The sequence below is a fragment of the Streptomyces sp. NPDC046716 genome (assembly GCF_040645755.1).
Lineage (GTDB): Bacteria > Actinomycetota > Actinomycetes > Streptomycetales > Streptomycetaceae > Streptomyces.
In genome coordinates this window covers 1-57,671 of sequence record NZ_JBEYYU010000024.1, presented here as the reverse complement: position 1 = coordinate 57,671, position 57,671 = coordinate 1, and the positions used below count along the sequence as shown (strand labels likewise).

At 71.9% G+C, this 57,671-nt stretch carries 42 protein-coding genes; 22 read left to right on the top strand and 20 right to left on the bottom strand.

The features are described 5' to 3' along the window. Window positions 1–60: 60 nt before the first annotated feature. The 3 genes from ABZ930_RS19540 to ABZ930_RS19530 all read right to left on the bottom strand — a co-directional run bounded on the left by ABZ930_RS19540 (window position 61) and on the right by ABZ930_RS19530 (window position 7,599). Window positions 61–2,427, bottom strand: a complete 2,367-nt coding sequence (locus ABZ930_RS19540) for a GH92 family glycosyl hydrolase (protein WP_361549292.1) — start codon at window positions 2,425–2,427, stop codon at window positions 61–63. Between the two features lie 62 nt (window positions 2,428–2,489). Next, window positions 2,490–4,892 (bottom strand): RICIN domain-containing protein, encoded by a 2,403-nt coding sequence (locus ABZ930_RS19535; RefSeq protein WP_361549290.1) that lies wholly within the window; start codon window positions 4,890–4,892, stop codon window positions 2,490–2,492. Window positions 4,893–4,959: 67 nt separating this feature from the next. Then, on the bottom strand, window positions 4,960–7,599 hold the full coding sequence (locus ABZ930_RS19530; protein ID WP_361549288.1) for a PA14 domain-containing protein: 2,640 nt from the start codon (window positions 7,597–7,599) through the stop codon (window positions 4,960–4,962). Between the two features lie 190 nt (window positions 7,600–7,789). Here ABZ930_RS19530 and ABZ930_RS19525 point away from each other — a divergent pair, with 190 nt between their 5' ends. From ABZ930_RS19525 to ABZ930_RS19495, 7 genes are all read left to right on the top strand, one after another. Beyond that, window positions 7,790–8,806, top strand: coding sequence for a LacI family DNA-binding transcriptional regulator (locus tag ABZ930_RS19525; RefSeq protein ID WP_361549286.1), 1,017 nt, complete (start codon window positions 7,790–7,792; stop codon window positions 8,804–8,806). A gap of 195 nt (window positions 8,807–9,001) precedes the next feature. Continuing rightward, on the top strand, window positions 9,002–10,105 hold the full coding sequence (locus ABZ930_RS19520) for an ABC transporter substrate-binding protein (protein ID WP_361549284.1): 1,104 nt from the start codon (window positions 9,002–9,004) through the stop codon (window positions 10,103–10,105). 1 nt (window position 10,106) lies between these two features. Continuing rightward, entirely contained in the window at window positions 10,107–11,633 is a 1,527-nt protein-coding gene (locus tag ABZ930_RS19515) for a sugar ABC transporter ATP-binding protein (protein ID WP_361549282.1), read from the top strand. After that, window positions 11,626–12,588, top strand: coding sequence for an ABC transporter permease (locus tag ABZ930_RS19510; RefSeq protein ID WP_361549280.1), 963 nt, complete (start codon window positions 11,626–11,628; stop codon window positions 12,586–12,588). Before ABZ930_RS19515 ends, ABZ930_RS19510 begins: the two co-directional genes overlap by 8 nt. Then, window positions 12,585–13,616: an ABC transporter permease gene (locus tag ABZ930_RS19505; protein ID WP_361549278.1), complete on the top strand. Its 1,032-nt coding sequence runs from the start codon at window positions 12,585–12,587 to the stop codon at window positions 13,614–13,616. The genes ABZ930_RS19510 and ABZ930_RS19505 overlap by 4 nt, the downstream gene beginning before the upstream one ends. A 79-nt stretch (window positions 13,617–13,695) precedes the next feature. Beyond that, window positions 13,696–14,655 (top strand): ATP-binding cassette domain-containing protein, encoded by a 960-nt coding sequence (locus ABZ930_RS19500; protein WP_361549276.1) that lies wholly within the window; start codon window positions 13,696–13,698, stop codon window positions 14,653–14,655. After that, entirely contained in the window at window positions 14,652–15,437 is a 786-nt protein-coding gene (locus tag ABZ930_RS19495; protein ID WP_361549274.1) for an ABC transporter permease, read from the top strand. Before ABZ930_RS19500 ends, ABZ930_RS19495 begins: the two co-directional genes overlap by 4 nt. Here the strand turns inward: ABZ930_RS19495 and ABZ930_RS19490 are convergent. From ABZ930_RS19490 to ABZ930_RS19480, 3 genes are read right to left on the bottom strand one after another with little or no spacing between them, the layout of a single operon-like run. After that, window positions 15,418–18,531 carry a BTAD domain-containing putative transcriptional regulator gene (locus tag ABZ930_RS19490; protein ID WP_361549272.1) on the bottom strand — a complete coding sequence of 1,038 codons (3,114 nt, stop codon included), beginning with the start codon at window positions 18,529–18,531 and terminating at the stop codon, window positions 15,418–15,420. The two genes, ABZ930_RS19495 and ABZ930_RS19490, sit on opposite strands and share 20 nt — an antisense overlap. Before the next feature lie 9 nt (window positions 18,532–18,540). Further along, window positions 18,541–20,019 carry an MFS transporter gene (locus ABZ930_RS19485; RefSeq protein WP_361549270.1) on the bottom strand — a complete coding sequence of 493 codons (1,479 nt, stop codon included), beginning with the start codon at window positions 20,017–20,019 and terminating at the stop codon, window positions 18,541–18,543. Beyond that, the gene (locus tag ABZ930_RS19480; RefSeq protein ID WP_361549268.1) at window positions 20,016–21,218 is read right to left on the bottom strand and encodes a M20 family metallopeptidase; all 1,203 of its coding nucleotides are present in this window, start codon (window positions 21,216–21,218) and stop codon (window positions 20,016–20,018) included. The genes ABZ930_RS19485 and ABZ930_RS19480 overlap by 4 nt, the downstream gene beginning before the upstream one ends. A 121-nt stretch (window positions 21,219–21,339) precedes the next feature. On the opposite strand from ABZ930_RS19480, the gene ABZ930_RS19475 reads away from it, so the two are divergent. Next, window positions 21,340–22,380: an Lrp/AsnC family transcriptional regulator gene (locus tag ABZ930_RS19475; RefSeq protein WP_361549266.1), complete on the top strand. Its 1,041-nt coding sequence runs from the start codon at window positions 21,340–21,342 to the stop codon at window positions 22,378–22,380. On the opposite strand, the gene ABZ930_RS19470 is transcribed toward ABZ930_RS19475, so the two are convergent. Further along, window positions 22,361–23,572 carry an acyl-CoA dehydrogenase family protein gene (locus tag ABZ930_RS19470; RefSeq protein WP_361549264.1) on the bottom strand — a complete coding sequence of 404 codons (1,212 nt, stop codon included), beginning with the start codon at window positions 23,570–23,572 and terminating at the stop codon, window positions 22,361–22,363. The genes ABZ930_RS19475 and ABZ930_RS19470 overlap by 20 nt on opposite strands. A gap of 12 nt (window positions 23,573–23,584) precedes the next feature. Continuing rightward, window positions 23,585–25,135, bottom strand: a complete 1,551-nt coding sequence (locus ABZ930_RS19465) for a long-chain fatty acid--CoA ligase (RefSeq protein WP_361549262.1) — start codon at window positions 25,133–25,135, stop codon at window positions 23,585–23,587. A 132-nt stretch (window positions 25,136–25,267) separates the two neighbouring features. On the opposite strand from ABZ930_RS19465, the gene ABZ930_RS19460 reads away from it, so the two are divergent. After that, entirely contained in the window at window positions 25,268–25,891 is a 624-nt protein-coding gene (locus ABZ930_RS19460; protein WP_361549261.1) for a TetR/AcrR family transcriptional regulator, read from the top strand. 1 nt (window position 25,892) lies between these two features. On the opposite strand, the gene glgC is transcribed toward ABZ930_RS19460, so the two are convergent. Further along, a complete protein-coding gene (gene glgC / locus ABZ930_RS19455) occupies window positions 25,893–27,116 on the bottom strand; it encodes a glucose-1-phosphate adenylyltransferase (protein WP_361549259.1) in 1,224 nt (407 codons plus the stop codon). A 14-nt stretch (window positions 27,117–27,130) separates the two neighbouring features. Further along, window positions 27,131–28,288 carry a glycogen synthase gene (gene glgA, locus ABZ930_RS19450; protein WP_361549404.1) on the bottom strand — a complete coding sequence of 386 codons (1,158 nt, stop codon included), beginning with the start codon at window positions 28,286–28,288 and terminating at the stop codon, window positions 27,131–27,133. A 312-nt stretch (window positions 28,289–28,600) separates the two neighbouring features. On the opposite strand from glgA, the gene ABZ930_RS19445 reads away from it, so the two are divergent. Continuing rightward, the gene (locus ABZ930_RS19445) at window positions 28,601–29,680 is read left to right on the top strand and encodes a DMT family transporter (protein WP_361549257.1); all 1,080 of its coding nucleotides are present in this window, start codon (window positions 28,601–28,603) and stop codon (window positions 29,678–29,680) included. On the opposite strand, the gene ABZ930_RS19440 is transcribed toward ABZ930_RS19445, so the two are convergent. Further along, window positions 29,670–30,920 (bottom strand): transglycosylase family protein, encoded by a 1,251-nt coding sequence (locus ABZ930_RS19440; RefSeq protein ID WP_361549255.1) that lies wholly within the window; start codon window positions 30,918–30,920, stop codon window positions 29,670–29,672. The two genes, ABZ930_RS19445 and ABZ930_RS19440, sit on opposite strands and share 11 nt — an antisense overlap. Window positions 30,921–31,026: 106 nt before the next feature. Further along, window positions 31,027–31,998, bottom strand: coding sequence for an acetylxylan esterase (locus ABZ930_RS19435; RefSeq protein WP_361549253.1), 972 nt, complete (start codon window positions 31,996–31,998; stop codon window positions 31,027–31,029). Between the two features lie 137 nt (window positions 31,999–32,135). Here ABZ930_RS19435 and gndA point away from each other — a divergent pair, with 137 nt between their 5' ends. Next, window positions 32,136–33,575 carry an NADP-dependent phosphogluconate dehydrogenase gene (gene gndA / locus ABZ930_RS19430; protein ID WP_361549251.1) on the top strand — a complete coding sequence of 480 codons (1,440 nt, stop codon included), beginning with the start codon at window positions 32,136–32,138 and terminating at the stop codon, window positions 33,573–33,575. A gap of 344 nt (window positions 33,576–33,919) precedes the next feature. Here gndA and ABZ930_RS19425 read toward each other — a convergent pair whose 3' ends face one another. Genes ABZ930_RS19425 through ABZ930_RS19415 form a run of 3 tightly spaced genes read right to left on the bottom strand, consistent with a single transcriptional unit; the run spans window position 33,920 to window position 35,460 of the window. Beyond that, complete coding sequence (locus ABZ930_RS19425) at window positions 33,920–34,351, bottom strand: nitroreductase family deazaflavin-dependent oxidoreductase (protein WP_361549249.1); 432 nt, start codon at window positions 34,349–34,351, stop codon at window positions 33,920–33,922. Between the two features lie 46 nt (window positions 34,352–34,397). After that, entirely contained in the window at window positions 34,398–35,054 is a 657-nt protein-coding gene (locus tag ABZ930_RS19420) for an aspartate/glutamate racemase family protein (protein ID WP_361549247.1), read from the bottom strand. A 52-nt stretch (window positions 35,055–35,106) separates the two neighbouring features. Then, window positions 35,107–35,460, bottom strand: coding sequence for a GNAT family N-acetyltransferase (locus ABZ930_RS19415; RefSeq protein ID WP_361549245.1), 354 nt, complete (start codon window positions 35,458–35,460; stop codon window positions 35,107–35,109). Window positions 35,461–35,762: 302 nt separating this feature from the next. Between ABZ930_RS19415 and ABZ930_RS19410 the strand changes: the two genes are divergently transcribed. The 3 genes from ABZ930_RS19410 (at window position 35,763) to ABZ930_RS19400 (ending at window position 42,012) form a co-directional block, all read left to right on the top strand. After that, window positions 35,763–38,093: an AbfB domain-containing protein gene (locus ABZ930_RS19410; RefSeq protein ID WP_361549243.1), complete on the top strand. Its 2,331-nt coding sequence runs from the start codon at window positions 35,763–35,765 to the stop codon at window positions 38,091–38,093. Between the two features lie 91 nt (window positions 38,094–38,184). Further along, window positions 38,185–41,088 (top strand): alpha-glucuronidase family glycosyl hydrolase, encoded by a 2,904-nt coding sequence (locus ABZ930_RS19405; RefSeq protein ID WP_361549241.1) that lies wholly within the window; start codon window positions 38,185–38,187, stop codon window positions 41,086–41,088. Between the two features lie 90 nt (window positions 41,089–41,178). Then, window positions 41,179–42,012 carry a PIG-L family deacetylase gene (locus ABZ930_RS19400; protein ID WP_361549239.1) on the top strand — a complete coding sequence of 278 codons (834 nt, stop codon included), beginning with the start codon at window positions 41,179–41,181 and terminating at the stop codon, window positions 42,010–42,012. 9 nt (window positions 42,013–42,021) lie between these two features. Here ABZ930_RS19400 and ABZ930_RS19395 read toward each other — a convergent pair whose 3' ends face one another. Further along, a complete protein-coding gene (locus tag ABZ930_RS19395) occupies window positions 42,022–42,216 on the bottom strand; it encodes a DUF2304 domain-containing protein (RefSeq protein WP_111661371.1) in 195 nt (64 codons plus the stop codon). 175 nt (window positions 42,217–42,391) lie between these two features. On the opposite strand from ABZ930_RS19395, the gene ABZ930_RS19390 reads away from it, so the two are divergent. Next, on the top strand, window positions 42,392–42,868 hold the full coding sequence (locus ABZ930_RS19390; RefSeq protein ID WP_361549237.1) for a hypothetical protein: 477 nt from the start codon (window positions 42,392–42,394) through the stop codon (window positions 42,866–42,868). A gap of 15 nt (window positions 42,869–42,883) precedes the next feature. Here the strand turns inward: ABZ930_RS19390 and ABZ930_RS19385 are convergent, their stop codons facing one another. Both ABZ930_RS19385 and otnK read right to left on the bottom strand, forming a co-directional pair. Further along, window positions 42,884–43,531 (bottom strand): class II aldolase/adducin family protein, encoded by a 648-nt coding sequence (locus tag ABZ930_RS19385; protein WP_361549235.1) that lies wholly within the window; start codon window positions 43,529–43,531, stop codon window positions 42,884–42,886. Next, on the bottom strand, window positions 43,528–44,814 hold the full coding sequence (gene otnK / locus ABZ930_RS19380; protein WP_361549233.1) for a 3-oxo-tetronate kinase: 1,287 nt from the start codon (window positions 44,812–44,814) through the stop codon (window positions 43,528–43,530). Before otnK ends, ABZ930_RS19385 begins: the two co-directional genes overlap by 4 nt. Window positions 44,815–44,983: 169 nt before the next feature. Between otnK and ABZ930_RS19375 the strand changes: the two genes are divergently transcribed. From ABZ930_RS19375 to ABZ930_RS19350, 6 genes are all read left to right on the top strand, one after another. Next, window positions 44,984–46,387: a homoserine dehydrogenase gene (locus ABZ930_RS19375; RefSeq protein ID WP_361549231.1), complete on the top strand. Its 1,404-nt coding sequence runs from the start codon at window positions 44,984–44,986 to the stop codon at window positions 46,385–46,387. After that, entirely contained in the window at window positions 46,384–47,742 is a 1,359-nt protein-coding gene (locus ABZ930_RS19370; RefSeq protein ID WP_361549229.1) for a gluconate:H+ symporter, read from the top strand. Before ABZ930_RS19375 ends, ABZ930_RS19370 begins: the two co-directional genes overlap by 4 nt. A 66-nt stretch (window positions 47,743–47,808) precedes the next feature. Further along, the gene (locus ABZ930_RS19365) at window positions 47,809–48,603 is read left to right on the top strand and encodes a DeoR/GlpR family DNA-binding transcription regulator (RefSeq protein WP_361549227.1); all 795 of its coding nucleotides are present in this window, start codon (window positions 47,809–47,811) and stop codon (window positions 48,601–48,603) included. Between the two features lie 50 nt (window positions 48,604–48,653). Next, the gene (locus ABZ930_RS19360) at window positions 48,654–49,385 is read left to right on the top strand and encodes a response regulator transcription factor (RefSeq protein ID WP_361549225.1); all 732 of its coding nucleotides are present in this window, start codon (window positions 48,654–48,656) and stop codon (window positions 49,383–49,385) included. A gap of 155 nt (window positions 49,386–49,540) precedes the next feature. Continuing rightward, on the top strand, window positions 49,541–50,593 hold the full coding sequence (locus ABZ930_RS19355; RefSeq protein WP_361549223.1) for a glycosyltransferase family 2 protein: 1,053 nt from the start codon (window positions 49,541–49,543) through the stop codon (window positions 50,591–50,593). Between the two features lie 42 nt (window positions 50,594–50,635). Next, window positions 50,636–50,830, top strand: a complete 195-nt coding sequence (locus tag ABZ930_RS19350) for a hypothetical protein (RefSeq protein WP_361549222.1) — start codon at window positions 50,636–50,638, stop codon at window positions 50,828–50,830. A gap of 3 nt (window positions 50,831–50,833) precedes the next feature. On the opposite strand, the gene ABZ930_RS19345 is transcribed toward ABZ930_RS19350, so the two are convergent. After that, window positions 50,834–54,148, bottom strand: a complete 3,315-nt coding sequence (locus ABZ930_RS19345) for a S8 family serine peptidase (protein WP_361549220.1) — start codon at window positions 54,146–54,148, stop codon at window positions 50,834–50,836. 125 nt (window positions 54,149–54,273) lie between these two features. After that, the gene (locus ABZ930_RS19340) at window positions 54,274–56,100 is read right to left on the bottom strand and encodes an RICIN domain-containing protein (RefSeq protein WP_361549218.1); all 1,827 of its coding nucleotides are present in this window, start codon (window positions 56,098–56,100) and stop codon (window positions 54,274–54,276) included. Between the two features lie 199 nt (window positions 56,101–56,299). Here ABZ930_RS19340 and ABZ930_RS19335 point away from each other — a divergent pair, with 199 nt between their 5' ends. Then, window positions 56,300–57,580: an ROK family transcriptional regulator gene (locus ABZ930_RS19335; RefSeq protein ID WP_361549216.1), complete on the top strand. Its 1,281-nt coding sequence runs from the start codon at window positions 56,300–56,302 to the stop codon at window positions 57,578–57,580. Window positions 57,581–57,671: the final 91 nt, after the last annotated feature.

Sequence of the window (57,671 nt, the reverse complement as noted above, 5' to 3'; positions counted from 1 at the left end):
CCGCTGCGCATGGCGGGTCTCGTGTGACGCCTGAGCCGTGTCCGGCCCGTGTCTCCTACGTCACTTCACCACGGGGGGCGCCGCTTCGGCACCGGTCCCCCACGACGACGGCCGAGCGCCGACGGTGAACGACAGCTCGCGCGTGCCGCGCAGGTCCGCGGTGGTCAGGTACGTCTTGCCGTACGCGGCGCCGTCCACCCGCGCCGACTGGATGTAGCGGTCGGTGTCCGAGGTGCCCCCCGCACGGACGGTCAGCCCGCCCTTCGGGTAGTAGCGCCGGTCGAGCGTGAGGTCGACCCGCTCGAAGACGGGCGTCGACAGCCCCCAGGTGTCCGTGCCCGGCTGCACCGGGAAGACCCCGATGGACGAGAGCACGTTCCAGGCGGACATGGTGCCGAGGTCGTCGTTGCCGGTCATGCCCGTCGGCGCGTCGGTGAACAGGGTGAGCGCGGCGTGCACCACGTCCGTCGTCTTCCACGGCTGTCCGGTCGACAGGTACGTGTACGGCGCGATCAGGTCGGGCTCGTTCTGGGGGTTGTACTTGTCGGCGTTGTAGTAGTCGTACGGTCCGTTGACCCACACCTCGCGGGCGGTCTTCGCCGGGTCGGCGACCAGCTGGTCGTAGGCGAAGAACGAGTCGAGGCGCTGGTTCGCCGCGTCCGTGCCGCCGATCAGGCCGACCATGCCGGGCAGGTCCTGCGGGACGAGCCACTGGTACTGCCAGCTCGTGCCCTCGTGGAAGCCCTCGCTCTGGGCGGGGTCGGCCGGGCCGGTGAAGTTCCCGGCCGCGTCGCGCGCCCGGAAGAACCCGGTCGAGCTGTCGAAGATCTTGCGGTAGTTCTGGGCCCGCTCGGCGTACCGCCGCGCGTCGTCCTTGTGGCCCAGCTTCCGGGCCATGCGGCCGAGCATGGCGTCGGAGAGGGCGTACTCCAGGGTGGCCGAGGCGCCGTGGTCGTAGTCGGAGTCGCCCGGCTTCACGTGCGCGCGGTCCTTGATGTACGGGGCGAACCCGTCGGCGAGGTACTCCTTGTTCGCCTCGCGGCCCACCGGCGCGGAGTCGGCCGGCGGCACCCCGTCGGCGTTCTTCTTCAGCGCGCGGTACGCGTCCTCTTCGTGGCCCTTGAGCAGGCCCTGCTCGTAGGCGTTGGTGAGGAACGGGGTGACCGGGTCGCCGGTCATGATGTTCGTCTCGACCGTGCCGTAGCCCCACTTGGGCAGCCAGCCGCTGTCCTTGTCGATCTGGATGACGGACAGCGCCATGTCCCGCGACTCGCGCGGCGCGAGCAGCGACAGGAGCTGCGCCTGGGTGCGGTAGGTGTCCCACAGGGACCAGTTCTGGTAGTACGTGAAGCCCTTGGCCCGGTGGGTCTTCTGGTCCCAGCCGGTGTACCGCCCGTCGACGTCGCTGCCCACGTTCGGCGCGAGGAAGGACCGGTACAGCGACGAGTAGAAGGTCCGCCGCAGAGTGTCACCGCCGCCCTGGGCGCGGACGTCGTCGAGGCGGTCCTCCCAGGCGGCCTGCGCGGCGTCGCGCACCTTGTCGAAGGAACGGCCGCCCTCCGCACGGAGGTTGAGCGCGGCGCCCTTGGCGTCGACGTAGGAGATCGCGGTGGTCGCCTCGACGGTGCGGTCCTTGCCGGTGTCGAAGCGCACATAGGCGCCGTTGCGGTCGGCGTCCGCGGCCGAGGACGTCGAGCCCGCGGTGACGGTGTCGCCCTTCCAGGTGCCGGAGGCCGTGAACGGCCGGTCGAAGCGGGTGAGCGTGTAGACGGTGTACTGCTTGGTGTCCTGGCAGAAGCCGCTGCCGGTGACGGCGGTGCGCACGGTGCGGTTGTCGAGGATCTCGACCTTGGTGTGGGCTGTCTTGTGCAGCGACTGTCCGGCGTTGATGAGGACGTTGGCCTTGTCGGTGTCCGGGAAGGTGTAGCGCTGCACGCCGGTCCGCTTCGTGGCGCTCAGCTCGGCCTCGATGCCGGTCTTCAGGCCCACCTTGTAGTAGCCGGGCGACGCCTTCTCGTCGTCGTGACTGAACTCGGCGGCGTACTTGGCGTAGTCGGTCGACGTGATGTCGCCGGTCGTGGGCAGCACGGGCAGATCGCCGCCGAGGCCGCAGCCGACACCCGAGAGGTGCACGGTGGAGAAGCCGCGGATGTGGTTCTCGGAGTAGTCGTAGCCGGTGTTGTGCCCGGTGTCCGGCGAGAACTGCACCATGCCGAACGGCACGGCGGCGCCCGGGTAGGTGTTGCCCTCGTTCTCGGTCCCGATGAACGGGTTGACCAGATCGGTCAGTCGCCCGGTGCTCCCGGTGGCGGCCTGCGCCGCGGGGGCCGCGAGCCCGGTGCCCAGGAGCACGGCGACGCCGAGCGCCCCCAGGGCGCGGCGGGCCCTCGGCCCTGTCGTGCGCGTTCTCGTCGTACGGCTTCTCATTCTCGGCCTCTCGACAACGTTGTCAGCAAGCGCGGTCATTCTTCGTCGGTGTCGGTGGCCCGTCAAGACGTCAGGCGCCACAGGTGGTCATCCGTCCCGTTGTCGGCGAACTGCACCACTTGTGCACTGTTGTTGGTGGACATCCCGTCGACGCCGAGGACCTTTCCGCTGTGCTCGTTGCGCAGCAGGAACCAGCCGTCACTCCGCTCGACGCGGGTCCACAGCAGGTCGGGACGCCCGCTGCCGGAGTCCTCGAACTGGACGACCCGTGCGCTGTCGGCGGTCGAGCTCCCCTCCACGGCAAGGAACTTCCCGCTCTGGCCGTTGCGGATGCGCAGCCGGCCGTTTCCGGCGTCGAGCAGTTGCCAGGCGTGGTCGCCGGTGCCGGAGTTGTCGAACTGGACGACCCGCGCGTCATTGGCCGTGGACATGGAGTCGACGGCGAGGACCTTGCCGCTGTGCTTGTTCTCGATGCGCCGGTAGGGCGGTTCGGGGGTCCACGGGTGTCCGTCCGGTGCGGCGGTCGGGAAGGACGTGATCCGCAGCCGGGCCGCGCCCATCGGCACGAGCGTCACGGTCTCGACGCCCGCCCGGCTGCGCGCGGGGCTGGGCTGCAAAGGGGCCACCACGTGCTCGTCGTCCGCGATCCACTCGGGCAGGCTCCGCGCCTTGGCCGCCAGAGTGAGCGGGGTGCCGTCCAGGGTGAACGGATTGGCGGGCAGCGGTCCCGACCGGCGGCGCAGCTCCGGTGAACTTCCGGGTACGAGGCCGTAGTTCCAGGCGGAGGCCGCATGCACGTCGTACTCGGGGAAGGTGTCGGTGCCGCCAGTGCGGACGTACTTCTCGGCGATCCGCAGCGAGTAGGTGAGCGGCCCGTGGTCGACGCTGACGCTGTCGTGGTTGCCGCTCCAGGTGCGCAGGGTGGTGCGCTGGGGCAGCCGCAGGGTGACGCGGTCGCCGTTCTTCCAGGTGCGGCGGACCTCGGTGAAGGACGGACCCGAACCGGCTTTGACCGTCTGCCCGTTGACCGCGAGGCGGGGTTTGTCGCACCAGCCGGGGACACGCAGCCGGAGCGGGAACGCGACGGGCCTGTCCACGCTCAGCGTCAGGGTGACGGTCTCGTCGAACGGGTAGTCCGTCTCCTCCCGTACGGTCACGGTCGCCTCACCGATCCGGGTCTTCACCTCGCTCGGGGCGTACAGCGCCGCGGCGAGTCCGCCGTCCGGCGTCGCGAGCCACAGCTCCTCGGTGAAGTACGGCCAGCCCATGCCGTAGTTGTGCGGGCAGCACCGGTACTGGTCGACGCCCGGCAGATACGACTGCATGGCGAAGCCGTTCTGGAACTGCCCGGCCGTCTTGCGGGAGTTGTCGAGGTCGACGCCGTTGGCGCTGGTGACGTAGTGGATGCCCTTGCCCTGCGGATCGAGGGCCGCGGGCAGCATGTTGAAGGCCAGGTCCTCGCAGCGGTCGGCCCACACCGGGTCGCCGGTGATGCGGGTGAGCAGCTCGTGGCTGGCCATGAACTCGACGATGCCGCAGGTCTCGAAGCCCTGCCGCGGGTCGCCGAAGCCGGGCCTGACGTTCTCGTCGCCGGCGATGCCGCCGCCCGGGAACTGCCCGTAGTCGTGCAGGACTTGCTCGTAGGTGCGGTAGGTGGCCCGCACCAGCGCGTCGGCGTCGCCGGCCGCCCACTGGGCGTACTGGGCGGGTTCCCTGAAGCCCTGGGCGATGTTCACGTTGTGCGGGGTGGGCAGGGCTCCGGTCCAGTCGGCGCCGTAGCGGTGCATCTTGTCGACCAGGCTCTCCAGGAACGCGTCGCCCGTGCGCTCGTACAGCCAGCGCGCGGTGTCGATGCCGTCGCCCCAGCGCACGGAGACCCAGCTGGAGTCGAAGGCGCCCTTGCCCTGCGCCTCCATGAAGGTCAGGAAGCGGGTCAGGAACGGCACGATGCGCTCGTCGCGCGTGTACTCCTCGTAGGTGCGCAGCGCCATCAGCAGCGGCAGGAACGGCCAGAAGTCCGGTCCGCCGTTCAGGGAGGTGCGCAGGGCGCGCGGGCCGAAGAAGCCGTCCGCCTCCTGGGTGGCGAGGATGGCGTCGATCCAGCGCTTGCAGGCGGCGAGCGCGTCGGCGTCCCGGGTGGCGATCGCGAGCGGGACGTATCCCCGCAGCCAGTACGGGAGTTCCTCCCATCCGCCGAGTTCGGGATGGACCCAGCCGCAGGTGTCCATGACGAGGAAGTGGGACGTCTCTGCGTAGCGGCCGCACAGTCCGGCGAGCAGGAGCCGCAACTGTTCGGCGAGCCAGCCGTGCGCGGTGATGCTGCCGACGGGCAGGCGGGTGAAGGCGTCGGCGGCCGGGGCGGCGGCCGATGCCGCCCGGGCCGTCACGGCGGACAGGCCGCCGACCGCGGTGGCCGCGGAAACCACCGTCGCGGCCTGCAGCACGCCGCGTCGTGTCACTGTCATGAGTGTGCTCCCACGAGAGAGAGGGGGGCGGGCCCGACGGTGCGGGCCCGCCCCGGGGCGTGCGGGATCAGGCGCAGTTCGCCACGGTCGCCTGGGAGGCGTCCTTGATCAGCTGCTGCTGAGCGTCGTGCAGGCGCTTCACGTCCGGCTTGACGACCCTGCGGTCGTAGGTGAGCAGGCCGTTCAGCTCGCCCTCCACGTCGGAGATCTGCGTGTAGACGGCGCCGTTGGAGCCCTGGCAGGCCAGCTTGTGGACCTCACCGAGCTTTTCGAGGTAGTCGTCCGTGTACGTCGCCGGGTCCACGTCGACGTAGCTCTGCTGGACCGCCCACGCGTGCCCGGGCACGGCCAGGCCGAGGCCGCCGTACTCGCCGCTGACCAGGGCTCTCTTGCCGTCGGGGTGCGGCGGCAGGGCGGGACTGGGATAGCCGTGCTCGTCGATGATGTCGCCGGTGCCGCCGTCCCGGCCCAGGTTGATGCCGGACATCGAGTTGATCAGGCGGGTCGGGTCCCAGGACTTGGCCTGGTCGGCGAGGCGGGCCTCGTCGTACTGGCCCCAGCCCTCGTTGAGGGTGACCCACATGATGACCGAGGGGTGGTTGTAGTGCTGGTCGATCATGACCTTCATCTCGCGCTCGAACTCGGCGCGGGCGGCGGTGGACGGGTTGGTGCCCGCCTCCATCGCCGGCATGTCCTGCCAGACGAGCAGGCCCAGCTTGTCCGCCCAGTAGAACCAGCGGTCGGGTTCGACCTTGATGTGCTTGCGGACGGAGTTGAAGCCCATCTGCTTGTGCATCTTCAGGTCGTAGGCGAGGGCCTCGTCACTGGGTGCGGTGTACAGGCCGTCGGGCCAGAATCCCTGGTCGAGGGTGGCCATCAGGAAGGTGGGCTTGCCGTTGAGAACGGTGCGCGGGGTGCCGTTCACGTTCTCGACCTCGACCGAGCGCATCCCGAAGTAGCTGCCGACCCGGTCGCCGCCGACGCTGACCTTGAGGTCGTAGAGGTACGGGTCGTCGGTGGTCCACAGGTGCGGGTTCTTGATCTTCAGGGTGAGGGTCTTGCCGGAGGTTCCGGTGACGGTGGCGACCTTGCGCTTGCCCGCGTACGCGGTGGCGGTCACCGGAAGCCCGTCGCGGACTCCCGTGGTCTCGACGGCCAGTTCGCTCTTCTCGACGCTCGGCGTGAGCTTGAGGTCACCGACGTGGTCGGTGGCGACCGGCTCCATCCACACCGTCTGCCAGATGCCCGACGACGGGGTGTACCAGATGCCGCTGGGGTCGGTGCGCTGCTTGCCCATCGGCGGGTTCTCGCCGTCCTTGGCGTCCGTCGGGTCGTAGACCCCGACGATCAGCTCCTGGGTGCGGCCCGGCTTCAGCGCGTCGGTGATGTCGGCGCTGAACTTGTCGTAGCCGCCCTTGTGGTCGGCGACCTTCTTGCCGTTGACGTAGACCTCGGACTGCCAGTCGACGGCGCCGAAGTTCAGCTGGAGCCGCTTGCCGCTGCCGATCTTCCAGCCGGCCGGGACGGTGAAGGTCCGCCGGTAGAACATGCGGTCCTCGTGGCGCTCGACGCCGGAGAGCTGGGACTCCACCGGGTAGGGCACCAGGATCTTCTCGCCGAGCTTCTTGCCGACGGGGACCGGATCGCCCTTCTCGGCACCCGCGAACTCCCACGTGCCGTTGAGGTTCTGCCAGGCGTCGCGGGTGAGCTGGGGGCGCGGGTACTCGCGGTGGGCGTTGCCCGCCGTCACGTCGTCGCCCCACTTGGTGGTCAGCTCGTGCGTGGAGTGGTTCGGGCCGCTCGACCAGAAGGACCCGACGGCCGTGCCGTCGCTCCCGGTCAGACCGCCCTTGCCGTCGTAGGTGACGTCCGCGAGACCGTCGGCGTCGCCCTTCTTGTTGCCGACGACCGGCTCCTTGAGGCCCACGATGAGGGCCCGCGGGTCGTCGGGGTCCGCCTTGACCTTGTTCAGCGGCCACTTCGCGCCGCCGATGACGGCGGACAGGTGGTCGTTGACATCGCCCGGGACCTTGCCGAGCTTCTGCGCGAAGTCCAGCTTGAGGGTGCGGCCGTCGCCCAGGACGGTGGTGCCGATGGCGCCGTCGTACTTCCAGTCGTCGGGCAGCCGGAACGCGGAGGAGGGGATCGCCTCCTTCGTGCCGCCCGGCTCGGTCCAGCGCAGATGCAGATTGGAGCCGCCGTAGTGCTCGAAGTACTCGACCTTGATGTCGACCGCCTTGCCGGCGGTCAGGTCCACCGGGGCGGAGGTCTGCTCCTTGTCCCAGTCGTCGACCCAGTGGTCGACGATCAGCTTGCCGTCGACCCACAGCCGGAATCCGTTGTCCCCGATGAGGGAAAACGTTGTCGAGCCGGACTTCTCGGGGACGAGTTTTCCGGTCCAGCGCACGTTCGCGTCGTCGGCGCTGCCGGTGGCGGCCTGGAGCCGGGACTCCAGGCTGCCGAAATCGATCTGCGGGTCGAACCCGGTGGCCTTCAGCGTGTCGAAGTCGAAGGCGCCCGGGGCGGATTGGGTGTAGTACTCGCCCTTGAGCCCTTGCGGGACGACGGGCTCGTCGGCGGATGGCTGCGCGGCCTTCGCCGTGCCGGCCGTGGCGTGCGGTGCCACGGTGAGCGCGGTGAGTCCGAGTGCCGCGGTGAGCAGCAGGGCCAGCGGTCGGCCCCGGTGTCTGGTGCTACTGGTGCGCACGGATCCTCCTGGTGTGGAACGCGGAGAAGGCGTCGAGGAAGGGTGGCGGCTCGCCGCTCTAGTCGGTACAACTCGTTTGTACATCGTTGGAAAGAACGGCAGTTGGCATGACAGCACGCGTCCCGGCGCGCTGTCCAGGGTCATGACAAGCGCGTCCGAAGAGCGGACGCGGTGAGCCGAAGGAGATTCCGTGCGGGTGAGCCTGAAGGATGTCGCGGAACGCGCGGGCGTCTCGATCAAGACCGTTTCGAACGTCGTGAACAACTACCAGCACGTCACACCGGCGATGCGGGCCCGGGTCCAGGAGGCGATCGACGAGCTGGGCTACCGGCCGAACCTGACCGCCCGTCACCTGCGCAAAGGCCGTACGGGCATCATCGCCCTGGCCCTGCCCGAGCTGGGCAACCCGTACTTCGCCGAGCTGGCCGGCGCGGTGATCGACGCCGCCGCCGAGCACGATGTGACGGTGCTGCTCGACCACACCCGGGGCGAGCGCGAGCAGGAGCTTCTGGTCAGCCAGGGGTTCCGGGCCCGGGTGATCGACGGGCTGATCCTCAGCCCGCTGGAGCTGGAGGCGGACGATCTGCGCGGCCGGGACGGCGACGAGGTGCCGCTCGTGCTGCTGGGCGAGCGCGAGTACGGACTTCCCTACGACCACATCGCCATCGACAACGTCGCCGCGGCCCGCACCGCCGTGCGCCATCTGATCGGCCGCGGCCGCACCCGGATCGCCTACCTGGGCGAACGCACCGACTCGGCGAACCAGCCGGCCCGGCTGCGACTGGCGGGCTGGCGCGCGGAGTTGACCGACGCGGGGCTGCCCGCCCCGGAGACGCTGGTGGGCGCGACCGGCGGCTGGGACCGCGGGGACGGGGCCGAGGCGATGGCCCGGATGCTGGACTCCGGGATCCGGCCCGACGCGGTGTTCGCGTACAACGACCTGGTGGCGATCGGGGCGATGCGGGTCCTGCACGAGCGGGGCCTGAGGGTCCCGTGGGACGTGGCGGTGGTCGGGTTCGACGACATCGCGGAGGGGCGGTTCGGCGCGGTCACGCTGACCACGATCTCGCCGGACAAGCTGGCCATCGCCCGGCTCGCGGTGCAGTCGCTCCTCGGCCGCCTGGACCGCCCCGCCGAGCAGGCAGGACGTGAACTGACCGCGGAATTCCGGCTGGTGGAACGGGAGAGCACGCTGGGGCGGCGCTGACACCGGATCGGCACCCGTGGCCGCACCCGGCGTTGCGCGAACCCTTTACAGCATCCTTCCAACGATGTAAAAACCTCCCCTGTACCGCCGATGCACCTCTCGATCCGACCGGTCGAACACTCAAGCCATCGCACCAGCCGACCCACCCCGTTGCCGCGTTTCCGCGCCGGGCCGTGCCGTTTTGGGGACCTGAACATGACGCAGACCGTGCTCCACCGTCGCCGTACCTCCGCCCGGGCCCTGTTCGCCGCCGGCCTCGTCGCGAGCCTCGCGCTCGCCACCGGCTGCGCCAAGTCGGAGGACGACAACTCCAGCTCCGACAAGGCGAGTTCCAGCTCCAAGGGGGACAACTCCGGACAGGAGGTCGCCTCGTCCGGCGACGGCAAGACCTGTGACGTCGCCACCTTCGGCGGCAAGAAGCTGGACCTCAAGGGCGCCACCGTGGGCTTCTCGCAGTCCGAGAAGGAGGCCAACCCGTTCCGCATCGCGGAGACCGCGTCCATCAAGGCCGAGGCCCAGAAGCGCGGCATCAAGCTGCTGACGGCCAACGCCCAGTCGCAGTTCTCCAAGCAGATCAGCGACGTCCAGGACCTCATCGCCAAGGGCGCGGACCTGCTGGTCATCGCGCCGCTGAACTCCGACGGCTGGGAGCCCGTGCTGCGCGCCGCGGGCGCCAAGCACATCCCGATCGTCACCGTCGACCGCAAGATCAACGCGACGGCCTGCAAGGACTACGTGTCCTTCATCGGCTCGGACTTCGTCGAGCAGGGCAAGCGGGCGGCCGACCAGATGATCGAGGCGACCGGCGGCAAGGGCACGATCGCGATCCTGCTCGGCGCGGCGGGCAACAACGTCACCACCGAGCGCACCAAGGGCTTCGAGGACCAGATCAAGGCGAAGGCGCCGGGCCTGAAGGTCGTCTTCAAGCAGACCGGCGAGTTCGCCCGCGAGAAGGGCCAGGCGGTCACCGAGCAGCTCATCCAGTCCAAGCCGGACATCACCGGGATCTACGCCGAGAACGACGAGATGGGCCTCGGCGCCGTCAACGCCCTCAAGGGCGCGGGCAAGAAGGCCGGCGCCGTGAAGATCGTGACGGTGGACGGCACCCGGAACGCGGTGCAGGGGATCGTCGACGGCTGGATCTCCGGTGTCATCGAGTCGAACCCGCGCTTCGGCCCGCTGGCCTTCCAGACCCTGGACTCGTTCACCAAGGGCGACAAGGTCGGCCAGGACATCGTCATCAAGGACAGCGCGTACTCCAAGGACAACGCCAAGACGGATATCGACAAGGCGTTCTGACATGCTGTCAGTGACCAGTCTCAGCAAGACGTTCCCCGGCGTGCGCGCCCTCGACGGTGTCGACTTCACCGCGCGCGCCGGGGAGGTGCACGCGCTCATCGGGGAGAACGGGGCGGGCAAGTCCACGCTCATCAAGGTGCTCACCGGCGTGTACCGGCCGGACCCGGACGCCGGGGAGCTCAGCTACGACGGATCGCCGGTCAGCTTCGCGACCCCGCTCGACGCGCAGCACGCGGGCATCTCCACGATCTACCAGGAGGTCAATCTCGTCCCCCTGATGAGCGTGGCGCGCAATCTGTTCCTCGGCCGTGAACCGCGCACGCGGCTCGGCCTGATCGACTTCCGGCGGATGCACCGGGAGGCGGACGAGGCGCTGCGCGAGCTGGGGGTGCGGGTGGACGTGCAGCGTCCGCTGCGCGAACTCGGCGTCGGCGCACAGCAGATGGTGGCCCTGGCCCGCGCGGTCTCGGTCGACGCGAAGGTCGTCATCATGGACGAGCCGACGTCGTCGCTGGAGCCGCGCGAGGTGCGCACCCTGTTCGGGGTGATCCGGATGCTGCGCGAGCGGGGCATCGCGGTCGTCTACGTCAGCCACCGGCTCGACGAGCTGTACGAGGTGTGCGACACGGTCACCGTGCTGCGCGACGGCAAGGTCGTGCACACGGGCAACCTCGCCGACCTGGACCGGCTCGCCCTGGTGTCGCTGATGCTCGGCCGCGCCATCGGTGACGTACAGGACGAGGGGCTGACCAAGTTCTCCGGCGAGCACGACGCGGCGGCCGAACCCGTGCTGCGCGCACAGGATTTGACGGCCCGGCACCAGTTGCACGGGGTGTCGATCGACGTGCGGCCCGGCGAGGTCGTCGGGCTCGGCGGGCTGCTCGGGTCGGGGCGCAGCGAGACCGCGAAGGCCATCGCGGGAGCGCTGCCCACGGACAGCGGCCGGGTCCTCGTGGCCGGCGCCCCGGTCCGTACGGGGTCCACCCCGGCGGCGATCCGCGCGGGCATCAGCCTGCTGCCCGAGGACCGCAAGGCCGAGGGGATCGTGCCGGGTCTCTCGGTGCGGGAGAATATCGCGCTCGCCGCGCTGCCGGGCCTGTCCCGGTTCGGCCTGGTCGACGAGGCGCGGATCGACAAGATCGTCGACACGTTCGTGAAGCGGCTCCACATCAAGACCGCGGGCCCGCACCAGAAGGTCGGCGAGTTGTCGGGCGGCAACCAGCAGAAGGTGCTGCTCGCCCGCTGGCTGGCGATGAACCCGAAGGTGCTGCTGCTCGACGAGCCGACGCGCGGCATCGACGTCGGCGCCAAGGCCGAGGTCCAGAAACTCATCGACGAGCTGGCGGACGACGGCCTCGGCGTACTGCTGATCTCCTCCGACATGGAGGAGCTGATCGAGGGCTCGGACCGGGTCGTCGTCCTGAAGGACGGCGCGGTGGTCGCCGAGCTCACCGGAGACGCGGTCACGGAGGATCGTCTGATGCGCGCGATCGCCGCAACTCCCCCGGAAGGGAAGCACGTTGAGTGATCTGACCCTGGGCAGGGCCGGTGTCGACCGCGACCGGCTGCTGCGCCTCCTCCAGGACTACGGCGTGTACGCCGGTGTCGCGGTGCTGCTCCTGGCGAACATCGCGTTCACCCCGCACTTCCTGTCGACCGAGAACTTCCGCACCCAGGCCGTGCAGGTCGCACCGGTACTGATCGTGGCGCTCGGCATGGCCCTCGCCATCGGCAGTGAGGGCGTGGACCTGTCGGTCGGCTCGGTGATGGCGCTGGCCACGTCCGTCATCTCCCTCTATCTGGGCTACGGCCCGCTGATCGCCGTCGTCGCGGCGCTCTTCGGCGGGGCGCTGATAGGGGTCGCGAACGGGGCGCTGGTGGCCTTCATCGGCGTCCAGCCCATCGTGGCCACTCTGGCGCTGATGGTCGCCGGGCGCGGTCTCGCCCTCGTCCTGCTGCCCCAGCTGAAGGACGTCCGGGACCCGGGGCTGCGCTCGCTCGGCACCGGAGACCTGCTCGGCATCCCCTACCTGGTGCTGATCGCGGCGGCACTGGCCCTGCTGGTCGCCTTCGTCGTGCGGCGCACCACGTTCGGCCGCCAGTTGCTCGCCATCGGCGACAGCCGTCCGGCCGCGCAGCTCGCCGGCCTTCCGGTGCGCCGGGTCCTCATCCTCGTCTACGTCGCCTCGGGCGTCCTCGCGGCGATCGCGGGCGTGCTGGCGACGGCGCGGCTGACCGCGAGCGACCCGACGTCGCTCGGCAATCTCATGGAACTGTCCGCGATCACGGCGGTGGTGGTCGGCGGTACGCCGCTGACCGGCGGCCGGGTGCGGATCGGCGGCACGGTCGCGGGCGCGGTGCTGATCCAGCTGCTCACGGCCACGCTCATCAAGCACGACCTGCCGCCGTCGTGGACACAGATCGCGCAGGCCGTGGTGATCGTGCTCGCCGTCTACGCGGCCAGGGAGCGGGGGAAGCGATGACGATGACGGACTCCACAGCGCCCGGGACGACCGGGCCGGCCACGAAGGTCGACGAGGAACCGCTCGGCGCGACGCGCGCGGAACGGCTCAGCGCGCTCGCCCAGCAACACGGCGCCCTGGTCACGCTGGTGATCGCGGTGCTCGTCGCGTCGCTCTCCTTCGACACGTTCCTGACCGGGGACAACCTGGAGAACATGGCGCTGTCGTCGGCGTTCCTCGCGGTCGTGGCGCTCGGCATGACGTTCGTGATCGTCACCGGCGGCATCGATCTGTCGGTGGGCTCGCTGTTCGCGCTCGGCGGGGTGCTCGCCGCGTGGGGTTCGCAGTACGGGACGGTCGTGGCGCTGCTGCTGCCGCTCGCGGTCTGCGGGCTGATCGGTCTGGTGAACGGGCTGCTCATCGCGCGTTCCCGGCTCGCCCCGTTCATCGTGACGCTGGCGGCGATGCTGGGCGCGCGCGGGCTGCTGCTCGCGATCACCGACGAGGGTTCGACCACGTATCTCGTCGACAAGTCCACGTTCTTCGCGACGCTCGGCCAGGGCAAGCTGCTCGGGATCGGCGTCCCGGTGTGGATCACGCTGGCGCTGTTCGTGGCCGGCGCGGTCGTGCTGCGCCGTACCCGCTTCGGGCAGTACGTGTACGCGGTCGGCGGCAACGAGGACGCGGCGGCCCTGATGGGCGCGCCGGTGGCCCGGACGAAGATCGGTGTGTACACCGTGTCGGGGCTGTGCGCGGGGCTCGCCGGTGCGCTGAACGCGGCGTGGCTGGTCTCCGGAGTGACCATCCTCGGCTCCGGCATGGAGCTGGAGGCGATCTCGGCGGTCGTCATCGGCGGCACGCTCCTGACGGGCGGCTTCGGGTTCATCAGCGGCTCGCTCGTGGGCGTCCTGCTGCTGAAGGTCATCCAGAACGTCATCAACCAGATCGGCTCGCTCGACTCCGCGTACCAGCAGGTGGTCAGCGGTGCGTTCCTGGCTGTCGTGGTGATCGCGCAGACCTGGCTCGGGAGGCGGCGACGCGTGCTCTGAGCTGTGGCTTCACCGGTTTCACCGTGACTGAAACCGGTGTGAAGCCGCGTTGAAGGCGTCGTGCCGCACGCTCTGCGGCATGACGACAACGACCAGGCCCCCGCTCGCCGTGGCGGCACACGGGCTCCACAAGTCCTTCGGCGACAAGGTGGTGCTCGACGGCATCGACCTGACCGTGCCCGAGGGGACGATCTTCTCCCTGCTCGGGCCGAACGGCGCGGGCAAGACCACCGCCGTGAAGATCCTGTCGACGCTGCTGCGCGCCGACGCCGGCGAGCTGCGGGTCGGCGGCCACGACCTGGCCGTCGCCCCGCAGGCCGCACGGGCCGTGATCGGTGTGACCGGTCAGTTCTCGGCCGTGGACGGGCTGATCACCGGCGAGGAGAACATGCTCCTCATGGCCGACCTGCATCACCTGTCCAAGAAGGAAGGTCTGCGCGTCGCCGCCGAGCTGCTGGCGCGGTTCGACCTCACGGACGCCGCGAAGAAGCCGGCCTCCACCTACTCCGGCGGCATGAAGCGGCGCCTCGACATCGCCATGACGCTGGTCGGCAGCCCGCGGATCATCTTCCTCGACGAGCCCACCACCGGCCTCGACCCGCGCAGCCGCCACACGATGTGGGGCATCATCCGCGAGCTGGTCCGCGACGGCGTCACCGTCTTCCTCACCACGCAGTACCTGGAGGAGGCCGACGAACTCGCCGACCGCATCGCCGTGCTGCACGACGGACGGATCGCCGCCGAGGGCACCGCCGACGAACTCAAGCGGCTCGTCCCGGGCGGACACGTCCGGCTGCGCTTCACCGACCCGGTGGCCTACCGGTCGGCCGCCGTCGCCCTGCGCGAGGTCACCCGCGACGACGAGGCACTCACCCTGCAGATCCCCAGCGGCGGCAGCCAGCGCGAGCTGCGCGCCGTCCTCGACTGGCTGGACACGGCCGGCGTCGAGGCCGACGAACTGACCGTGCACACGCCCGACCTCGACGACGTGTTCTTCGCCCTGACCAGCACCGACCAGACCAAGGAGACGGTCCGATGAGCACCCTGACCCTCGCCGTCCGCGACTCGCGGACCATGCTGCGCCGCAACCTCCTGCACGCCCGCCGCTACCCGTCGATGACGCTGAACCTGCTGCTCACCCCGATCATGCTGCTCCTGCTGTTCGTCTACATCTTCGGCGACGTGATGAGCGCGGGCATCGGCGGCAGCGACCGCTCCGACTACATCGCCTACATCGTCCCCGGCATCCTGATGATGACCATCGGCGGCACGGTGATCGGGGCCTCGGTGTCCGTCGCCACCGACATGACCGAGGGCATCATCGCCCGGTTCCGCACGATGGCCGTCCACCGCGGTTCGGTGCTCATCGGGCACGTCGTCGGCTGTGTGCTGCAGTGCGTGGCGAGCGTGGTGCTCGTCGGCGCCGTGGCGGTGGCGATCGGGTTCCGGTCGCACGACGCGACGGTGCTCGAGTGGCTGGCGGCGTTCGGGCTGCTCGTCCTCTTCTCCCTGGCGCTCACCTGGATCGCCGTCGGCTTGGGCCTGGCCAGCCCCAACCCGGAGGCGGCGGCCAACAGCGCGCAGCCGCTGATCCTGCTGCCGCTGATCTCCAGCGCCTTCATCCCGGCGGACACGATGCCGGGCTGGTTCCGGCCGATCGCCGAGTACCAGCCGTTCACCCCGGCGATCGAGACGCTGCGCGGTCTGCTCCTCGGCACCGGGATCGGCCACAACTGGTGGATCGCGCTGGTGTGGTGCGTGGCGCTGGCCGCGCTCGGCTACCGCTGGGCGACGGCGTCCTTCAACCGCGACCAGAAGTGAGGGTGCGGGCCGCGTCCCCCAGTTCGTCCCGCTCCAGGGCGGCGTACTCCGACACCGCGTCGGTGAACGCCGCCCTGTCGGCGTCCTCGGCCGCCCGCCGGGCCCGCCGCGCGGACATCGTCGGCTGGAACTCGCGTCCCACACCGATCCGTTCGGCCAGCGCGATCATGCGGGCGGCGCGCGGGGCGTCGGTCGCGGTCTCCACCAGGCCGAGCGCGTGCAGCACCGGCCCCAGCACGTACAGGTCCCCCGGCGCACAGTCGGGGCCGGCGAGTGCGTCGCCCATCCACCGGCGCAGCCGGCCGACCGTCACCGCGACGGGTTCGAGCCGGCCGGCGTGGGCGTGCGCGGTCACCGACACCGACTGGACCACCAGCGCCCACGGTTCCAGCGCGGCGCCGGCGCTGTGCCGCGCCCCGGCGGCGAGCATCTGCTCCACGGCGCCGCGCCACAGCCCGAGCCCGACCTCGGTGAGCCCGCGGGCCAGGGCGATCTCCGCGCGTCCGGCGAGGTCGGGCCGGTAGTAGGCGTCCTGCTGCCGGGAGGTGTCCTGATCGGCCCTGCGCAGCCAGTACTCGGCCTCGTCGGGGTCCTCGCGGTGCAGGCAGGCGAGGACCAGGTGCCAGCGGATGAAGAGGTAGTCGTGCCCGTCGTTGAGTCGCGGCACCACGGCGAGCACCGCCTGGAGGTGCTCGTACGCCTGGTCCCCGCGGCCGGTGCGCAGATACAGCTCGCTCAGCCGGGAGTGACCCATGAGCTGGACGGACGGGTTGTCGGCCGGGGCCAGTTCGGTGAGCATCCGGTGGGCCGAGGCGATCGCGCGGTCGGGGTCGTGCGCGAGCTCCCAGACGTACGTGGCGATGCCCTCGGCGATCCCGGCGACCAGGGGCCTGGGGTCGGCGCAGAGGCGGCGCAGCACGCCGTGGTCGGGCGGCCGCATCCCGGGCGTCGCGCTCAGCACGACGGCGGCGGCGCGCAGCAGGGTGTCCGGCGGCGCGGCGGGCAGCCGGCGCAGGACGACGAGCTGCCGGACGGCGCTGACGCCCGATCCCATGAGCAGCGCGGCGACGCACAGCACGGCGGCGGCGCGGGCGACCTCGACCCGCTCGGGCGCGGGCCGGTAGTGGGAGAGCAGGTGACCGGTGTCGGCGGCGAGCTGGGCGAGGCGGGGGTAGTTGGCGTCGTTGGACCACAGCGTGGCGAGGACCGCGGTCAGCGCGGCGACGGCGGGGGCGTCCTCGCGGGCGAGGGCGTGCCGCAGGGCGAGCACGAGGTTGTCCTGCTCGGCCTTGATCCGCTCCCAGCCGGGCAGCGGCTCCGAGCCGAAGAACACGTCATGGTGCGCCTCCCCGAACTCCCTTGCCCAGGTGAGGAGTCGGCTCACCGCGTGCTCGTCCTCGCCCGCCTCGGCGCGCCGGGCCGCGCTGAACTCCCGCACGGTCTCCAGCATCCGGAACCGCACTCCGGCCGGGGTGTCGGCGGCGGTGACCAGGGACTGTCCGGCCAGCTCCTCCAGGAGGAACAGCGCGTCCGGGCCCAGGATCCGTTCCGCCGCCTCGCCGAGGAAGCCGCCGGGGAAGACGGACAGGGTGCGCAGGGCCGCGCGGGCGTCCTCGTGGAGGAGGTTCCAGCTCCAGTCGACGACGGCGTGCAGGGTCCGGTGCCGCTCCGGCGCGTCCCGGGCGCCGCCGCGCAGGAGGGCGAAGCGGTCGCCGAGGCGGCGGGCTATCTCCGGTACGGACAGGGCGCGGACCCGCGCGGCGGCCAGCTCCACGGCGAGGGGCAGCCCGTCGAGGTGGCGGCAGAGCCCGGCGACGGCGTCCGCCGGCAGCTCCACGCCGGGCCGGGCGGCGCGGGCGCGCTGGGTGAACAGTTCGATCGAGGTGGCGAGGCGCAGCTCGGGCAGCGCGTACACGGCCTCGGAGGTGAGGCCGAGCGGGGCCCGGCTGGTGGTGAGCACCCGCAGGTCCTTCGAGGACGAGACGAGGGCCCGGACGAGGTCGGCGGCTCCCCGCACGACCTGTTCGCAGTTGTCCAGGACCAGCAGGGCGGGGCCGGGGCCGAGCGCGGCGAGGATGCCCGGGACGGGATCCGAGGGGGCGTCCGGCGCGTTCGGGGCGCTGCCCGCGCCGAGCGCGGAGGCCACTTCCGCGGCGACGTCCGGGTCGGCCGAGACGCCGGCCAGCGGCACGAAGTGGACCACGCGCTGGGCGGCCGCGCGGCTGACGGCGTGCGCGAGCCGGGTCTTGCCGAGGCCGCCGGGTCCGACGACGGTGACGGCGCGGGAGGTGGTCAGGAGCGTCCGCACCGCCGCGATGTCGTCGTCGCGGCCGAGCAGCCGATTGGGTTCGTGGGGAACGCCGTGCCGCACGGCGGGCGCCTCCCCGGACAGCAACTCCGCCTGGACCGCTTTCAGTTGGGGGCCCGGGTCGGCGCCGAGCCCGTCCCGCAGCGCGCGGCGGTGGGCCTCGTAGCGGGTCAGCGCGGCGGAGGGGCCCGCCAGCGCCGCTTCGCCGCGCAGCAGTTCGGCGAGGACCTCCTCGTCGTGCGGGTGCCGGGCGGCCGTCTCGGCGAGCGGCCCCGCGGCCTCCGGGTGCCGGCCGAGGCGGGCCAGCGCGAGGGCGCGGGCCCGGACCAACTCGGCGCGGACCGGGGCGCGCTCGCGGCGCAGTGCCGCGACCGGGTCGTCGCCGTCGTCGTCCGGGGCGCCCTCCCACAGGGCGAGCCCGGCGTCGGCGGCGGCGAGTGCCCCGGCGTGGTCCCCCGCCCTGGCCCGGTCGGCGCTCGCGGCGGCGTGCCGGAGCAGGGCGGAGCTGTCGATCCGGTCGTCGTCGAGGGCGAGCCGGTAGCCGATCGGGGTGCTCGCGATGACGTCGGCGCCCACCTGCGTCCGGGCCCGGGAGACCAGGACCTGCACCGCCTTGCCGGGCCGCTCGGGCAGTTCGTCCGGCCACAGGCCGGCGACGAGCCGTTCGGTGCTGCAGCCGGTGTGCGGGGCACCGGCGAGCAGCGCGAGCAGTCCGCGCAGCCGGGGCGCGGTGATCTCCTGTCCGCGCCAGGCCACGCGCGGGAGCAGGATCAGGTCACAGGTCACGCGTGCAGATTAGCCAGGGCCGTCGGACACGGACCCCGCCGGGGCGGGAACGGCGGACGTCCGCGTCCCGGACTGCTTCCCGACCAGGCCGAGTTGGACCAGGACCGCGAGCGCGCAGGCCACTCCCCCGCCGATCCAGATGGCCAGGTAGGCGGTGAGCGACGGGGTGTCCGTGCCGCCGAGGACGAAGGAGCCGAGCGCGACGGCGAAGACGGCGCCGCCGACGCTGCCGCCGAGTGTCTTGAGGTTGTTGTAGACGGCGGTGGCGCTGGCGGTGCGGTCGGCGGCGCTGCCCTCCACGATGACGGTGGGCAGTCCGCCGAGCGCGAGCCCGCAGCCGACGCCGACGAGCGCGTTGGCCACGGCGAACGGGGCGAGTCCGGAGTGCACGCCGAGCAGGGTGAAGTAGCCGACGGTCAGCAGGCCGAAGGCGACGAGGAGCAGTCGGCGGTAGCCGATCCGGGCGGCGAGCGTCGCGCACAGGGCGGAGCCGACGAACGCCATGATGTTCGGGATGACGCCGTACAGACTGATCTGCCAGGGCGCGAGGTCGAACCCGTACCCCGCCACGGCCGGGGACTCGGCCATGAAGCTGACGGCGACGGACTGCCCGCCGAGCATGACGGCGCCGAGCACGAACCCGGACGCGTAGTAGGGGGCGCTCTGCCGCCGGCCCACGGCGCGGACGTCCACCAGGGCGTGCGGGCGGACGAGTTGGACCTTGATCCAGACGGCGAGGAGCACGGCGGCGAGCAGCAGTCCGCCGAGCGTGGGCGCGGAGGCCCAGCCCCAGGCGGCGCCGCGCGAGACCGTACCGAGCAGGATGACCAGGGCGAGCGCGAGCAGGGCGGCGCCGGACCAGTCCATGCGGCCGTGTCCCCGGGTGCGGGACTCGGGGATCGCGGTGAAGGACAGGACGAGGCAGCCGACGGCGAACACGGCGAGGACGATCAGGGTCGCGCGCAGATCGCCGAGCAGGCTGAGCACCGGTCCGACGAGCCCGTGGCCGAGGACGGTGCCGAGGGTGAGGGCGCCGACCAGCATGCCGACGGCCCGGCGTCCGCCGTCGACGCTGAGCCGGTCCCGTACGAGGCCGATCTCCAGCGGCAGCAGCGCGGCGAGGGGGCCCATCAGGGCGCGGCCCAGCAGCAGTACGGCGAGGTTCGGGGCGAGGGCGACGAGGACCGTGCCCGCCGCGATGGCCCCCAGGGCCACCCGGATCATGCGCCGGTGCCCGTACAGGTCGCCGAGGCGGCCGAAGGCGGGGACGCTGATCGCGGCGGCCAGGTACTGGACCGAGGTGAACCACTGGGCCTGCCCGGTGCTGATGCCCTGCCAGTCCCGGATCTCGGGCACCAGCGGCACGGCCGCGCCCTGGAGGAATCCGCTGATCAGCTCGAAGGCGACGAGCAGCCCGACGACGGCCCGCACCTTCGGCGTACCGGCCTGCGTACCGGCGTCCGTGCCGGTGTCCCCCTGGGCGCTCACGCGGCTGTTCCCCGGGCGAGGCGCCGCTCGGCGAGCGCGGCGAGCAGGGCGGCCTGGCGGGCGAGGACCGCGTCGTCGAAGACGGCCAGCGGGGAGTGGTTCATCGGGGCGTTCGCGACGTCGGTGCCCTCGGGGGCGGCGCCGATCATGAGCATCGCGCCGGGGACGCGTTGCAGCACGAAGGCGAAGTCCTCGGACCCGTTGGACGGGTTGGGCGCCTGCCACACCTCGTCCTTGTCGAACAGGTCGCGGGCGGTGTCGAGCGCGAACGCGGTCTCGTCGGGCGCGTTGACGGTGACCGGGTAGCTCACCTTGTAGTCCACGTCGGCCTCGACGCCGTGCGCCTCGGCGATGCCGCGCACCAGGCGCGGCAGCCCTTCGATGAGGCGCTCGTGCGCGACCTCGGAGTAGCTGCGCACGGTGGCCTCGAAGGTGGCGGTGTCCGGGATGACGTTCTGCTGGGTGCCGGCGTGGAAGGTGCCGACGGTGACGACGGCGGGGTCGAACAGGTCGAAGCGGCGGGTCACCCAGGTCTGGATCGCGGTGACGATCTCGCAGGCGACCGGGATCGGGTCCTTGGCGCTGAAGGGGTTCGAACCGTGGCCGCCCTTGCCGCGCACGGTGACGGTAAGGATGTCGGAGGCGGAGGTGACGGTGCCGGGGCGGGTGGCGATCCAGCCGCCGGGCAGGGTGTTCGCGGCGACGTGCAGGGCGTAGGCGGCATCGAGGGGTTTGCCCGCCGCGTCGAGCACCCCCTCCTCGATCATGAGGCTCGCGCCGTTGTGGCCCTCCTCCCCCGGCTGGAACATGAACACCACGTCGCCCTGGAGGTGTTCGCGGCGCTCGGCGAGCAGCGCCGCCGCGCCGACGAGCCCCGCCGTGTGCAGGTCGTGGCCGCAGGCGTGCATGGCGCCCGGGATCCGGGAGGCGTACGCGACGCCGCTGCGCTCGGTGACGGGCAGGGCGTCCATGTCGCCGCGGAGCAGGACGGCGCCGCCGGGCCGCGCGCCGCGCAGCACCGCGGTGACGGAGCTGAGCCCCTTGCCGAGGGTGATCTCCAGGGGCAGCCCCTCCAGAGCGGCGAGGACCTTCTCCTGTGTGCGCGGCAGATCGAAGCCGAGTTCGGGTTCCTGGTGCAGGGCGCGGCGCAGCCGGACGAGGTCGGGCTGGAGCTCCTGGGCACGTTCGGTGAACGACATACGGGGTGAACCTCCTGGTACGGTCCGGCTGACCACTGGGGAGAGTGAGGGAATGGCGTCAGGGTGCTGCCCTGCCGCAGGAACGGACGATGAATCGCAGGGAAAACGCAGGAGTGGAGCGGTGACGCAGGAAAGCGGCAGGGCCGCGCTGGACGATCTGGATCAGGCCCTGGTGCACGCACTGCAGATCGCGCCCCGGGCCGGGTGGGCCCGGATCGGCGCCGCGGTCGGCGCGGACCCGGTGACGGTGGCCCGCCGCTGGCAGCGGCTGACCCGGAGCGGGTCGGCCTGGATCGGCTGCCACCCGGGTCCTGCCGCCGCCGAGTCCGGGCAGGGCTGTCTGGCGTTCATCGAGGTCGACTGTGCGAACGGGCGGCTGACCGAGGTCGCCCGCGCGCTCACGGCGGAGGCGCACGTGATCACCGTCGAGCACGTCAGCGGTGGCCGTGACCTGCTGCTGACGGTGCTCGCGCCCCGCCTGTCGGCGCTCACCCACTGGGTGACGCACCGGCTCGGCGCGCTCGACGGCATCGTCACCACCCGCACCCATCTGGCGAGCACGGTGTACACGGAGGGCAGCCGGTGGCGGCTGCGCGCCCTGAGCAGCGAGCAGATCGCCCGGCTCGCCGAGGACGCGACGCCCCGGGGGGACGCGTCCGTGTTCGAGCTGACCGACCTCGACCACGCCCTGCTCGCGGAGCTGTCCGTGGACGGCAGGGCGAGCAACAAGGTCCTGGCCGAGCGGTGCGGGACGAGCCCCGACACCGTCCGTCGCAGGGTGAACCGCCTCCTCTCCTCCGGTATGGCGCAGTTCCGCTGCGAGGTGGCCAGGCCCCTGTCGGAGTGGCCGGTCTCGCTGATCCTGTGGGGCATCGCCGCACCCGCCGAACTGCGCGCGGTGGCCGAGCAGGTCACGGGCGCGCGCGAGGTACGGCTCTGCGCGGGGGTGATCGGCCGGCACAACCTCAAGCTGGTCGCCTGGGTCCGCTCGCTCGACGACGCCCAGCGTTTCGAGGTCCGGCTCGCCGAGCGGGTGCCCGCCCTGACCGTGGTCGACCGGGCGGTGGCCCTGTGGCCGATGAAGCTGAACGGGAACCTGCTGGACGAGCGCGGCTATCGCACGGGCGCGGTGCCGATCGACGTCAGGTCCGTGACGGGCTGAGCAGGTCGCGCGCGATCCCGTTCTTCTGGATCTCGGACGAGCCGGTCAGGACGCGGAACATCCGCAGCCTGCGGAAGATCCACTCGATCTCCGCGCCGCGCACCAGACCGGCCTTGCCGTGGATCTGCACGGCCTCGTCGGCGATCCGGAAGGCGCTCTCGGCGACGAACAGCTTGCACATGAAGGCTTCGGTGCGCGGATTGCCGCCCGTGTCGAGTGCGGCGAGCGCGTCGTGGGTCATGCTGCGCGCCGCGTAGTAGGCGGTGGTCATGTCGGCGAGCTTGTGCTGGACCGACTGGAGCGCGCCGAGCGGTGCGCCGAAGACCTGCCGGGTGCGGGCGAAGTCGAGGGTGAGGCCGAGGGCGCGGCGGGTGAGGCCGAGGACGGTCGGGCAGTGCAGCAGCCGGTTGGTGGTGACGCGGCCGAGCCCGATCCGCAGTCCGTCGCCCACGTCTCCCAGCAACTGCTCCGGTCCCACCCGGCAGTTGTCGAGGACGATGTCGCTCTCGATGTGCTCGCCGGACATCGGCGTCTCGCCGGGCCGCACCGTGCAGCCGGGCGCGTCCAGGTCGACCAGGAAGGCGGAGAAGACCGGGGGCGCGTCGTCCGGCGCACCCGGTTCCGGTGCCATGCGCGCGATGAGTACGGAGAAGTCGGCGAACGGACCCGCCGACGAGAACACCTTGTGCCCGCTGATCCGCCAGCCGCCCCCGCTCTCCTCCGGTACGGCGACGGTCCGCAGGGCGCGTACGTCGGAGCCGGCGTCGGTCTCGGTCAGCGAGAAGCAGCAGGCGCGCTCGCCGCGGATGACCGGCAGCAGGTACTTCTCCAGCTGGTGGTCGGTGGCGTACTGGAGGATGGACCCGGCGCGCAGCGGTCCGCCCATGTCGCCGAGCACGCTGTGCTGGAGGATCCGCCCGGAGGCTCCCACCTCCTCCTTGAGCGCGGCGAGTTCGGTGTACGTCAGTCCTTGGCCGCCCTGATCGGGCGGCAGGTGGACGCCGTAGAAGCCGAGTTCGCGGCTGCGCCGCCAGACGGGTTCGAGGACGGCCCGGGTGTACGTGCTCTCGGGGCCGAGCCCCAACCCGGCTTCGTAGTCGGCGAGTTCCCCGTCGAGGTAGTCGCGCAGGCGGCCCACGAGGTCCTGCAGGCGGGGGTTGTCCTCGTAGGTGGGCGTGAGGGTGAAGGTCACGGCGGTCTCCTGTCAGTGGACGCGGCGCTCGGCGCCGGTCCAGTGGCGGGCGCGGACGGCGCGGCGGTCGATCTTGCCGTTGCGGTTGACGGGCAGTGCGTCGACGAACTCGACGGACCGCGGCTTCTTCACGCGGGCCAGGCGCTCGGCGCAGAAGGCGACGACCTCGTCCGCGTCGACCTCGCTGCCGGGCCTGCGGACGACGACGGCCTTGACGGCCTCGCCCCAGTGCTCGTCGGGGACGCCGACCACGCACACCTCGGCGAGGGCGGGATGCGCGTACAGTACGGCCTCGACCTCGCTGCTGTACACGTTGTAGCCGCCGGAGATGATCATGTCCTTCTTGCGGTCGACGATGAAGAGATAGCCGTCGGCGCGCAGATAGCCCAGGTCGCCGGTGTGCACCCAGCCGTCCTTGAAGGTCTCGGCGGTCAGTTCGGGTTCGTGCCAGTACTCGGTCACGCAGTCGGGTCCGCGGGCGATGACCTCGCCGACGGTCCCCGCGGGCACGGCGGCGCCCGCCTCGTCGACGACCCGCACCTCGGTGTCGAAGACGGGCCGGCCGCAGGACCTCAGCAGGTCCGGATCACTGGTGGTGCCCGTGAGGACGTCCTGGCGGGTCAGCACGGTGATGCCGCTGGTCGTCTCGACCTGCCCGTAGCCCTGGACGACGATCGGCCCGAACCTCTCGACGGCCTCCTTGAGCCGCTGCGGGGCGACGGGCGCGCCCCCGACGTGCAGCGCTTTGAGGCTGGAGAGATCGGCGGCGGCCGTCCCCGGGTGCGCGAGCAGCATGTTCAGCATGGTCGGCACGACGAACGTGGCCGTGATCCGCTCCCGCTCGACGGTGTCCAGGAACAGCTCCGTGTCCCACTGCGGCAGGACGACGACCGTGGATCCGTAGGCGAGGGAGGCGAGCAGCGGCATGCCGGGGGCGTGGGTGATGGGGCCGGCGGCGAGATAGCGCTCCCCCGGGGAGGGCGCGCTCTCCGAACTCATCATCCGCTTGCGGAGGTTGGCGAGCCGGTTGCCCTGGGTCTGGACGGCGGCCTTGAGCCGGCCGGTGGAGCCCGAGGTGAAATTGAGGACGGCGGGGTCGTGTTCGTCGACCTCGACGGCGACGAATTCGTCACGCCCCTCACCGAGCAACTCGGCGTATGCGAGGCCCTGTTGACCGCCATAGTGCACCAGGAGGCAGTCGACGCGGGCCTTGGCGAGTGCGGCGCGGGCCGCCTCCAGCCGGCCCGTGTCCACGAACAGCACCCGGACGGACGCGTCGTCCAGGATGTGCGCGACCTCGTCCACGGAGAGCCGGGGGCTGATCGGCACCCGCACGAGCCCGGCCTTGCACAGGGCCATCTCGGTCTCGACGACCTCGGCGCAGTTGCCCGCGTACGTCGCGACGGTCTCGCCCCGCACCAGACCGCGGCCGGTCAGCGCGGAGGCCAGGCGGTTGGTGGTGCGCTCCAGGTCCGCGTAGCTCAGCCTGCGCTCACCGCAGACCAGGGCTTCGCGCTCCGGCCAGAAGGTACTGCTTCGAGTGATGTACGTGCCCAGGTTCACGGGCTGCTCCCACGCTCGTCGGCTCAAATATTCACGGCGGCCACTAATGGACACCATGTACAGAAACTTTCGGGCTGTCAATGATCCGGTAGGCTGCGGTCTCCAGTCAGGGAGCCGAGAGGAGCCGGGACCATGCCGCCGGAAGCGGGCGATCGCCGAGTACGCCGCACCCGACGCCTGCTGCGGGACGCGCTGGTGTCACTGGTCCTCGAGCGGGGCTATGCCGCCGTGACGGTGGAGGACATCACCGAACGGGCCGACCTCGGCCGGGCCACCTTCTACAGCCACTACACCGACAAGGACGAGCTGCTCGACCGCGTCGTGACGGATCTGCTGGACGAGCTGGAGGAGCGGCTGCGGCCGCTGGTCCCGGCGTCGGAGGTGGGCTTCACCGGCAAACCGGCGCTGGAGATCTTCCGCCACGCCGAGCAGGAGCGGGACGCGTACCGCATGATCCTGCGCGGCGAGGGCGACGGACGGGCGCTGCGCCAGTTCACCGCGGCGCAGACCGAGGCGACCGCCGTGGTGTTCCGGGCGCGCGCGGCGCACGAGAAGGTCACCCCTCGGATCAGCGTCGACGTACTGGCCCGCGCCTGGGTCGGCGAACAACTCGCCGTACTGCACTGGTGGTTGGAGTCGGATCCGCACCCCATGTCACCGGAGGAGGCCACCCGCATGCTGCTCGACCTGTCGCTGCGCGGCCGCTACTGGGCCAACGGCTTCGAGGGCACGCCGCCGGCCCCCGCCGGGGAGTAGCTCAGCGCACGGACTGCCCCTTGCCGAGGGCGATCACACCGCCCTTGGAGACGGTGTACAGCTCGGCGTCCCGGCCCGGGTTGACGCCGATCGTGGCGCCCGCCGGGACCTCCACGTTCTTGTCGAGGACGGCGCCGCGCACCACGGCCCCGCGCCCCACCCGGACATTGTCGTGCAGCACCGAGCCCTGGACGACCGCGCCGTCCTCGACGCTCACCCCGGGCGACAGGACGGAGCGGGTGACCTGCCCGCGGATCACACAGCCGGGGCTCACGATCGACTCGCTCGCGATGCCGGCCGCGCAGAACCGCGCGGGCGGCAGCTGACCGGCGTGGGTGTAGATCGGCCAGCGGCGGTTGTCCAGGTTGAAGGCGGGCCGGTCGGAGATCAGGTCCATGTGGGCGTCGTAGTACGTGTCGAGCGTGCCGACGTCGCGCCAGTAGCCGTGGTCGCGTTCCGTCTCGCCGGGGACGTGGTTGCCGTCGAAGTCGTAGACCTGGGCGACACCGCGCTCGGTGAGCAGCGGAAGGATCGAACCGCCCATGTCGTGCACCGAGTTGTCGTCCTCGGCGTCCTCCTTGAGCGCGTCGACGAGGGTCTTGGTGGTGAAGAGGTAGTTGCCCATGGAGGCGAACACCTGGTTCGGGGAACCGGGCAGCGGCGGCGGGTCGGTGGGCTTCTCCAGGAAGGCCTCAACGCGGTGGCCGTCGCGGGCGGGCGTGATGACGCCGAACGCGGACGCCTCCGCGCGCGGCACCCGGATCCCGGCGACGGTGACGCCCGCCCCGGACTCGATGTGCTGGGTGAGCATCTGCCGCGGGTCCATCCGGTACACGTGGTCGGCGCCGAACACCGCGATGAAGTCGGGCTGTTCGTCGTGGACCAGGTTCAGCGACTGGAGGATGGCGTCGGCGCTGCCCGAGTACCAGCGCGGGCCGAGCCGCTGCTGGGCGGGGACCGGCGTGACGTAGTTGCCGAGCAGGCTCGACATCCGCCAGGTCGTCGTCACGTGCCGGTCGAGCGAGTGCGACTTGTACTGCGTCAGGACGCAGATGCGCAGGATGTCGGCGTTGACGAGGTTGGAGAGCACGAAGTCGACGAGGCGGTACATGCCGCCGAAGGTCACCGCGGGCTTCGCCCGGTCCGCGGTGAGCGGCATCAGCCGCTTGCCCTCTCCTCCTGCCAGAACGATCCCGAGTACCGAAGGCCCACCGCGCATGACCATCAACCCCCCATGTCTCAAGCGCCGTTCAGGATCTCCTCGTATACCCCGACGGTGCGCCGGGCTATCGCGTCCCAGCCGAATTCCGCGGCCGCCCGCTCGCGCCCGGCCGCGCCCAGCCGGTCCGCCGCGACGGGATCGGCGACCACCTCGTTCAGCGCCTCGGCCAGGCCCCGCTCGAACCCTTGCGGATCCTGCTCCGCGTACGGGACGAGCAGGCCGGTCTCGCCGTGGGCCACCACCTCGGGGATGCCGCCGACCGCGGAGGCCACGACGGCGGTGCCGCAGGCCATCGCCTCCAGGTTGACGATGCCGAGCGGTTCGTACACCGACGGGCAGACGAACGCCGTCGCGTGGCCCAGGAGTTGGACGACCTCGGAGCGCGGCAGCATCGACGGGATCCAGTGCACCCCGTCGCGCGCCCGCTTCAGCTCCTCCACCAGCTCCCGGAACTCGCGCCCGATCTCGGGGGTGTCCGGCGCCCCCGCGCACAGCACCAGCTGTACGCCCTTGGCCAAGTCGTGGGCCGCGCGCAGCAGATGGGGCACACCCTTCTGCCGGGTGATGCGGCCGACGAACAGGACGTAGGGGCGGGCCGGGTCGATGCCGAAGCGGCGCAGCACGTCGGTGCCGGGGTCGGCCTGGTAGAGCGAGACGTCGATGCCGTTGTGCACGACGCGGACCCGCTTCGGCTCCAGCGTCGGATAGCAGGCCAGGATGTCGTCGCGCATCGCCCGGGACACCGCGATCACCCCGTCCGCGGCCTCGATCGCCGTGCGCTCCGCCCAGGCCGACAGCGCGTACCCGCCACCGAGCTGCTCGGCCTTCCAGGGGCGCAGCGGTTCGAGGGAGTGGGCGGTCAGCACGTGCGGGATGCCGAGGTGGAGCGCCGCGAGGTGTCCCGCGAGGTTCGTGTACCAGGTGTGCGAGTGGACGAGCTGGCGGCCTTCGAGGGCGGCGGCCATGGAGAGGTCCACGGAGAGCGTGCGCAGCGCGTCGTTCGCCCCGTCCAGGGCCGGCCAGGCGCGGTGCCTGCGCACCCCTTCGCCCGCGCCCTCGCCCCAGGTGTGCACCTCCAGGTCGACGAGCGGCCGGAGCTCACGCGCCAGGAACTCGACGTGGACCCCCGCACCGCCGTAGACGTCGGGCGGATATTCCCGGCTGAGCAGTCCCACTCGCACGCGCGACCCCCGTCGTCGGTCGGGCACCACCGCTGTCAGGTCGTAACCGCCCCTCGCACTGCCGTTTCCGAACCGCTGTTCGCGGGGCGCGTCTCATGGTCACCCATGAACGTCCTCCGCGAAAGAGTGCCGACACGTTCGGTAGTCCCCTGGACACCCATCCTGGGGATGACTCCGGATCCCGCGTACTCCATCGGCAGTAGGACCCAATGACTGCTCAGGTCGGACGACGCGAACGGGCCGGACGAGAGATCGTAGAGGTATGACAACCGACCGTCGGCCGCATCGCTCCCCCGGGACCGCCTCATGAGCGCCCTGGCGCTGTCCGTGCTGCTGTCCCTCGTCTCCGCGGTGGCCTACGCGGGCGGGGCGATCGTGCAGGAGCGGGTGGCCGAGACCTCCCCGGGCACGGCGTACGCGCCGCTGCGCAGGCCCGCGTGGTGGGGCGCGGGGTGCCTGAACGGCCTGGGCGCGCTGCTGCACGTCGTGGCGCTCGCCTTCGGCCCGCTGAGCCTGGTGCAGCCGCTGGGGGCGCTGACGATCGTCCTGGCGCTGCCGATGGCGGCCCTGCTCGTGGGGCGCCGCGCAGGGGCCACCGCGTGGCGCGGGGCGGTCATGGCGACGGCCGGTCTCGCGGGGCTGCTGGCGCTCACCGGCGATGCCTCCGAGCAGTCCCTGGGCGGCGCGGAGCGGCTGTTCGTCGGCCTGGTCACGGCCGGTGGCGTGCTGGTCCTGATGACGTCGGCGCGGGCCGCGCACCGGCATCCGGTGGTGCGCTCGGTGCTGCTGGCCGTCGCGGCGGGCGGGGCGTTCGGCATGGCGTCGGTGTTCACGAAGTCGGTGGCCGTCGACTGGTCCGGCGAGCCGCTGGAGCAGCTCACGACCCTGCTGGCGATCGCGGGCCTCGCCGTCACCGGCATGCTCGTGTCGCAGGCCTCCTACCGGGGCGCCGGCCTGGCCGTGCCGCTGGCCACCGCCACGGTGGTGAACCCGGTGGTCGCGGCCGCCGTCGGCCTCACCCTGTTCGGCGAGACGTTCCGGCACGGCACGATCGGTACGGTCCTCGCGCTGGGCTGCGGTGTCGTCGCCGCGGGTGGTCTGATCCTGCTGACGACCGAGCGCATCGGACACGGGCAGCCGGGGCAGGTCGTCGCGAAGGGTTCACCCGCAGCTCCAGGGCGTGACGACCGGGCGGACCCGGCGGACTCGGTCCCCGACGAGCTGACGGTCCCCGAGGGGCCGGCGGCTCCGGGCGGACCGGCGGCCCGGGACAGCCCGACGGTCCCCGACAGTCCCGCGGCGCTGGACAGCCTGCCGCGCCAGTCCCAGGACCGGCGCGACGGGCTGGGCAGCCCGTGCGGGGACAGCAGGTTCCTCAGATCCTGACGCCGTGGGCCCGCAGATACGCGAGCGGGTCCACGTCGCTGCCGAAGCCGGGCCCGGTCCGCACCTCGAAGTGCAGATGCGGGCCCGTGCTGTTGCCCGTGGACCCCGAGCGGGCGATGCGCTGCCCGGTCACCACGCGCTGCCCGCTCTTCACGGAGAGGGCCGACAGGTGCCCGTACTGGCTGTACTTGCCGTCGGCGTGCCGGATCACCACTTCGTAACCGTAGCTGCCGCCCCAGCCCGCCGAGACGACCGTGCCGGCCTCGATCGCCTGCACCGAGGTGCCGGTGGGCACCACGAAGTCGACGCCCGTGTGGTAGCCCTTCGACCAGGAGGAACCGGTCGCGTGGTACGGGGTGCCGATGGAGGCGGAGACGGGCGCGACGACGCCGCCCGACGCCTTCTGCCCGCCGGCGGCCTTCTTGGTCTCGTGCTTCTTGGTCTCACGCTTCTCGGCGCCGGCCTTCTTCGCCCCGACCTTCTGGGACTCGGCCTTCTTGGGCTCGGTCTTCTTCGACTCGGTCTTCTCGGCGTCCGGCTTCTTCGGCGCGGTCCGGTGGGTGTCGGCCTTCGGCGCGCTCCTGCCGTGTCCGGGCATCGTCAGCCGCTGGCCGGGGACGATGAGGTCCGGGTCGCCGCCGACGACCGTGCGGTTGGCGGCGTACAGACGGGTCCAGCCGCCGCTCACCTTCCGCGACTCGGCGATGCCGGAGAGGGTGTCGCCGTGGACGACGGTGTACATCTCCGAGCGGCCCTTGCTCGCCGTGGACTGCGGGGTGACCTCGGGCTTGACGTCCTTGACCTGCTTGACCGTCTTCGTCTTCGGCTTCGTCTTCGCGGCGGTCGGCACGGGGGCGGCCTCGGCGCGGCTCAGCCCTGCCCGCTCCGAACAGACCGGCCAGGCACGCGGACCCTGGCCCGCCAGGACCTTCTCGGCGACGGCGATCTGCTGGTCCTTGGTGGCGAGGTCGGCGCGCGAGGCGTAGGCCCCGCCGCCGTACGCGGACCAGGTGGAGGCGGTGAACTGCAGACCGCCGTAGAACCCGTTGCCCGTGTTGATGCTCCAGTTGTTGCTGGACTCGCAGGCCGCCACCTTGTTCCAGGTGCCGACGTCCGCGGCCTGCGCGCCGCCCGCGCCGATCAGCGGGATCGCCATGCCGGCGCCGCCCACGGTCACGGTGAGCGAGGCCCGGTTGACCCGGCTCGGCTGATACCGGCGGTGCCGGCCGCGTAACGCCATGAACGCCCCCTTGGCTGTCCTGCATCCCACAGGCACACGTAGGAGCGGCAAATTATCCGCTCCCACGCATCCGTGACAAGGGTGCCGTCAGCCACCGTGGCCGTAATCAGTCCCTCAAGTGCCCTGGAACCCACTGGAGTTGGACCGCCTGCTGGAAGGGTCCGCCGCCCTCGTGGTCGTTGAAGGCGTACACCTCCATCGAGCGCTCCGGGCCCGCCCAGTGGTTGTACGCGGCGAAGACGGTCGACGGCGGGCAGGTCAGGTCCTCCAGCGCGACCGAGAACAGACCGGGTGCCGTGGCGCGGGCGGCGAAGTTCATGCCGTCGAAGTACGAGAGCGTGCGGAAGACCTGCTCGTCCTGCCCGATGTGCGTCTTGAGGTAGAGGGCGATCTCCCGGTACGGGTGACGCTCGGTGAGTGTGGCCGCGCGGTCGAAGTGGCACAGGAACGGCACGTCGGGCGCCACGGCGCGAAGGTCCGGGACCAGACCGGCGACGGCGATGGAGATGCCGCCGCCCTGACTGCCGCCGACGACGGCGACCCGGGAGGCGTCGACGAGGGGGTGCGAGCGGGCGGCCTCGACGGCGCGCACGGCGTCCGTGTAGACGCGGCGGTAGTAGTACTCGTGCGGATCCTGTATGCCCTGGGTCATGAAACCGGCGACCGACGGGGCGCTGCCGACCGGGTCCGGTGTGTCACCGACCGAGCCGCCGCTGCCCTGGCCGCGGGTGTCCATCACGAAGTGCGCGAACCCGGCGGCGGCCCACTGCAGGTGCGTGTGGGCCAGACCGCGGCCGCCGTTGTAGCCGATGTACTGCACGACGGCCGGAATCGGCTCCCGGGTGCCGGCGGGAAGGACCAGCCAGCCCTTCACGGGGTGCCCGCCGGAGCCCGCGAACGTAACGTCGAATACGTCGACCGCCGTGTACGGCACGTCGACGGGCTCGAACCGCGCGTCGAGCGCGTGCTCCCCGGCCTCGGCCAGCGTCTTCTCCCAGAAGGCGTCGAAGTCGTCGGGGGCCGTCAAGGCGGGCTTGTAGGCCCGCAGTTCATCGAGCGGCAGGTCGAAATGAGGCACGCACGGCTCCAGGATCGTAAAGAGTGCGGACGGGCACTACGAGCGGACTTCTCGTGGGGGGACGAGGAGTCACGCTACGCCTCACCAGGCCAGAACTGAACAATTTCTTTCATTTTCCCAATCCAGGAGCGACAGGCATGAGCACTACAGCCCAGATCGGTGTCACGGGTCTCGCGGTGATGGGCCGCAACCTCGCCCGGAACTTCGCCCGGAACGGATACACCGTCGCCCTCCACAACCGCACCGCGTCCCGCACGCACCAGCTGGTCGAGGAGTTCGGCGAGGAGGGCATCTTCGTCCCGGCCGGGACCGCCGAGGAGTTCGTGGCGGCGCTGGAGCGGCCCCGCCGCCTGGTCATCATGGTGAAGGCGGGCGAGGCGACGGACGCGGTCATCCAGGAGTTCGCGCCGCTCCTGGAGTCCGGAGACATGATCATCGACGGCGGCAACGCGCACTTCGCGGACACCCGCCGCCGCGAGAAGGAGCTGAGGGAGCGGGGCATCCACTTCGTCGGCACCGGGATCTCCGGCGGCGAGGAGGGCGCGCTGCACGGGCCGAGCATCATGCCCGGCGGCAGCGTGGAGTCGTACGCCTCCCTCGGCCCGATGCTGGAGAAGATCTCCGCGAAGGCGAAGGACGGCGCCCCGTGCGTCACGCACGTCGGTCCGGACGGCGCCGGGCACTTCGTGAAGATGGTGCACAACGGCATCGAGTACGCGGACATGCAACTCATCGGCGAGGCCTACCAGTTGCTGCGCGACGTCGCCGGGTACTCCCCCGCGCGGATCGCGGAGATCTTCCGCTCGTGGAACGAGGGGCGGCTCGACTCGTATCTGATCGAGATCACGGCGGAGGTGCTGAGCCACGTCGACGAGGCGACCGGCGAGCCGTTCGTCGACATCGTCCAGGACCAGGCCGAGCAGAAGGGCACCGGTCGCTGGACCGTGCAGATCGCCCTCGATCTGGGCGTGCCGGTGTCCGGGATCGCGGAGGCGGTGTTCGCCCGCTCGCTGTCCGGCCACGCGGACCTGCGCGCGGCCTCCCGCCATCTGGCGGGTCCGGCGGCGCTGGCACTGCCGGAGTCGGAGGCCGCGGCCTTCGCGGACCGGGTCGAGCAGGCGCTCTACGCCTCGAAGATCGTGTCGTACACGCAGGGCTTCCACGAGATCGCCGCGGGCAGCGAGACCTACGACTGGGACATCGACTCGGGCGCGGTGGCCCGGATCTGGCGCGGCGGCTGCATCATCCGCGCGGCCTTCCTCGACCGGATCACGGCGGCGTACGAGGCCGAGCCCGGCCTGGTGAGCCTGCTCTCGGACAAGGAGTTCGCCGACGAGATCGCGGCGGCCCAGGACGACTGGCGTGCCGTCCTGGTCGCGGCGACCATCCAGGGTGTGCCCACGCCGGGCTTCGCGGCGGCGCTCGCGTACTACGACGCGCTGCGCGCGGAGCGGCTGCCGGCCGCGCTCACGCAGGGCCAGCGGGACTTCTTCGGCGCGCACACGTACCGGCGCACCGACCGCGAGGGCTCGTTCCACACGCTCTGGGGCGGTGACCGCTCAGAGGTGGAGGCCTGAGCCCGCACGGCGCCTCACACGGGTGAGGGCTCGGGCTCCGGCGGGGTCGGGTCGGGGTCCGGGGTCGGGCCCGGCGGGACCGGTGCCGGCGAGGGCTCCGGCACGGGCCGGGGCATCGGGGTCGGCAGCGGGTCCGGGAGCGGTCCCGGGTCCGGGACGTCCGGTCCGGGGCCCGGACTCGGCCCCGGGCCCGGTACGGGCCCGGGCGGGACGGGGTCGGGGAACGGCTGGGTCATGGCGGTGCCTCCAGCGTTTCGGAGGGTCGTGGTCCACCGCCTCGGCGGCGGTGAACCTCCACTGTCTCCCGGGGCGCGTGCCCACGCCCGCCGAGTCCACGCGTCCTGTCAGCCGTCCGTACGAACGAGTCGCACGACCGGAATGTCCCGGCTGGTCTTCTTCTGGTACTCGGCGTAGCGCGGGAACAGCTCGACCAGGGAGTCCCACACGCGGGCCTTGTCCTCGGGCGACAGGGTCTCGGCGCGCGCGGTGAACCGCTCGGTCCCGACGCGCAGCCGTACGTCCGGGTTGGCCACCAGGTTCAGGTACCACAGGGGGTGCTCGTCCGCGCCGCCGTAGGAGGCGACGATCAGCAGGTCCTCGCCGTCGCGGCCGTGGATGAGGACGGTGCGGCGCCACTGCCCGGACTTGCGGCCCTGGTAGTCGAGGAGCAGGCAGGGCGCACCCTGGATGGTGGTGCCCTTCGTGCCGCCGGACTCCTCGTAGACCCGGGCCTGGTCGGCGACCCATCCGGTCGGGCTGATGACGACGTCGGTCATGGCGGTTCCTCGTCCCTCGGTTGTGGTGCGGACAACGTCCCTCAACCTAAGCGCTGGGGCGCCGCGCGCATTCCGCCGCCGCGGCGGCCAGTCCGAGGCGCGGGCTGGAGAGCACAGGGACGGTGGTCCGGGTGCGGGCGGCGGCGTCGGCCAGGGACGCCTGGGCGAGGACGATCACGTCGGCGTCGGCCCCGGTGACCGTGTCGAGGGCGGCGGCGACCCGGTCGAGGTAGCTCTCGCGCTCACCGGCGAGGAACAGCGCCCAGGCGTCCTCGACCAGCACGGTGCGCAGCTCGACGGCGCGTCCGGCGCGGTCCGCCTCCTCCTCGACGAGGGCGGCGGTCGGGCCGAGGGTGCTGTGGGTGGTGGCGACCACGACGACGCGGGGCCCTTCGGCGACGGCCCGCGCGGCCATCGGCCGGTCCACGCGCAGCACGGGGATTCCGGCGGGCACGGCCTGTTCCTGGGCGACGGCGCCGATGCTGGAGCAGGTGCACAGGACGGCGTCCGCCCCGTCGGCGGCCGCCGTCTCCAGCAGCGTACGGATGTCGTCGGCGACGGCGCGGGGGCCTTCGGCGCGGGCCCGCTCCAGGAGTTCCTCGCGCACGACGTGGCGCAGCGCGAGGCCGGGGTGGGCGGCGTCGCGCAGGGCGTCGAAGACGGGGACGTGGACGGGTGAGGTGTGCAGGAGCGCCAGCTTCATGCCCAGAACCCTACGCACCGCCACCGGCCCGCTTCTCACCCGTCCGTGCCGGTCACCACAGTTCGGGATGGTCCCCGACAGCCGCCTTCGCCGCGTCGAGGAGCGGGTCCGGGGCCGCGGGCGCCTCGCCGGGGTGCCGGGCCGCCCACCGGACGACGAACGGGCACAGCGGGGCGACCGCGATCGCCTCCCGGGCGGCGGTCGCGTACAGCTCACGGGCGAGGGAGCCGCCGATGCCCTTCCCCTCGTGCGCGGGCTCGACGACGGTGTGCACCGGCACGAGGGCGCGCTGCGGCTCCTCCAGGACGAAGTACTGGACGTACCCGGCGATCTCGCCGTCGGCGCCGCCGATCCGGGCGCGCAGAAATCCGGCGTCGCGGTCGTCGTGGATCTCGATGTCACTCATGCCGACCAGTCTGGGATCGATTCCCGGGCAGCGCGATACGAGCGACGCACGCCCCGGCCCGAAGCTCTCCAGGACGCCGTTCCATCGATGTACGGCGATCATGTCCCAGCCCTCTGAGACCTCGTCAGCATTCAGGGCGAACAGGCCGATTCGCCACATGTGAGTGACTCATGGGGCCGGAGAAGAAGTTCTGACGCGGAGTCTGTACAGCCGACTTACAGCGTTGTAAAAGGCAGGCAGCACCTGTGAGAGCACCACTGCCACTCCGACGAGCTCGACGACTTCGACGAAGGAGCACCCCCATGCCCTCGCGCCTCACCGGATTAAGACCCATCGGCGTCCTGCTGGCCGTCCTGGCCCTCTTCCTGGGCGGTGTCACCGTGCTGGCCCCGGCGGCCTCGGCGGCGCCCGCCGCCTGGACCCCCAAGCCTGCGCCCATGACGACCCCGTGGACCGCCCAGGTCTCCAAGGACAACCCGCTGCCGGAGTATCCGAGGCCGCAGCTGACCCGGCCCGACTGGGCCAACCTCAACGGCATCTGGGACTTCGCCGTCACCGGGAAGGACGCGGGGCAGCCGGCGTCCTTCACCGACCAGATCCGGGTGCCGTTCGTCGCGGAGTCCGCGCTCTCCGGCATCCAGCGCAAGATCACCGAGAACGACAAGCTCTGGTACAAGCGCACGTTCACGGTGCCGGCCGGCTGGAACGGCCGCCGGGTCCAGCTCAACTTCGGTGCCAGTGACTGGCGTACGACGGTGTGGGTCAACGGCCAGCAGGCCGGAGCGGTCCACAGCGGCGGCTACGACGCGTTCGGCTACGACATCACGCCACTGCTGAACGGCGGCACCAACACCATCGTCGTCTCGGTCTTCGACCCGACCCAGACCGGCGGCCAGGCCGTGGGCAAGCAGCGCATCAACGACGTGACGCCGCACCCCGGCGGCGGCATCTTCTACACGGCGGCCTCCGGCATCTGGCAGACGGTCTGGCTGGAGCCGACCGCCGCCGCGCACATCACGCGGCTCGACATGGTGCCCCGGCTGTCCGACTCGACGCTGCGGGTCACCGTGCGGGGCGCCGGCATCGGCGGGCAGAGCGCGCGGGTCACGGTCAGCTCCGGCGGGACGACGGTCGGCACGGCCACCGGCGCGGTCGGCTCGGAGCTGACGGTGAAGATCGCGAACCCGCATCTGTGGTCGCCGGACGACCCGTTCCTGTACGACGTGAGGGGCGAGCTGGTCTCCGGCTCCACGGTCGTCGACTCCGTCGGCTCGTACACCGGGATGCGGTCGATCTCGAAGGGCACGGTCAACGGCAAGCAACGGCTGCTGCTCAACGGCAAGTTCGTCTTCCAGACCGGCACCCTCGACCAGGGCTACTGGCCGGACGGCATCTACACCGCGCCCACGGACGACGCCCTCAAGTACGACCTCCAGAAGCACAAGGACCTCGGCTTCAACATGGTCCGCAAGCACATCAAGGTCGAGCCGCAGCGCTGGTTCTACTGGGCCGACAGGCTGGGCCTGCTGGTGTGGCAGGACATGCCCGCGATGGACACCCGCACTCCGGACTCGGCGGCCCGCACCCAGTGGGAGGCGGAGTTCGACCAGATCATCGACGAGCACCGCAGTTCGCCGTCGCTCGTGATGTGGGTCGACGAGAACGAGGGCTGGGGCCAGTACGACCAGGCCCGCATCGCCGACAAGGTGAAGGCGGCCGACCCCTCGCGCCTGGTCGACAACATGAGCGGCATCAACTGCTGCGGCGCGGTCGACGGCGGCAACGGCGACGTGATCGACCATCACGTGTACGTCGGGCCGGGAGTGACGAGCCCGTCCTCGACCCGGGCCGCCGTGCTCGGCGAGTACGGCGGGCTGGGGATGCGGGTGTCGGGCCACGAGTGGTCGCCGGGCAACGGCTTCAGTTACGAGGACCAGGCCGACGCCGCGCATCTGAACAACCGGTTCGTCGGACTGCTCGACGCGCTGCGCCTGCAACAGATGCCGGCCGGGCTCTCGGCCTCCGTGTACACGGAGATCACCGATGTCGAGAACGAGGTCAACGGCCTCCTGACGTACGACCGTCAGGTGGTCAAGGTCGACGCGGCGCGGGTCAAGGCGGCCAACCAGGCCCTGATCGCGGCCTCCGCGAATCCGGCGGGTCCGACGACCCTGCCGACCGGCCTGAAGTCGCTGCGGGTCACCACCCCCGGCTACACCGACCGCTACCTCCGGCACCGGGACGCCCTCGCCTACACGGACGTCGTCACGTCCGCCAGTGCCGATCTGCTGAAGAACGACGCCACCTGGCGGGTGGTGCCGGGTCTCTCCGACAACTCCTGCTACTCGTTCGAGTCCCGCAACTACCCGGGCGAGTACCTGCGCCACCGCGAGTTCCGGGTGCACCGGGAGGCCGGTGACGGCTCGGCGCTGTTCCGGGCCGACGCCACGTTCTGCGCGGTGCCCGGGCAGGGCGGCGTCCGGCTGATGGCACAGAACTATCCCGGTCAGTACCTGCGGCACTACAACGCCGAGGTCTACCTGGCCGTACCGGGCGGATCCCGGGCCGCGGACAACCCGTCGCTGTTCACCGAGGACACGACGTGGGCCGTGGAGGCGCCCTGGGCGCCCTGATCCCGTGGTCACCCGCAGGCGCCGGGCCCCGGCCCGGCGCCTGCGCACGGCCCGGAAACGCACGCCTTCTCCAACGATGGAAGTGGGAGTCATGAGTTCAGGAATACGGCGCCGCAGCGTCCTGTCCGCGGCCGCCCTGGCAGGCGCGGCCGGTGCGCTCGGCCTGTCCGCACCCGCGTCGGCACAGTCGTCCTCGGCAGCCGGCGCGCTGCCCGCCGAGGACGGATACGACCTGTGGCTGCGCTATCCGCAGGTCGCGGACGCCGATCGACTCGCCGACTACCGGACCGCGTTGAAGGATCTCGTCTGGCAGGGCGGCGGCCCCCTCCAGCGCTCGGCCGTCGAGGAACTGACCCGCGGCCTGTCCGGGCTGCTCGGCCGACGGGTGACGGCGCGCGACGCCGCGCCCTCCGGCCCGGCGCTGGTGGTGGGCACCCCCGAGAGCTCCGCCCTGGTCCGCGCACTGGTGCCCGACGCCGATCTGGACGGTCTCGGCGACGAGGGGTACGTCGTGCGCCGGGTCACCCGGCACGGCAGCACCCGCATCGTCGTGGCGGCCCCCGCCGACCGTGGGGTGCTCTACGGCGCGTTCCATCTGCTGCGCCTCGTCCAGACCGGGCGGCGGCTGGACCGCGTCGACATCACGGAGCTCCCCGCCGCGCCGCTGCGGGTGGCCGATCACTGGGACAACATCGACGGATCGATCGAGCGCGGCTACGCGGGCCGGTCCTTCTTCGACTGGGAGGAGCTCCCGCGGCTCGACGAGCGGTACACGGACTACGCGCGCGTGCTCGCCTCGCTCGGCCTCAACGCCGCCGTGATCAACAACGTCAACACGCCCGCGGACTATCTCGCCGAGCCGTTCCTCACCAAGCTGGCCGCGCTCGCCGGAGTGCTGCGCCGCTGGGGCGTGGCGCTGTACGTCACGGCGAACTTCGCCGCGCCCATCGACCTGGGCGGTCTGAAGACCGCCGATCCGTTCGACGCGGGCGTGCGGGACTGGTGGGCGAAGAAGGCCGCGGAGATCTACGCGAAGATCGAGGACTTCGGCGGATTCCTGGTCAAGGCCAACTCCGAGGGCCGCCCTGGGCCGTTGGACTACGGGCGCACCCACGCCGACGGGGCCAATCTGCTGGCGGGCGCGCTGCAGCCGTACGGCGGCGTCGTGATGTGGCGGGCCTTCGTGCACGACACGGACGCGAAGTGGGACCGCCAGGGCTACCTCGACTTCACGCCCCTGGACGGCAAGTTCGCCGACAACGCCGTCGTGCAGATCAAGAACGGGCCGATCGACTTCCAGGTCCGCGAGCCCGCGCACCCGCTGTTCGGCTCGCTGCCGCACACCAACTCCATGATCGAGCTCCAGGTGACGCAGGAGTACACCGGGCACGCCACCCATCTGTGCTACCTCGTCCCGCAGTGGAAGGAGGTCCTGGACTTCGACACCCTGAAGGCGGGCGAGGGCAGCACCGTGGCCCGGGTCGTGACCGGCAAGGTGCACGCGTACACGCACTACGGGTTCGCCGGGGTGATGAACTTCGGCGACGCCCGCAACTGGACCGGGTCCCACCTCGCCGCCGCCAACACCCACGGCTACGGGCGCCTCGCGTGGAACCCCGGCCTGTCGGCGGAGCACCTGGCCGACGAGTGGACCCGGATGACGTTCGGCAACGACCCCGCTGTCGTCGGGACCGTCTCCGAGCTGCTGCTCGGTTCCTGGCGCACGTACGAGGACTACACGTCACCGCTGGGCACGGGGTACCTCACGCACCCGCCGGACGGCTCGGTGACCGGGCACTTCGACCCCAGCCCGACCACGACCACCCAGTTCCACAAGTCGGACCGCACGGGCATCGGCTACGACCGCACCGCGGCGACCGGCGACGGCTATCCCGCGCTGTACGCGCCCGCGATCCGGGACGCCTACGAGTCCCTGGAGAACTGCCCCGAGGAACTCCTCCTGTTCCTGCACCACGTCCCGTACACCCACCGGCTGGCCGACGGGGACACCGTCATCCAGCGCATCTACGACACGCACTTCGACGGCGCGGCACGGGTTGCGGACATGCGGGCCGGCTGGGACGCGCTGGGCGGCCGGATCGACCGCAGGCGGCTCACCGAGGTGTCCCGCCTGTTCGGGGAGCAGGGCGACCGGGCCGCCGAGTGGCGGGACACGCTGGTCGCCTACTGGTTCGAGCTGAGCCGGATCCGGGACGAGCGGCGCGGCTGGCTCCAGGCGGTCGTCGCCCCGGCGGACACGGTGCTGGTCGCCGGGGAGCGCAACGAACTGCCCGTGCAGATCGTCAACGCGACCGGCTCCGGGCTGCGCGCGGTGACCGGGCTCGACGTCCCGGAGGGCTGGCGCGCCGAGGAGGTGACCGGTTACGTGGACTCCGGGAAGGACGTGACGGTGCGGCTGCCCGTCGTGCCGCCCCCGGCTCCCGCGCTGACCACGCTCCACGCGCGGCCGCGGTCGGGCGCGGTGCGGGTCCTCGACTCCTCGCTGCGCAGCCTGGCGAAGACGGTCGTCGTGCCGCCCGCCGCCCGCTGCGTGCACGCGCTGGACGCGGGCACCGACACGTCACCGGTGCTGAAGGACTACGACCGGCTCTCCCCCGCGAGCGTGTGGCGCGAGGGCGCGGCCTTCGGCTGGGTCGGCGACACCCCGGACGCCACGGACACCGGTCTCTTCGACGTGGTCCGCCGCGACTACGTACGGGACAGCGCGCCGGTCGTGCTGCGCCTGGCCCTGCCCGCCGGGCCGTGCACCGCGCACCTGCTGACCGGCGATCCGAACACCTTCGACAGGACGCTGATCGTCCGGGTCGGCGGCGTGGAGAAGGCGCGCAGCGAGCAGCTCGACGGCCGCGAGTTCGCCTGGCTGCGGGTGCCGCTGGACGGCGGGTCCGACGGGCGCGAGGTGGACCTGGAACTGTCCGCGAAGGAGGACCAGACCTGGCACCTGAGCGCCTGCGTGGTGCTGGCGGACGAGTAGGGCCGCCCGGAACGGGAGCCGGACGTAACGGTCCCGGTGCGCCTGCCGCACACTTGGACCGTTACGTGGCTTCTAACGAGGGACTTGTTCATGACTGACCGGCCGTTGACGCTCATGGCGGTGCACGCCCACCCCGACGACGAGGCCACCAGCACCGGAGGAGTCCTCGCGCAGTACGCCGCCGAGGGGATCCGCACGGTTCTGGTGACGTGTACCGACGGCGCCTGCGGGGACGGGCCGGGGGGTGTCAAGCCGGGCGATCCCGGCCACGATCCGGCCGCCGTCGCCCGGATGCGCCGCCAGGAGCTCGAGGCGAGCTGCGAGGTCCTGAAGATCAGTGACCTGGAGACGCTCGACTACGGCGACTCCGGGATGATGGGCTGGCCGAGCAACGACGCCCCCGGGGCCTTCTGGCAGACCCCCGTGGAGACGGGCGCCGCGCGGCTCGCGGAGCTGATGCGGCAGTACCGCCCCGATGTGGTCGTCACCTATGACGAGAACGGTTTCTACGGGCACCCCGACCACATTCAGGCGCATCGGATCACGATGGCGGCGGTCGCCCTGACCGACCTGACGCCGAAGGTGTACTGGACCACGATGCCCCGGTCGGGGCTGCAGCGGTTCGGGGAGATCATGCGCGAGTTCCACCCGGACATGCCGGAGCCGGATCCCGCCGAGGCCGCCGCGATGGCCGAGATGGGCCTTCCCGACGAGGAGATCACCACCTGGGTGGACACCACCGCGTTCAGCGGCCAGAAGTTCGACTCGCTGGCCGCGCACGCCAGTCAGGGCGAGAACATCTTCTTCCTGAAGATGGGCAAGGAGCGGTTCGGCGACTTCATGGGCATGGAGACCTTCGTCCGGGTCCAGGACACCACCGGCGCGGCCGTCCCCGAGAACGATCTCTTCGCCGGACTGCGCTGACCCGGCCGGTCACATCAGGGAGCTGATGGCCGTGACCGCCGAGTCGAGTGTCGAGGACACGGCCGACGCCGCCGACGTGCCCGCCAGGTAGAAGCCGAATGCCGCGCCCACGGCGATGTGGGAGAGCTTTCCCCCTCCTTTGCGGAGGAGGAAGAACACCGCTCCGATCAGGATGACGATCACGGGCAGGTGCAGGGCGTCCATCGTTCTCACCTCGTGTCCCGGCATGGGAGCGGGCGCACCCCCGCGCGCGCCGGTGGCAGCTTCGTGCCGGGCGCTGCCACAACGGCCAGGCTATGGCGGCTCCGTCGCTCCTGCCACTCGGGTGAACACGGAGCGTGAGGGCGGGCCCGCGGCGGTACGCCGTAGGGTCCGCCCCATGGATCTTCCCGACGTCTCTCCGGCCCGCCTGGCGGGCACCTGGCACATCGTCTGCTCCTCGTTCCCGCTGTGGCAGAGCGGCCGGCGCACGGGCGCCACCTTCACCTACGACCCGCTGACACCCGGCGGCGCCAGCCCGCCGCGGATGGCCGACGACGTCGCCTATCGCACCCGGAGCGGGCGCGGGCGCCACATCCGCGGCGTCGACACCCGCCTCACCGCGCGCCCGGGATCCGTCTACCGCTGGCGGGGGCGCGGGGTGCTGGCGGCGCTGTCGAGCACGTGGGAAGTGCGCGAGGCGGGCGCCGACGACGCGTGGGCGGTCATCGTCTTCAGCAAGTCCCTCGTGACGCCGGCGGGAGCGGATGTCGTCGTGCGCGCCGGGCGGCTCGACGATCCCGCGGTGATCGAGGAGGCGCTGGCGGCCGGGGTGCGCCACGAGGCGCCGCCGGTACCGGAGTGGCGGCCCGCGTAGCCCTCAGGCCCCTCCCTAGCGAGGGAGCGCGGACCACTCGGTGCCGTACTTCTCCGCCATCGCGCGGGCCTCGTCGTCGGTGAGGACGCGGGCGGGGAGGCCGCCGAGCGCGAGGAGCAGCGCGGCCGTCTCCTCCAGTTCGACGGCCGCGTCGACGGCCGCGTCGAGGGTCCGGCCGGACACCACCGGGCCGTGGTTCTGCAGGAGCGCGGCGCGGAACGGGAACGGCAGCCGCTCCAGATCGGCGGCCTGTCGGACGTCTCCCGGCGGTGCGTACGGGAGCAGCGGGGTCTGGCCGACGCGCATCACGAAGTAGGGCGTGAGCGGCGGCAGGGCGCTGCGCTCCGACCAGGCCGGGCGGCAGGAGATCGCGGAGGCGTGGCGGGAGTGCAGGTGGACCACGGCGCGGGCGGCGGGGTCGCGTCGGTAGAAGGCGGTGTGCAGCGGGAACTCCTTGGACGGCCGGGGACCGTCCAGGTGGGTGCCGGCCAGGTCGAGGACGGTGAGGGCGGCGGGGTCGATCGCGGCCAGGTCGGTCCCGGTGGGGGTGATGAGCACGTGGTCCCCCTCGCGGACGCTCACGTTCCCGGAGGAGCCGGGGCTCAGGCCCAGGGACGCGAGGCGGGCACCGGTGGCCGCGAGGTCGTGGCGGGCGGCGCTCATGCCAGCTCGTCCCAGGCCGAGGTGAAGATGTCGGTGCCGCCGAAGTTGCCGGACTTCAGGGCCAGATCGACGCCGTCGGGACTGCCGCCGACCCCGCTCTCGGTGCGGGCCCAGGCGACGCCGGGGGCGAGCTGCGCGCCGATGGCGAGGGTGCGGGCGCCGAGGGCGGTGACCACGGCGCCGGAGGTCTCCCCGCCGGCGACGAGGAGGCGGCGCGCGCCCGCGCCGACCAGCCGCACGGCGACGTCGGCGAGGGCCCGTTCGACCAGGTCGGCGGCGGGGACGGCGCCCTCGGGCGTGTCGTGCTCCAGGTCGTCGGGCGAGCCGACGGCGTAGAGGAGCGGTGGCCGCTCGGGGTCGGCGTGCCAGCAGGCGCGGGCGAAGTCGACCAGGTCGGCGACGGCCGCGGCGGGGTCGGCCCGCAGCGCCGCCAGGTCCAGCTTGCGGTGCGGGAGCAGTCCGGTGGCGTGGGCGACCTGGGCGCGGGTGGCGGCCGATGCGCTGCCGGCGAGGACGGCGCCGGGGTCACCGGCGCGCGACGCGGCGGGGACCCGGGCGGCGCCCTCGTGCGGTCCGGTCAGGCCGAGGGCGAGTCCGGCCGCGCCGGTGACCAGGCGCATCGAGGCGGTCGCGGCGGAGATGGTCCGCAGGTCCCGGTCCTCGGTGGCGTCGACGACGGTGAGCGCGTCCGTGAACCCCGGCGCGGTGAGCGCCTCGCGCAGCGCCTCCACCCCGGCCCGTACGGTGTCCAGGCCGATCGTCCGCACGGGCCGCCGGGTCTGCGGCGCCAGCAGGCGGGCGACGTGGGAGTCGCGCATCGGGGTCAGCGGATGGTCGCGCATCGGGCTCTCTTCGAGCAGTTCGTCGTGGACGAACAGCCGCGCCTTGTAGACCGTGCGGCCCGTGGCGGGAAAGGCGGGCACGACGACGGTCGCGCTCTCCCCGAGGGCGTCGAGGAGCGCGTCCGCGACCGGGCCGATGTTCCCGCTCGGGGTGGAGTCGAAGGTGGAGCAGTACTTGAAGTAGAAGCTGCGGCAGCCCGCGTCGGTCAGGGCGCGCAGGGCGGCCAGGGACGCCTCGACGGCCTCGTCGGCCGGTGCGGTGCGCGACTTGAGGGCGACGACCACGGCGTCGGCCGCGCGCACCTCCCGCGCGGCGGGCCCGTCGTCCGCCAGCTCCTCGGAGCCGACCGCGACCACGGTCCGGAATCCGCGGGCGACGAGCATGGTGGCGAGATCGGTGGCTCCGGTGAAGTCGTCGGCGATGGCCCCGAGAAGCGGCATCGGACCTCCCTCTTTTCGTTGGCTGTGCGTGGGCGCGCGGCCGGTGTGTGAGCGTCGAACACCCTGGGCTGTGAAGTTATGTTAACAACCTTTACTCACATGGGAATGCCTGATACATGTTGTTAATCGGCGGAGTGTTTCCAGCCACCGCGCTCATCGAGGAGGGCCCATGAACCTGCACCACCTGTTCGCCACCGCCGAAGGAGGGAGCGTGCGCTACGCGCTGTCCGGCGCCGGTGGCGGCTTCGCCCGGACCCTCCTCGCCCAGACCCCGCGCATGCCCGCCCTGAAGCCGACCGTGCTGTGCGACCGGGACCTGCCCAGGGTGCGCGCCATGCTCGGCGAGCTCGGCTACGACACGTCCCTCGTCTCGGACTGCGCGGACGCCGCCGAGGTCGAGCGCGCCGTCCGGGACGGGCACATCGCGCTGGTGGCCGACGGCGGGCTGCTCGGCGCCGCCGAGTGGGACATCCTCGTGGAGGCGACCGGCAGCCCCGCGCACGGCTTCACCATGGCCAGGGACGCGCTCCTCGCGGGCCGGCACGTGGCCATGGTCAGCAAGGAGGTCGACTCGGTCGCCGGACTGCACCTGGCCGACCTCGCCGAGCGCTCCGGGGTCGTCTACACGACGGCCGACGGCGACCAGCCCGCGAACCTCATCGGGCTGGTGACCTGGGCCGAGCTGCTCGGCCTCGACATCGTGGCGATCGGCAAGTCCAGCGAGTACGACCTCGTCCTGGACCCCGAGCGCGGCACCGTCACCCAGCTCGACACCACCGTCGAGGCGCCGGGGCTCGACGCGCTGCTCGATCTCGGCGACGATGTGCCCGCCACCCTGGCCGCCCGGGCCCGCGCCGTCTCCGCGCTGCCCGTCGGCGCGACGGCCGACTACTGCGAGATGGCGGTCGTGGCCACCAACACCGGCTTCAAGCCGGACATCGAACTGCTGCACTACCCCGTGGCCCGGATCGCCGAACTGGCCGACATCTACCGGCTGCGCGAGGACGGCGGCGTCCTGCACCGCGCCGGCGCGGTCGACGTGTTCAGCGCGCTGCGGCTGCCGGGTGAGGCCTCGTTCGCCGGGGGCGTCTTCGTCGTCGTGCGCACCGGCGACCCCGAGACCTGGGAGACCCTGCGCGGCAAGGGCCACGTGGTCAGCCGCGACGGCGACTACGCGGCGATCTATCTCCCGTACCACCTGATGGGCGTGGAGACGCCCGTCTCCCTGCTCTCGGCGGTGCTGCACGGGCGTCCCTCCGGCGGCGTCGACCCGCGCGGGCACGCCGTGCTCGCGGGCCGCGCCCGGCAGGACCTGCCCGCCGGAACCGTCCTCGCCATGGGCGGACACCACCACGACGTCACCGGCGTGCAGGCCGTCCTGCTCCGCGACGAGGACACGCCCGCCGACATCGCGCCGCTCTATCTGGCCGCGCACACCACGCTCGCCCGGCCCGTCGCGGAGGGCGAACTGATCCGGCTCGGCGATCTCGCCGACGCCGACGCGGAGCTCGCCCAGGCGTGGACGGCCGGCCGCGCCGCCCGTCCGGCCGCCGCCCCGGCGGTGTCCGCGTGAGCACCGACATCCAGCACCTGCTGCTCGGCGCCGCGGCCGTCGTCGTGCTCGTCGTGCTGATCACCAAGTTCAAGATCCACCCGTTCCTGGCGCTGACCGTCTCGGCCCTCGGCCTCGGTCTCGCCGCCGGGATCGCCCCGGGCGCGACCGTCGACCACTTCCAGGAGGGCTTCGGGGACGCGCTGGCCAGCAGCGGCCCGACGATCGGCCTGGGCACCCTGCTCGGCGGCATCCTGCTCGGCTCGGGCGGCGCGGACCGCATCGCGACGGTGTTCATCGGCGCCCGCCCCGTCAAGTGGATCCCGACCGCGATCACCGCGGCGGCGCTCCTCATCGGCATGCCGCACCTGTTCGACGTCAGCTTCGTCATGCTGGTGCCCCTGGTCTACGCGGTCGCCAAGCGCACCGGTTCCCACCTGCTGTACATCGGCCTGCCGATGGCCGCGGGCCTGTACGTCTCGCACGGCCTGCTGCCCCCGCACCCCTCGCCGACGCTGGCCGTCTCCGCGTACGACGCGAACACCGGCCTGACGATCCTGTACGGGCTCATCATCGGCATCCCGCTGGCGATCATCACCGGTCCGCTGCTGACGAAGGTGGCCTCCCGGTGGTTCGGGCCGGCGCCCGACCTGGACAAGGGCCCGGTGCCGCAGCCCGACCCGGCGCCCGACAACCAGCGGCGACCCGTCTCCTTCACGCTCGCGCTGATCACGGTGCTGCTGCCGCCCGGCCTCATGCTCATCGGCACGCTGGGCACGGCCAACACCGCCAAGGGCACGCTGCCGTACGCCTTCTTCGAGGCGTGCGACTCCTCGGTCCTGTCCCTGCTCGCCGCCGTCGTGTTCGCGTTCTTCGCCCTCGGCGTCCGCTCGGGGTTCGGGCTCGGCCAGTTGCAGAAGATGGCGGGCAAGGGGCTCGGCCCGGTCGGCACGATCGTGCTGATCCTCGGCGCGGGCGGCGGCCTCAAGGCCATGCTGACCGCGACCGGCATCGACAAGATCATCTCGGACTACGCCGTGGACTGGTCGATCCCGCCGCTGCTCCTGGCCTGGCTCGTCGCCGCGCTGCTGCGGATCTGTCTCGGCTCCGCGACCGTGGCCACCGCCGCGGCGACCGGCATCGTCGCGCCCCTGCTCACCGCGTACCCCGGCGTCTCCCCGGAGCTGATGGTGCTCGCCACCGCGTCCGGCGCCGTGATGCTCTCGCACGTGAACGACTCCGGGTTCTGGCTCTTCAAGGAGTACTTCCAGCTCTCCGTGTCCCAGACCTTCCGCACCTGGACCCTGATGCTGTCGCTCCAGTCGCTGCTGAGCCTGGGCGGGGTGCTGCTGCTCAGCACGGTCGTGGGCGGCTGACGATCCGCGGCCGGAAAAGGAAGATCATCGGCTAACGTCGCACACGAAAGCGAGAGGAGACGGACGATGACCGCTCAGGAGCCCCTGCCGCTCATCCCTGACCAACGGCGTGAGCAACTCCTGCGGCACCTGCGCCGCGAAGGGGTGCTGAGCGTTCAGCAGATCACCCAGCTCTTCGGCGTCTCCCACATGACGGTCCGCCGCGACATCGCCGAGCTGGAGCGCGGCGGCCTGGTCTTCTCGGTCCCCGGCGGCGTCCGGATCGCCAGCCATGTCAACAGCGAGCCGAGCTTCCGGGACAAGACCCTCGTCGAGCAGGACGAGAAGCAGGCCATGGCGGCCCGGGCCGCCGCCCTCGTCGAGGCGGGCATGACCGTCTATCTCGACGCGGGGACGACCCTGCTCGCGATGGTCCCGGTCCTCGCCCGGCTCGACACGCTGACCGTGGTCACGAACGACTTCACGACCGTCGACCGGCTGATGGCCGCCCCGCACCTGGACGTGGTGCACATCGGCGGCCGGGTCGACGTGGAGAACCGCTCCAGCGTGGGCCGGCTGGCCGCCGCCACGCTGCGTCAGCTCGCTCTCGACGTCGCGTTCGTGAGCACCAGTTCCTGGGACCTGCTGCGGGGCGTGACGACACCGTCGGAACCCAAGGTCGAGGTCAAGCAGGCCGCCATGGAGTCGGCGGCCAGCTCCGTCCTCGTCGCGGGCTCCTCGAAGTTCGGCACGTTCGGCCGGTACCGGGTCGCGCCGCTGTCGGCGTTCGACACCGTGGTCACGGACACCGCGCTCGCGGAGGCCGCAGCCCAGGGAGTCCGCGAGAGCGGGGCCGAGCTTCTCGTGGCCCAGCCGGGCTGACGGGACCCGCTCCGCGCGACAGGGCGCCGGACCCGCCGGAGCATGGGGGCATGGAGGCTTCCGCGCTGGGTGTGCCGGGCCGGGCGTTGCCACTGATCCTGGTGGCGGCGCCGGTCGACGCGCCCCTCGCCTGGCTGGCCGAGCTGGAGGACCCCCGGTTCTCGTACCGGATGGAGTCGTCGGGCCACGAGGTGGTGCGGGACGTGTACCGCTACCGGCCCGATCTGCTGATCCTCGGGCTGCGCCTGCGCGATCCGGGGCCCTTCGAGGTGCTCCGGCGGGTCCGCGAGATGTCCGACGAGCTGCACATCGTGGCGGTCGACCGGGCGTTCCGGCGGGCCGAGGCGCTGCGCGCGCTGGAGAGCGGCGCCGACGATCTGCTCTGGTACGGGATGCCCGACGGGCTGGCCAAGGCACTGCTCCTGGCGCGGCTGCGCCGGGCGACCCCGGTGACGCCGTCCGAACAGCTCGTCGAGGACGGCTGGCTCCGGCTGGATCTCGCGGCCCGTGAGGTGACCGTGCGGGGCCGGTTCGTGCCGCTGACGTCGCTGGAGTTCGACCTGCTGCACGTCCTGGCCCGCAACGCCGGGCAGGTCCTCTCCCCCGAGCAGTTGCTGCGCCACGCCTGGCGGTCCCGGCCCGACGGCGATCCGTCCCGGGTGAAGTACGCCGTGCTGCGCCTGCGCCGCGGCATCTCCCGCGCGACCGGCGCCGAGGCCCCCATCGAGACCGTACGGGGCGTCGGGTACCGGTACGTCGGGCCCGGCGCGCACCCGGCGTAGGTCCCGGGCCGAACGTCCCCTTCCGGCGCGCGTGAGCCGCTGCAACCGTGCCGCAACCCGCGTGCTCCCGTGCCGCTCCCCCGCGGGCGGAACGTCGTGGACGTCGCCGGGCGATCCGCCGGTGACGGCCCCCGGCAGCAAGGGACAGCTCGTTCATGACCCTCGTCGCACTCATCCCCGCGCACAACGAACAGAACCGTATCGTCGCCACCCTCGCCGGTCTGTACCGGCAGACGGTGCGCCCGGACCGGATCGTCGTGGTCGCCGACAACTGCACGGACCACACCGCGCGGATCGCCGACCTCGTGGGCGCCGAGGTCTTCGTCCCCACCGCCAACGAGGACAAGAAGGCCGGCGCGCTCAACCAGGCCCTCGTCCCTCTGCTGACCGATCTCGCCGACGAGGCGCTGGTGCTGGTGCAGGACGCGGACACGGTCCTGAACCCCGGGTTCGTGGAGTGCGCGGTGGACGCGATGGCGGACGACACGGTCGGCGCGGTCGGCGGTGTCTTCTACGGGGAGCCGGGCGGCGGTCTGCTCGGCCAGTTGCAGCGCATGGAGTATCAGCGCTATGCCCTGGAGATACGCCGCAAGGACAACGAGGCGGTGGTGCTGACCGGCACCGGCAGCCTCTTCCGCGCCTCCGTCCTGCGCCAGGTGCGCCGGGCCCGGCTCGACGGCGTCATCGGCGGCGGGGAGAGCTACTACTCGCTGGCGTCGCTCACCGAGGACGACGAGATCACGAAGGCGGTCAAGACGCTCGGCCACCGCACGGTCTCCCCGGACGGCTGCTGGCTGGTCACGGAGGTGATGCCGTCCCTCGGCAAGCTGTGGCACCAGCGGCTGCGCTGGCAGCGCGGCGCCCTGGAGAATCTGCGGGACTACGGCTGGACGCCGGTCACCCGGAAGTACTTCTTCCAGCAGTTCATGCTCGGCGTCGGCGCTCTCGCGCTCGCTCTGTTCCTGCTGTTCGCGGTGTTGAACCTCACGCTGGTCGGCTGGGCCGGCTTCTCGCCCTTCTGGTCCGCGATCATGCTGATCTTCGTCGTCGAACGCACCCTGACCGTGCGCCGGCTGGGCCTCCGGGCCACGCTGCTGGCGCTGCCCCTGATCCCGGAACTGCTCTACGACCTCTTCCGGCAGGCCGTCTTCGTCCGCTCCCTGTTCGACCTGGCCCTGCGCCGCGAGGCCCACTGGGTCGCCACCTGACCGAATCCCCAACGCCATCCCGATCGCCAGGAGTTGATCCCTGTGTACGGAAACCCGATCAGCGCCGGAATGCTCGGCGGCGCCGGCACCGGCGCGCTCGCCATGACGGGCGTCAGCCCGCTCGCCTTGCTCGGCCTCGTCGTCGGCTGCTTCACCCTGATCGCCGCGGGCCTCGCCCTGCGCAGCCTCGCCCCCGTCGTCTCGGGCCGGGACCGTGGCCCCGGCCCGAACGACTGACGGTCAGCGCCCGCGGAAGGCGTTGTACACCGTCACCGTGGACGTGCCGCCCTGCCGGTCGACGACCTCGGCGCGCAGCGCGACGCCCTTGCCCCTGGCCGGGGCCTTCAGGGACGTACCGCCGTGCTTCACGGTCAGCTGCTGCCAGGTGCCGCCGTTGTCGTACGAGGCGTGCACCGTCAGGGACTTGAGGCCGTCCCCGGCGGCGGCGCCCTGCACCTCGACCGGCACCGCCAGCCTCCGGCCCGCCTTCGCCGTGGACCCGAGATCCAGTTCCGGGTGGAAGCGGACGACCGAGGCGGGGGCCGTCTTGTCACCGTCCTTGGAGCGGAAGGTCCAGCTCGCGTCGATCCGGGTGCCGACCAGAGCGATGTCCTCGCTCCGGGTCGACGTGGTGCTCAGCGTGTACTCGCCGTCCTCGGCGGGCACGGCGAACGACGCGTACTCGACGTCCTCGTCCTGGTCGAAGAGCGTCTCGCCGTCGCGGGTGAGCCTGGTGTGCGCCGATTGCACCGTCGTGGAGCCGTCGTGGCCCTGGCCGTCGTCGAACAGGCGCAGGAACGCGTACAGGGTGTTGCCGCTGCGCACGATGTGGTTGTTCTCGTCCATCAGCGGGCCGAACACGCCCGTGTTGAAGACCTCTTCGTAGGTGTGGCCCGCGCGGTAGGTCTTGAAGGAGACGGTGTGGCGGGATTCCGTCGGCTGCCAGCCGTTGGGCAGCGGCGCGCCGACCTGCTCCATGCCGAGGCTCCACGTGGCCTTGTCGGCGGTCGACAAATAGAGCTTGCGGCTGGTCGGCGCGGGGGTGATCCGGCCCGAGGCGAAACCGATGAGGGACTCCCGGACCGTGCCGATCGGGCTCAGCCACACGTCCTTTCCGGGCTTGGTCACGCCGAGCGACGCCGTCACGTCTGCGAGGTCGCGGCGCTTCTCGTGGCGCGTGTATCCGGTGGCGAGGCGCCGCACGGGACCGCCGTACACGAGCGAGTACTGCTTCGCGTCGCCGACGGTGAAGTCGGCGTCCCAGAGCTGCTGCAGGGACCCGTCGGTGACCTCGGGGCCGAGGTGGGCGGCCCGGAAGTTCCGGTAGGAGTCCAGCTGCCAGCCCGACTGGTAGTTGGTGTAGCCCTTTTTGACGGAGTAGTACATGTACGCCTGCTCCGCCTTCGCTCTGCCGTCGGGCACGGTGATGTCCACGGGCTCGGCGGTGCGCGCGTCGAGGGTGACCTTCTGGTCCTTGTCGACGACCAGCTTGGGCTGGGCGATCCAGTCCGTGCCCGCGGTGGGGTCGGAGCGGTCGGCGAGGACCACGCCCTGCACGGTGTACTCGCCGACCGGGAGGCGCAGCGTGGTGGTGTCGCTGTCCTCGTCGACGGCGTACTCGGTGCCGGCCGCGTCGCCGGTCAGCGCCTTGACGTACGTCTGGAAGTGCGCGGCGGCCTTGCCGTCACGACCGAGGTGCTTCAACTCGACCGCGTACGAGGCCACTTCGCGTTCGACCGCGAAGGCGGTGCGCACGCTCTGGTCCGCGGCGGTCGCGACGACGGCGCCGCTGTACCGGCCGTCGGGCGCCTCGGTCCCCGTGTCGGCGGCGACGGTGACATCGGCCGTCTTCCCGGCCGGCACGGTGACCTTCGCCGGGTCGACCGTGAACATGCCCTCGGGGGCGGCCCCGCCGTCCGCCGACGTGCCGCTCGCGGTGAGATCGAGGGTGACGTCGGAGGTGCCCGTGTTGCGGTAGGTCAGGGTGCGGGTGATAGGCCGGTCGTCGTCGTGCGGCCAGGCGGCCGTGCCGAAGTTCAGCGAGGTCTGCTCGGCGTAGACGCCGGCCGTGATGGCGTGGTCGACCTGGATGCGGCCCGCGCCCTGCTCGAACGCGCCGAACCCGGTGTCCTTGGCGGAGGCGGTGAGCACGCCCTTGAGCTGCGCCGCCTTCCAGTCCGGGTGCTGCTGCTTCAACAGGGCGGCGGAGCCCGCGACATGGGGCGTAGCCATGGACGTACCGGAGATGGTGACGTAGCCCTCGGGGTTCTCGCCGACCTCCTGGGCGATGGCGCTGCCCGGCGAGGAGGCGGCGGTGATGTCGACGCCCGGCGCGGTCACGTCCGGCTTGATCCCGCCGTCCCCGAGGCGCGGGCCCCGGCTGGAGAAGTCGGCCGTGTGGTCGTCGCTGTCCACGGCGCCGACGGTGAGCGCGCCGTCCGCGGAGCCCGGGGTGCCGATGGTGCTCGCGCCCGGGCCCTCGTTGCCCGCGGCGACGGCGAAGAGGACGCCGTCGCTCTCGCTGTAGTGGTCGACGGTCGCTTCGAGCGGGTCGGTGTCGGGGGTGTCGGTGCCGCCCAGGCTCATGTTGACGATGTCGGCGCCCTGCGCGACGGACCAGTCGATACCGGCGATGATGTCGGAGTCGGCGCCGCTGCCCGTGTCGTCGAGGACCTTCGCGGCGATGATGCTCGCGCCGGGCGCCACGCCCTTGTACTTGCCGCCCGACTTCGCGCCGGACCCGGCGATCGTGGACGCCACGTGCGTGCCGTGGCCCTGGTGGTCCAGGTCGTCGGCCGAGGTGGAGAAGTTCTTGGCGGCGACGACCTTTCCGGCCAGGTCGGGGTGGTCCGCGTAGACCCCGGTGTCGACGACGGCGACCTTCACGCCCTTGCCGTCGTAGCCCGCCTGCCAGGCCGCCGGGGCGCCGATCTGCGGGACGCTGACGTCGAGTCGGGCCTTGGCGGGGGCGTCCAGCCAGACGTGGTCGACGCCCTGGGCCGCGGTGGTCCGCGTGACATCGTTGTCCGAGCGCGTGAGGGACTTCCACAGCGCGGGCAGGTCGTCGGGCTTCGCCGTGAGGGCCTGGGCGTTCAGGGCCTTCAGGCCGCGGTGGACCGTGGCGCCCGTGTCCTGGATGTCGGCGCGGGCGTCGCCGGCGCCGCCCCGGTAGCCGACGATGACCTTGAGGCCGTTCTCGTACAGCCTGCGGGCGGCGGCGGTGTTCAGCTGTTCGACGTCGAAGAGCCGCTCGTCGAGGGTGCCGTCGGAGATCAGCCGCTGGGCGTCGAGGGGGACCACGAGGGACTGCTCGCCGTCGCTCTCGATGTGCACGGGTATGTGCGCGCGGCCCGCGGCCGGGGTGAAGCCGGTGACCTTGCCGTCCGTCACCTGGACGACGTCACCGGTGATCAGTTGGACGCGGTGCTGCGTGGGCCGCTTCCCGGCGGCCGCGGTGGGTCCGGCGGTGGCCGGTACTGCGGCGGTCGCGGTCGCCGCGACGACCGCGGTGGCGGCCAGCGCGACGAGGCCGGGTCTTGTGACGAGTCTGCGCACGGGGTTCCTTCGGTGGGGGCTGGGACGACGGTGGTGCCCGACGCGCGCGGGGTGTCCGGCGCGCGTCCGGTTCGGGGGGCGTGCGCGTCCGGGTGGGGACGCGCACGCGGGTGCCGCGGGTGGGGTCAGCGGCGGTGCGCCGACGGCGCGTCGGTGAGGGTGAGGGTCTGCTCGGCGGCGGTGCGGGCGTCGCCGACCGGGCCGCCGGAGGCGTCCTTCCAGGCTCGTACCGGGGTGGTCTCGGCGGTCCTGTCCGGGTCGTCGGAGAGGCCGACGACGAGTCCGCTGTAGCGGTTGACCAGGCGGTACGTTCCGGCCGGTGTCCCGTCGGGGTGCGTGGAGGGGATGACGAACCACTGCTGTCCGACGGTGGGGCCGCCGGCCGGCGCGTCGGTCACGGTGGGCCGGGCGCCCCAGGCACGTCCGGCGTCGCCGGTCGCGTCGACGCCGAGGAGCCGTCCGGTGGCCGCGTTGGCGACGCGGTACGAGCCGTCGCCGTTGGTGGTGAAGACCCATCGGCTCAGCGCCGAACTCCCGCCGCCCGTGGCGGAGGTGGTCCGCGTGCTGCCGGAGACCTGGGTGAGGAAGCGGCCGTCGCCGCTCGCGACGGTGTAGGTCCTGCCCGAGGTGACGGGGGCGGCCGGGGTGTCGGTGTCGATGACGGTCTCGTAGTACTCGCCGTCGGCGCCGTTCGAGCACTGGAAGGAGCAGTAGCTGCGGAACGTCTTCCCGACGATGGTCGAGCCGGTCCTGTTCACCGAGTCGAGCATCCAGCGGTACCAGGAGCCGGACTTGTAGTCGCCGGTGTCGCCGAGCAGCCGCCACTTCTGGGTGGCGAGGTCGTCGGTGGCGTAGAAGCGCTGCGGTTCGGTGGAGTCCTGCACGACGGCCTCGGGCTGGCCGATGTACAGGCCGAGGTGGGCGTCGTAGGCGATGTTCATCGTCAACAGGTCTGACTTTCCGGGGAGTTCACCGGCCGCCTGCTGCTCGGCGACAGTGCCCGCGTTGTCCGGGTCGTAGTCGTGCTCGACGGCCGTGTACCCGGTGGGGTGGTCGGCGTCGACGGGCTCCATGGTGCTCTCCAGGCCGCCGATCCCGGGCTGCGACCAGGCTCCGTCGTACCACTTGTGCCAGGAGCCCGGCGCCATCTTCGCGGACATCGGGGCGCGGGCCACGTGGGCGAGGCTGCCGTCGGTCCAGCCGCCGGGTACGCCGCCCTTCGGGATCACGCGGGAGTTGTAGTAGACGTAGAAGTAGCCGGATGCGGTGTCCACGAACAGCCGGGGGTCGCCGTCGCCGTAGGAGTAGGTCTCGTGCGGGAACGCCGCGTCGTCGCCCCTGCGCGTGCTGTACGGCGAGGTGAGGACATGGCTCTTGATGTCCCACGTCCGGCCCTGGTCGGTCGAGACGGCGTAGTCGATCGCGTCGTAGTGCAGCCCGTCGTCGAACGGGCTCGGGGTGAACTCGTTGTGGACCAGGCCGTACCAGTCGCCCGAGTCGGGATCGACCCAGACGCCCATCAGGTCGCAGTAGTTCTTCCGCGCGTAGCTCGACGGGTCCGGGGCGGACGTGGCCTCGCGGCCGGTGGGGCTGTTGTCGCAGCGCCAACTGGTGTCGTCGTTGCGGTCGTCCGGGTTCGCCGGGTTCACGGCGTCGCTCAGCGCGGCGTCCCGGGTCGCGCTGTCGAAGTCCGCGCCCCGGTAGAAGGTCCATTCGCGGGGGTCGTCGGCGCCGTACAGGGCGTGGGCGGACTGATAGCGGAACGTGCCGTCCTTGTCGATGTACGGGGCGGCGGGGCTGTCGTCCGGGTGGCTCCAGCCGCCCTTCGCCCCGACGGAGACGGTGTAGGCGGGGTCGGCGGCGGACGCCGGCCCGGCGGAGACCCCGCCGAGCAGCATCGCGCTCGCGGCGGCCAGCGCACACACGGCCTTGGTTCTGGGACGAACGGACACAACTGCTCCTCTGACCGTGGGGGGTTGGCAGCGCGTTCACCACGTGGCGTGATTTAGTTCGACTAGAATCCGAACTAATGCAGGGGCTGTCAAGCGATCCGCGGGACCGTGGCAGGATCCCCTCAACCGGTCGGCCCGGCAGCGGACTTGTCATCATGGGAGCGACGGCACTCGCACCGGTCACGGCCGGCGAAAGGACATGGGTGAGCACGAAGTGACCGATCTCGGTACGGCGTCCGCGGCGCAGGCCGCGCCCGCGGATGCCTCCGGCACCCGGGACCGGGCCTCGATCCGGCGCACGAACCTGGGCGCGGTGCTGGGCCTGCTGCGCGACGGCGGCCCGCGCTCCCGCGCGCAGATAGCCGTCGACACCGGCCTGCCGAAGCCGACGGTGACCAGTCTCGTGGCCGAACTCGTCGGGCTCGGCCTGGTCCGCGAGGGGCCCGCACAGCGCGAGGGCGCCGTGGGCCGCCCGGGGACCCTGGTGCGTCTGGACGGCGGCGGCCTCTGCGGTGTCGGGGTGGAGATCAGCACGAGCTACGTCCATGTGCTCGCCCTGGCGCTCGACGGCAGCCAGGTCCACTCGCACCGGGTGCCGCTCGCGGTCAAGGACGAAGGGCCCGAGGCCGTACTGGATTTGACGGCCCGTCATGTCGCCGACTGTCTCGCGGCCCTGGAGCGCGCGGGGATGCGGCCGGTCGGTCTCACGCTCGCGGTGCCGGGCGTCGTCGACAGCGCGTCGGCCACCGTGAGCTTCGCCCCCGGCATCGGCTGGCGGGACGTGCCCGTGGCCGACGCGCTGCGGGCGCGCCTTCTCCGGGCCGGTGTGCCGACGCTCCCGCCGATCGCCCTGGACAACGACGCCAAGCTGGCCGCGCTGGCCGAGTACGCGCAGGTCCGCGGCTCCGGCGTCCGCGACATGCTCTCCCTCACCGGGGAGCGCGGCATCGGGGCCGGCATCGTCAACGACGGGCGGCTGCTGCGCGGCGCCGACGGGTTCGCGGGCGAGGTCGGCCACATGCCGCTCGATCCGGCCCGCAATCCGTGCGTCTGCGGCCGGCACGGCTGCTGGGAGACCATGGTGGGCCTCGACGCCATCCTGCGGCTCGCGGCGCGCGGCAGCGATCCGCTGCACGACCCCGACGTCGCCCTGGAGGACCGCCTGGCGGATCTGCGCCGCCGCGCCGAGGCGGGCGATCCGAGCACGGTGGAGGCCCTGGACCGGGTGGCGCACGACCTGGGCCTCGGTCTGGCGCTCCTCGCCGATGTCCTCAATCCCCGACTGGTCGTGCTGGGCGGCTACTTCACGTACATCGGCGATCTGCTCCTGGACCGGGTGCGCGAGATGCTGCGTACGCGCGTGATGGCGCCCCTGGCGGGAGGCTGCGAAGTGCGCCTGTCCGCACTGGGGTTCACGGCGGCGGCGCACGGCGGGGCCCACCTCGCACTCGACACCGTGTACCTGCGGCCCGTCCCCTAGGGCGTGTCTTCAAAGTAGTGGTGCGGGATGATGGGTCTTGTGAGTCGCCGCTATGAACTGACTGATGAGGAATGGGAGTTGTTACGCCCGT

What these genes read in the sequence shown, in the direction of transcription:
- ABZ930_RS19520 (WP_361549284.1), top strand. Translation starts at nt 9,002, where the DNA reads ATGACGCAGACCGTGCTCCACCGTCGCCGTACCTCCGCCCGGGCCCTG.
- ABZ930_RS19415 (WP_361549245.1), bottom strand. Translation starts at nt 35,460, where the DNA reads ATGAGTGACATCGAGATCCACGACGACCGCGACGCCGGATTTCTGCGC.
- ABZ930_RS19360 (WP_361549225.1), top strand. Translation starts at nt 48,654, where the DNA reads ATGGAGGCTTCCGCGCTGGGTGTGCCGGGCCGGGCGTTGCCACTGATC.
- glgC (WP_361549259.1), bottom strand. Translation starts at nt 27,116, where the DNA reads ATGGTCATGCGCGGTGGGCCTTCGGTACTCGGGATCGTTCTGGCAGGA.
- ABZ930_RS19395 (WP_111661371.1), bottom strand. Translation starts at nt 42,216, where the DNA reads ATGGACGCCCTGCACCTGCCCGTGATCGTCATCCTGATCGGAGCGGTG.
- ABZ930_RS19480 (WP_361549268.1), bottom strand. Translation starts at nt 21,218, where the DNA reads ATGTCGTTCACCGAACGTGCCCAGGAGCTCCAGCCCGACCTCGTCCGG.
- ABZ930_RS19500 (WP_361549276.1), top strand. Translation starts at nt 13,696, where the DNA reads ATGACGACAACGACCAGGCCCCCGCTCGCCGTGGCGGCACACGGGCTC.
- ABZ930_RS19365 (WP_361549227.1), top strand. Translation starts at nt 47,809, where the DNA reads ATGACCGCTCAGGAGCCCCTGCCGCTCATCCCTGACCAACGGCGTGAG.
- ABZ930_RS19355 (WP_361549223.1), top strand. Translation starts at nt 49,541, where the DNA reads ATGACCCTCGTCGCACTCATCCCCGCGCACAACGAACAGAACCGTATC.
- ABZ930_RS19390 (WP_361549237.1), top strand. Translation starts at nt 42,392, where the DNA reads ATGGATCTTCCCGACGTCTCTCCGGCCCGCCTGGCGGGCACCTGGCAC.
- ABZ930_RS19335 (WP_361549216.1), top strand. Translation starts at nt 56,300, where the DNA reads ATGGGTGAGCACGAAGTGACCGATCTCGGTACGGCGTCCGCGGCGCAG.
- ABZ930_RS19400 (WP_361549239.1), top strand. Translation starts at nt 41,179, where the DNA reads ATGACTGACCGGCCGTTGACGCTCATGGCGGTGCACGCCCACCCCGAC.
- ABZ930_RS19445 (WP_361549257.1), top strand. Translation starts at nt 28,601, where the DNA reads ATGAGCGCCCTGGCGCTGTCCGTGCTGCTGTCCCTCGTCTCCGCGGTG.
- gndA (WP_361549251.1), top strand. Translation starts at nt 32,136, where the DNA reads ATGAGCACTACAGCCCAGATCGGTGTCACGGGTCTCGCGGTGATGGGC.
- ABZ930_RS19505 (WP_361549278.1), top strand. Translation starts at nt 12,585, where the DNA reads ATGACGATGACGGACTCCACAGCGCCCGGGACGACCGGGCCGGCCACG.
- otnK (WP_361549233.1), bottom strand. Translation starts at nt 44,814, where the DNA reads ATGCCGCTTCTCGGGGCCATCGCCGACGACTTCACCGGAGCCACCGAT.
- ABZ930_RS19375 (WP_361549231.1), top strand. Translation starts at nt 44,984, where the DNA reads ATGAACCTGCACCACCTGTTCGCCACCGCCGAAGGAGGGAGCGTGCGC.
- ABZ930_RS19385 (WP_361549235.1), bottom strand. Translation starts at nt 43,531, where the DNA reads ATGAGCGCCGCCCGCCACGACCTCGCGGCCACCGGTGCCCGCCTCGCG.
- ABZ930_RS19515 (WP_361549282.1), top strand. Translation starts at nt 10,107, where the DNA reads ATGCTGTCAGTGACCAGTCTCAGCAAGACGTTCCCCGGCGTGCGCGCC.
- ABZ930_RS19495 (WP_361549274.1), top strand. Translation starts at nt 14,652, where the DNA reads ATGAGCACCCTGACCCTCGCCGTCCGCGACTCGCGGACCATGCTGCGC.
- ABZ930_RS19410 (WP_361549243.1), top strand. Translation starts at nt 35,763, where the DNA reads ATGCCCTCGCGCCTCACCGGATTAAGACCCATCGGCGTCCTGCTGGCC.
- ABZ930_RS19440 (WP_361549255.1), bottom strand. Translation starts at nt 30,920, where the DNA reads ATGGCGTTACGCGGCCGGCACCGCCGGTATCAGCCGAGCCGGGTCAAC.
- ABZ930_RS19420 (WP_361549247.1), bottom strand. Translation starts at nt 35,054, where the DNA reads ATGAAGCTGGCGCTCCTGCACACCTCACCCGTCCACGTCCCCGTCTTC.
- ABZ930_RS19540 (WP_361549292.1), bottom strand. Translation starts at nt 2,427, where the DNA reads ATGAGAAGCCGTACGACGAGAACGCGCACGACAGGGCCGAGGGCCCGC.
- ABZ930_RS19405 (WP_361549241.1), top strand. Translation starts at nt 38,185, where the DNA reads ATGAGTTCAGGAATACGGCGCCGCAGCGTCCTGTCCGCGGCCGCCCTG.
- ABZ930_RS19425 (WP_361549249.1), bottom strand. Translation starts at nt 34,351, where the DNA reads ATGACCGACGTCGTCATCAGCCCGACCGGATGGGTCGCCGACCAGGCC.
- ABZ930_RS19535 (WP_361549290.1), bottom strand. Translation starts at nt 4,892, where the DNA reads ATGACAGTGACACGACGCGGCGTGCTGCAGGCCGCGACGGTGGTTTCC.
- ABZ930_RS19460 (WP_361549261.1), top strand. Translation starts at nt 25,268, where the DNA reads ATGCCGCCGGAAGCGGGCGATCGCCGAGTACGCCGCACCCGACGCCTG.